Source organism: Stenotrophomonas sp. NPDC077420 (assembly GCF_044543385.1).
GTDB lineage: Bacteria > Pseudomonadota > Gammaproteobacteria > Xanthomonadales > Xanthomonadaceae > Stenotrophomonas.
In genome coordinates this window covers 111191-166408 of sequence record NZ_JBITVZ010000005.1, presented here as the reverse complement: position 1 = coordinate 166408, position 55218 = coordinate 111191, and the positions used below count along the sequence as shown (strand labels likewise).

At 68.2% G+C, this 55218-nt stretch carries 55 protein-coding genes (1 of these 55 running past the window's edge); 28 read left to right on the top strand and 27 right to left on the bottom strand.

What is annotated here, in order from left to right:
* Positions 1 to 2: 2 nt before the first annotated feature.
* Positions 3 to 878, top strand: a complete 876-nt coding sequence (rpoH, locus tag ACIGII_RS07285; RefSeq protein ID WP_399636162.1) for an RNA polymerase sigma factor RpoH — start codon at positions 3 to 5, stop codon at positions 876 to 878.
* Positions 879 to 1013: 135 nt separating this feature from the next.
* Here the strand turns inward: rpoH and purD are convergent, their stop codons facing one another.
* The 6 genes from purD to prmA form a co-directional block, all read right to left on the bottom strand.
* Positions 1014 to 2300: a phosphoribosylamine--glycine ligase gene (gene purD, locus ACIGII_RS07280; protein ID WP_399636161.1), complete on the bottom strand. Its 1287-nt coding sequence runs from the start codon at positions 2298 to 2300 to the stop codon at positions 1014 to 1016.
* 45 nt (positions 2301 to 2345) lie between these two features.
* The gene (locus ACIGII_RS07275; RefSeq protein WP_399636159.1) at positions 2346 to 3380 is read right to left on the bottom strand and encodes a virulence RhuM family protein; all 1035 of its coding nucleotides are present in this window, start codon (positions 3378 to 3380) and stop codon (positions 2346 to 2348) included.
* A gap of 77 nt (positions 3381 to 3457) precedes the next feature.
* Positions 3458 to 5041, bottom strand: coding sequence for a bifunctional phosphoribosylaminoimidazolecarboxamide formyltransferase/IMP cyclohydrolase (purH, locus tag ACIGII_RS07270; protein ID WP_399636157.1), 1584 nt, complete (start codon positions 5039 to 5041; stop codon positions 3458 to 3460).
* Positions 5042 to 5169: 128 nt separating this feature from the next.
* Positions 5170 to 5445, bottom strand: a complete 276-nt coding sequence (fis, locus tag ACIGII_RS07265; RefSeq protein WP_026069829.1) for a DNA-binding transcriptional regulator Fis — start codon at positions 5443 to 5445, stop codon at positions 5170 to 5172.
* 112 nt (positions 5446 to 5557) lie between these two features.
* Entirely contained in the window at positions 5558 to 6310 is a 753-nt protein-coding gene (locus ACIGII_RS07260; protein ID WP_399636154.1) for a DUF3426 domain-containing protein, read from the bottom strand.
* Positions 6311 to 6339: 29 nt separating this feature from the next.
* Positions 6340 to 7260 (bottom strand): 50S ribosomal protein L11 methyltransferase, encoded by a 921-nt coding sequence (gene prmA, locus ACIGII_RS07255; RefSeq protein ID WP_399636153.1) that lies wholly within the window; start codon positions 7258 to 7260, stop codon positions 6340 to 6342.
* A 169-nt stretch (positions 7261 to 7429) separates the two neighbouring features.
* Here prmA and ACIGII_RS07250 point away from each other — a divergent pair, with 169 nt between their 5' ends.
* The 3 genes from ACIGII_RS07250 to ACIGII_RS07240 all read left to right on the top strand — a co-directional run bounded on the left by ACIGII_RS07250 (position 7430) and on the right by ACIGII_RS07240 (position 11044).
* Positions 7430 to 8389, top strand: coding sequence for a hypothetical protein (locus tag ACIGII_RS07250; RefSeq protein ID WP_399636150.1), 960 nt, complete (start codon positions 7430 to 7432; stop codon positions 8387 to 8389).
* Positions 8386 to 8757 (top strand): hypothetical protein, encoded by a 372-nt coding sequence (locus ACIGII_RS07245; protein WP_399636147.1) that lies wholly within the window; start codon positions 8386 to 8388, stop codon positions 8755 to 8757. The genes ACIGII_RS07250 and ACIGII_RS07245 overlap by 4 nt, the downstream gene beginning before the upstream one ends.
* A 157-nt stretch (positions 8758 to 8914) precedes the next feature.
* Complete coding sequence (locus ACIGII_RS07240) at positions 8915 to 11044, top strand: hypothetical protein (protein ID WP_399636144.1); 2130 nt, start codon at positions 8915 to 8917, stop codon at positions 11042 to 11044.
* Between the two features lie 50 nt (positions 11045 to 11094).
* Here ACIGII_RS07240 and accC read toward each other — a convergent pair whose 3' ends face one another.
* From accC to ACIGII_RS07215, 5 genes are all read right to left on the bottom strand, one after another.
* Positions 11095 to 12462 carry an acetyl-CoA carboxylase biotin carboxylase subunit gene (accC, locus tag ACIGII_RS07235; protein WP_399636141.1) on the bottom strand — a complete coding sequence of 456 codons (1368 nt, stop codon included), beginning with the start codon at positions 12460 to 12462 and terminating at the stop codon, positions 11095 to 11097.
* Positions 12463 to 12472: 10 nt separating this feature from the next.
* Positions 12473 to 12961: an acetyl-CoA carboxylase biotin carboxyl carrier protein gene (gene accB / locus ACIGII_RS07230; protein ID WP_399636140.1), complete on the bottom strand. Its 489-nt coding sequence runs from the start codon at positions 12959 to 12961 to the stop codon at positions 12473 to 12475.
* Positions 12962 to 13013: 52 nt separating this feature from the next.
* A complete protein-coding gene (aroQ, locus tag ACIGII_RS07225; protein ID WP_399636137.1) occupies positions 13014 to 13466 on the bottom strand; it encodes a type II 3-dehydroquinate dehydratase in 453 nt (150 codons plus the stop codon).
* Between the two features lie 366 nt (positions 13467 to 13832).
* Positions 13833 to 16862: a triple tyrosine motif-containing protein gene (locus ACIGII_RS07220; RefSeq protein ID WP_399636134.1), complete on the bottom strand. Its 3030-nt coding sequence runs from the start codon at positions 16860 to 16862 to the stop codon at positions 13833 to 13835.
* A gap of 43 nt (positions 16863 to 16905) precedes the next feature.
* Entirely contained in the window at positions 16906 to 17559 is a 654-nt protein-coding gene (locus ACIGII_RS07215) for an isochorismatase family protein (RefSeq protein WP_399636131.1), read from the bottom strand.
* Positions 17560 to 17717: 158 nt separating this feature from the next.
* On the opposite strand from ACIGII_RS07215, the gene ACIGII_RS07210 reads away from it, so the two are divergent.
* The 5 genes from ACIGII_RS07210 to ACIGII_RS07190 are packed head-to-tail and all read left to right on the top strand — an operon-like array spanning position 17718 to position 22340.
* Positions 17718 to 18620 carry a LysR family transcriptional regulator gene (locus ACIGII_RS07210; protein WP_399636129.1) on the top strand — a complete coding sequence of 301 codons (903 nt, stop codon included), beginning with the start codon at positions 17718 to 17720 and terminating at the stop codon, positions 18618 to 18620.
* A 58-nt stretch (positions 18621 to 18678) separates the two neighbouring features.
* The gene (locus tag ACIGII_RS07205; RefSeq protein ID WP_399636126.1) at positions 18679 to 18987 is read left to right on the top strand and encodes a hypothetical protein; all 309 of its coding nucleotides are present in this window, start codon (positions 18679 to 18681) and stop codon (positions 18985 to 18987) included.
* Complete coding sequence (locus ACIGII_RS07200; protein WP_399636123.1) at positions 18974 to 19390, top strand: Ohr family peroxiredoxin; 417 nt, start codon at positions 18974 to 18976, stop codon at positions 19388 to 19390. The genes ACIGII_RS07205 and ACIGII_RS07200 overlap by 14 nt, the downstream gene beginning before the upstream one ends.
* Positions 19391 to 19449: 59 nt before the next feature.
* On the top strand, positions 19450 to 20754 hold the full coding sequence (locus ACIGII_RS07195) for an ATP-binding protein (protein ID WP_399636120.1): 1305 nt from the start codon (positions 19450 to 19452) through the stop codon (positions 20752 to 20754).
* A complete protein-coding gene (locus ACIGII_RS07190) occupies positions 20742 to 22340 on the top strand; it encodes a hypothetical protein (protein WP_399636368.1) in 1599 nt (532 codons plus the stop codon). Before ACIGII_RS07195 ends, ACIGII_RS07190 begins: the two co-directional genes overlap by 13 nt.
* 6 nt (positions 22341 to 22346) lie before the next feature.
* On the opposite strand, the gene ACIGII_RS07185 is transcribed toward ACIGII_RS07190, so the two are convergent.
* Genes ACIGII_RS07185 through ACIGII_RS07175 form a run of 3 tightly spaced genes read right to left on the bottom strand, consistent with a single transcriptional unit; the run spans position 22347 to position 24896 of the window.
* Positions 22347 to 22976, bottom strand: coding sequence for a response regulator transcription factor (locus tag ACIGII_RS07185; protein ID WP_399636118.1), 630 nt, complete (start codon positions 22974 to 22976; stop codon positions 22347 to 22349).
* A gap of 16 nt (positions 22977 to 22992) precedes the next feature.
* Entirely contained in the window at positions 22993 to 23364 is a 372-nt protein-coding gene (locus tag ACIGII_RS07180; protein ID WP_399636115.1) for a response regulator, read from the bottom strand.
* A complete protein-coding gene (locus tag ACIGII_RS07175; protein WP_399636113.1) occupies positions 23361 to 24896 on the bottom strand; it encodes a PAS domain-containing protein in 1536 nt (511 codons plus the stop codon). The genes ACIGII_RS07180 and ACIGII_RS07175 overlap by 4 nt, the downstream gene beginning before the upstream one ends.
* A gap of 207 nt (positions 24897 to 25103) precedes the next feature.
* On the opposite strand from ACIGII_RS07175, the gene ACIGII_RS07170 reads away from it, so the two are divergent.
* From ACIGII_RS07170 to ACIGII_RS07150, 5 genes are read left to right on the top strand one after another with little or no spacing between them, the layout of a single operon-like run.
* Entirely contained in the window at positions 25104 to 26438 is a 1335-nt protein-coding gene (locus ACIGII_RS07170) for an epoxide hydrolase family protein (protein WP_399636111.1), read from the top strand.
* Positions 26439 to 26469: 31 nt separating this feature from the next.
* Positions 26470 to 27519, top strand: a complete 1050-nt coding sequence (locus tag ACIGII_RS07165) for an alpha/beta fold hydrolase (protein WP_399636109.1) — start codon at positions 26470 to 26472, stop codon at positions 27517 to 27519.
* A gap of 18 nt (positions 27520 to 27537) precedes the next feature.
* Positions 27538 to 28047, top strand: a complete 510-nt coding sequence (locus ACIGII_RS07160; RefSeq protein ID WP_399636107.1) for a cytochrome P460 family protein — start codon at positions 27538 to 27540, stop codon at positions 28045 to 28047.
* 37 nt (positions 28048 to 28084) lie between these two features.
* Entirely contained in the window at positions 28085 to 28894 is an 810-nt protein-coding gene (locus tag ACIGII_RS07155; RefSeq protein ID WP_399636104.1) for an alpha/beta fold hydrolase, read from the top strand.
* Positions 28895 to 28907: 13 nt separating this feature from the next.
* Entirely contained in the window at positions 28908 to 30134 is a 1227-nt protein-coding gene (locus ACIGII_RS07150) for an MFS transporter (RefSeq protein WP_399636101.1), read from the top strand.
* A 26-nt stretch (positions 30135 to 30160) separates the two neighbouring features.
* Here ACIGII_RS07150 and ACIGII_RS07145 read toward each other — a convergent pair whose 3' ends face one another.
* Both ACIGII_RS07145 and ACIGII_RS07140 read right to left on the bottom strand, forming a co-directional pair.
* Positions 30161 to 30871: a sensor histidine kinase gene (locus tag ACIGII_RS07145; RefSeq protein ID WP_399636098.1), complete on the bottom strand. Its 711-nt coding sequence runs from the start codon at positions 30869 to 30871 to the stop codon at positions 30161 to 30163.
* A gap of 8 nt (positions 30872 to 30879) precedes the next feature.
* On the bottom strand, positions 30880 to 32496 hold the full coding sequence (locus ACIGII_RS07140) for a M20/M25/M40 family metallo-hydrolase (protein WP_399636095.1): 1617 nt from the start codon (positions 32494 to 32496) through the stop codon (positions 30880 to 30882).
* A 191-nt stretch (positions 32497 to 32687) separates the two neighbouring features.
* On the opposite strand from ACIGII_RS07140, the gene ACIGII_RS07135 reads away from it, so the two are divergent.
* The 4 genes from ACIGII_RS07135 to arsC all read left to right on the top strand — a co-directional run bounded on the left by ACIGII_RS07135 (position 32688) and on the right by arsC (position 34969).
* Positions 32688 to 33575: an SDR family NAD(P)-dependent oxidoreductase gene (locus tag ACIGII_RS07135; RefSeq protein WP_399636093.1), complete on the top strand. Its 888-nt coding sequence runs from the start codon at positions 32688 to 32690 to the stop codon at positions 33573 to 33575.
* A 24-nt stretch (positions 33576 to 33599) separates the two neighbouring features.
* Positions 33600 to 34100: an SDR family NAD(P)-dependent oxidoreductase gene (locus tag ACIGII_RS07130; protein WP_399636090.1), complete on the top strand. Its 501-nt coding sequence runs from the start codon at positions 33600 to 33602 to the stop codon at positions 34098 to 34100.
* Positions 34091 to 34432, top strand: a complete 342-nt coding sequence (locus ACIGII_RS07125) for a hypothetical protein (protein WP_399636088.1) — start codon at positions 34091 to 34093, stop codon at positions 34430 to 34432. The genes ACIGII_RS07130 and ACIGII_RS07125 overlap by 10 nt, the downstream gene beginning before the upstream one ends.
* A 117-nt stretch (positions 34433 to 34549) precedes the next feature.
* Complete coding sequence (arsC, locus tag ACIGII_RS07120; RefSeq protein ID WP_399636086.1) at positions 34550 to 34969, top strand: arsenate reductase (glutaredoxin); 420 nt, start codon at positions 34550 to 34552, stop codon at positions 34967 to 34969.
* Positions 34970 to 35011: 42 nt separating this feature from the next.
* Here arsC and ACIGII_RS07115 read toward each other — a convergent pair whose 3' ends face one another.
* The 3 genes from ACIGII_RS07115 to ACIGII_RS07105 all read right to left on the bottom strand — a co-directional run bounded on the left by ACIGII_RS07115 (position 35012) and on the right by ACIGII_RS07105 (position 36839).
* A complete protein-coding gene (locus ACIGII_RS07115; protein ID WP_399636084.1) occupies positions 35012 to 35695 on the bottom strand; it encodes a type 1 glutamine amidotransferase domain-containing protein in 684 nt (227 codons plus the stop codon).
* A 104-nt stretch (positions 35696 to 35799) separates the two neighbouring features.
* Complete coding sequence (locus tag ACIGII_RS07110; protein WP_399636081.1) at positions 35800 to 36405, bottom strand: TetR/AcrR family transcriptional regulator; 606 nt, start codon at positions 36403 to 36405, stop codon at positions 35800 to 35802.
* A 56-nt stretch (positions 36406 to 36461) separates the two neighbouring features.
* Positions 36462 to 36839 (bottom strand): response regulator, encoded by a 378-nt coding sequence (locus ACIGII_RS07105; protein ID WP_399636078.1) that lies wholly within the window; start codon positions 36837 to 36839, stop codon positions 36462 to 36464.
* Positions 36840 to 37040: 201 nt separating this feature from the next.
* Here ACIGII_RS07105 and ACIGII_RS07100 point away from each other — a divergent pair, with 201 nt between their 5' ends.
* Together ACIGII_RS07100 and ACIGII_RS07095 are read left to right on the top strand one after the other, a co-directional pair.
* Positions 37041 to 38198: a DUF1254 domain-containing protein gene (locus ACIGII_RS07100; protein ID WP_399636075.1), complete on the top strand. Its 1158-nt coding sequence runs from the start codon at positions 37041 to 37043 to the stop codon at positions 38196 to 38198.
* Between the two features lie 60 nt (positions 38199 to 38258).
* A complete protein-coding gene (locus ACIGII_RS07095; protein ID WP_399636072.1) occupies positions 38259 to 38891 on the top strand; it encodes a M23 family metallopeptidase in 633 nt (210 codons plus the stop codon).
* A gap of 17 nt (positions 38892 to 38908) precedes the next feature.
* On the opposite strand, the gene ACIGII_RS07090 is transcribed toward ACIGII_RS07095, so the two are convergent.
* The 4 genes from ACIGII_RS07090 to ACIGII_RS07075 form a co-directional block, all read right to left on the bottom strand.
* Positions 38909 to 39544 carry a DNA-3-methyladenine glycosylase gene (locus tag ACIGII_RS07090; protein WP_399636069.1) on the bottom strand — a complete coding sequence of 212 codons (636 nt, stop codon included), beginning with the start codon at positions 39542 to 39544 and terminating at the stop codon, positions 38909 to 38911.
* A 76-nt stretch (positions 39545 to 39620) separates the two neighbouring features.
* The gene (locus tag ACIGII_RS07085) at positions 39621 to 40508 is read right to left on the bottom strand and encodes an RNA polymerase sigma-70 factor (protein ID WP_399636068.1); all 888 of its coding nucleotides are present in this window, start codon (positions 40506 to 40508) and stop codon (positions 39621 to 39623) included.
* Between the two features lie 79 nt (positions 40509 to 40587).
* A complete protein-coding gene (locus ACIGII_RS07080; protein WP_145479013.1) occupies positions 40588 to 40995 on the bottom strand; it encodes a cupin domain-containing protein in 408 nt (135 codons plus the stop codon).
* Between the two features lie 11 nt (positions 40996 to 41006).
* Positions 41007 to 41486 (bottom strand): carboxymuconolactone decarboxylase family protein, encoded by a 480-nt coding sequence (locus ACIGII_RS07075; RefSeq protein WP_399636065.1) that lies wholly within the window; start codon positions 41484 to 41486, stop codon positions 41007 to 41009.
* A gap of 245 nt (positions 41487 to 41731) precedes the next feature.
* On the opposite strand from ACIGII_RS07075, the gene ACIGII_RS07070 reads away from it, so the two are divergent.
* From ACIGII_RS07070 to ACIGII_RS07045, 6 genes are all read left to right on the top strand, one after another.
* Positions 41732 to 42766, top strand: a complete 1035-nt coding sequence (locus tag ACIGII_RS07070) for a LysR substrate-binding domain-containing protein (RefSeq protein WP_399636063.1) — start codon at positions 41732 to 41734, stop codon at positions 42764 to 42766.
* A gap of 131 nt (positions 42767 to 42897) precedes the next feature.
* Positions 42898 to 43653, top strand: a complete 756-nt coding sequence (locus tag ACIGII_RS07065; protein WP_399636060.1) for an SDR family oxidoreductase — start codon at positions 42898 to 42900, stop codon at positions 43651 to 43653.
* Positions 43654 to 43677: 24 nt separating this feature from the next.
* On the top strand, positions 43678 to 44184 hold the full coding sequence (locus ACIGII_RS07060) for an Ohr family peroxiredoxin (RefSeq protein WP_399636057.1): 507 nt from the start codon (positions 43678 to 43680) through the stop codon (positions 44182 to 44184).
* A 31-nt stretch (positions 44185 to 44215) separates the two neighbouring features.
* Complete coding sequence (locus ACIGII_RS07055; protein WP_399636054.1) at positions 44216 to 45223, top strand: bestrophin family protein; 1008 nt, start codon at positions 44216 to 44218, stop codon at positions 45221 to 45223.
* Positions 45224 to 45240: 17 nt separating this feature from the next.
* Positions 45241 to 46023 (top strand): SDR family oxidoreductase, encoded by a 783-nt coding sequence (locus ACIGII_RS07050; protein ID WP_399636051.1) that lies wholly within the window; start codon positions 45241 to 45243, stop codon positions 46021 to 46023.
* A gap of 65 nt (positions 46024 to 46088) precedes the next feature.
* Positions 46089 to 48725 (top strand): excinuclease ABC subunit A, encoded by a 2637-nt coding sequence (locus ACIGII_RS07045; protein WP_399636049.1) that lies wholly within the window; start codon positions 46089 to 46091, stop codon positions 48723 to 48725.
* A 31-nt stretch (positions 48726 to 48756) separates the two neighbouring features.
* Here ACIGII_RS07045 and ACIGII_RS07040 read toward each other — a convergent pair whose 3' ends face one another.
* The 4 genes from ACIGII_RS07040 to ACIGII_RS07025 form a co-directional block, all read right to left on the bottom strand.
* Positions 48757 to 49368, bottom strand: a complete 612-nt coding sequence (locus ACIGII_RS07040; RefSeq protein WP_399636047.1) for a TlpA family protein disulfide reductase — start codon at positions 49366 to 49368, stop codon at positions 48757 to 48759.
* On the bottom strand, positions 49365 to 51731 hold the full coding sequence (locus tag ACIGII_RS07035; protein WP_399636045.1) for a protein-disulfide reductase DsbD family protein: 2367 nt from the start codon (positions 51729 to 51731) through the stop codon (positions 49365 to 49367). Before ACIGII_RS07035 ends, ACIGII_RS07040 begins: the two co-directional genes overlap by 4 nt.
* Positions 51731 to 52069 (bottom strand): divalent-cation tolerance protein CutA, encoded by a 339-nt coding sequence (cutA, locus tag ACIGII_RS07030; RefSeq protein ID WP_399636043.1) that lies wholly within the window; start codon positions 52067 to 52069, stop codon positions 51731 to 51733. Before cutA ends, ACIGII_RS07035 begins: the two co-directional genes overlap by 1 nt.
* Positions 52070 to 52163: 94 nt before the next feature.
* Positions 52164 to 53951: an endonuclease gene (locus ACIGII_RS07025; RefSeq protein ID WP_399636041.1), complete on the bottom strand. Its 1788-nt coding sequence runs from the start codon at positions 53949 to 53951 to the stop codon at positions 52164 to 52166.
* 302 nt (positions 53952 to 54253) lie between these two features.
* On the opposite strand from ACIGII_RS07025, the gene ACIGII_RS07020 reads away from it, so the two are divergent.
* A complete protein-coding gene (locus ACIGII_RS07020) occupies positions 54254 to 54541 on the top strand; it encodes a co-chaperone GroES (RefSeq protein WP_399636039.1) in 288 nt (95 codons plus the stop codon).
* Positions 54542 to 54637: 96 nt separating this feature from the next.
* A protein-coding gene (gene groL, locus ACIGII_RS07015) for a chaperonin GroEL (RefSeq protein WP_399636037.1) crosses the window boundary here: on the top strand, positions 54638 to 55218 show its start. It continues 1066 nt past the right edge of the window; the window shows 581 of its 1647 coding nt (coding positions 1-581); it begins with the start codon at positions 54638 to 54640; the stop codon falls past the right edge of the window.

Below are 55218 nucleotides of genomic sequence, written 5' to 3'. Positions count from 1 at the left end.
CTATGAGCCAGAACATGTCTACTGCCCTTGTGGCAAACAATCTTCCGATTCCCAGTGCGCTCGGTTCGCTGGACGCCTACATCGGCGCCGTGCACCAGATCCCGGTGTTGACGGTCGATGACGAGCAGGACCTGGCTCGCCGCTTCCGCGACGAGCAGGACCTCGACGCCGCGCGCGAGTTGGTCCATTCCCACCTGCGCTTCGTCGTGCACGTGGCCCGTGGCTACAACGGCTACGGCCTTGCGCTGGGCGACCTCATCCAGGAAGGCAACATCGGCCTGATGAAGGCGGTGAAGCGCTTCGACCCGGACATGGGCGTCCGCCTGGTGTCCTTCGCGGTGCACTGGATCCGTGCGGAAATGCACGAGTTCATCCTGAAGAACTGGCGCATCGTCAAGGTCGCCACGACCAAGGCGCAGCGCAAGCTGTTCTTCAACCTGCGCAAGTCCAAGACCCGCCTGGGCTGGTTGAACGCGGCGGAAGTCACCGCTGTCGCCAAGGACCTCAACGTGTCCGAACGCGAAGTGCTGGAAATGGAATCGCGCCTCTCGGGCCGCGACATCGGTTTCGATGCGCCCAGCGATGACGACAACGAACATGCGCCGCCGTCGCCGGCTGCGTTCCTGGTCGCCAACGATGAAGATCCGTCGATGGCCTATGAGCGTGCCGACAGCGAGGACAACCAGCTGCAGCTGCTGCGCGAAGGCCTGGCCGAACTCGACGCCCGCTCGCGCGACATCATCCGTCGCCGCTGGCTGGACGCCGACAGCAAGGTCACCCTGCAGGAGCTGGCCGATGAGTACGGCGTGTCCGCCGAACGCATCCGCCAGGTCGAAGCGAACGCGCTGAAGAAGATGAAGGCGCTGTTCACCGCGTAACGCGGCATTCAACGCATCAAACAAAAGCCCGGCATCGCCGGGCTTTTTTGTTGCGCCAAAGGCGTGCCCACCAACGGTGGGCACCTACCGCCAGGGTAGAGCCGGTAGCACCCGACCGTTGGTCGGGTAACGCTCCTACGCCCGCTCGCGCGCGATAGCCCGCCAGCCAATGTCACCACGGTGGAACTCATGTTCCCACGTCACCTTCGCTACGCCCGCATACGCATGGGCCTGCGCATCAGCCACGCTGTCGCCCAGCGCCGCCACGCACAGCACGCGGCCGCCAGCGCTGAGCACCTGGCCCTGCGCGTCCAGCGTGGTGCCGGCGTGGAACACCTTGGCCGAAGACGGCACCTGGTCCAGCCCGTGAATCACATCACCGGTGATCGGCGTTTCCGGATACGGCGCCGCCGCCATCACCACGCCCAGCGACGGACGCGGGTCCCACCGCGCGTCCACTTCATGCAGGCGTGCATCGATGGCCGCTTCCACCAGTTCCACCAGATCCGACTGCAGGCGCAGCATCACCGGCTGGGTTTCCGGGTCGCCGAAGCGCACGTTGAATTCAATCACCTTCGGCGCGCCACTGGCATCGATCATCAGCCCGGCATAGAGGAAGCCGGTGAACGGGATGCCGTCGGCGATCATGCCCTGCACGGTGGGGTTCACCACTTCGCGCATCACCCGTGCATGCACTTCCTCGGTAACCACCGGTGCGGGCGAATACGCGCCCATGCCGCCGGTGTTTGGACCCGTATCGCCATCGCCCACGCGCTTGTGGTCCTGCGAGGTGGCCATCGGCAGCGCCGTGGTGCCATCGACCATCGAGATGAAGCTGGCTTCCTCGCCATCGAGGAATTCCTCGATCACCACGCGCGCGCCGGCATCGCCGAACGCATTGCCCGACAGCATGTCGCGCACCGCGTCTTCGGCCTCCTGCTGGGTCATCGCCACGATCACGCCCTTGCCCGCGGCCAGGCCATCGGCCTTGACCACGATCGGTGCGCCCTTGTCGCGGACGTAGGCCAGCGCAGCATCCACCTCGGTATGCACGGCATAGAACGCAGTGGGAATGTTGTGGCGGGCCAGGAAGTCCTTGGCGTAGGCCTTGCTGCCTTCCAGCTGCGCCGCCGCAGCGGTGGGGCCGAAGATGCGATGGCCCGCAGCGCGGAAGCGGTCGACCACGCCGGCCACCAGCGGTACTTCCGGGCCAACCACGGTCAGCTCGACACCTTCCGCCTGCACAAGTGCCAGCAGCCCCTCCAGGTCCGTCACTTTCACCGGGACATTGCGGCAGCCGGCCTCGGTGGCGGTGCCCGCATTGCCCGGCGCAACCAGCACCTCGGTGACACGGGACGACTGGGCCAGCTTCCAGGCCAGGGCATGTTCACGGCCGCCGGAGCCGATGACAAGAATTTTCATTGAGGCATTTCCTGGGGAACAGTAAGAAAGTAGGGTGGAAGGCGGTCAGTCCGGCTTCACGGCGGAGACAAGACGCTTGGCTTCGGCGTGCAACTGCTGCAGGTCGGCCTCGGCCTCGCGTTCTGATGTGATCCTGTCCGCTCCGCGGCGCTCCGCATCGAAGGCTGCGTAGCGCTCCGCGATGATCAACTCCATATGCTGATTCGAGATGTGGCCCGGACCGTTGAGCACTGCGCGTTCGTTGAAGTCGAGGAAACGGTCGGTCTGCGTGATCCAGTCGTCCATCCGCGTTTCGATGCGGCGCTCGGCACGGTCTTCTGCGAAGTCGAGGAACATGGTGACCAGCCGGTTCAGCTGATCGAGTTCCCCCTGCGTCAGGTAGTTCTTTGACACGACCGCGTCGGACTTGCGGGGCTTGTCGCCCGACCAGTTCGTCAGGCCCATGTGAGGCACGTCGGGATCGGCACGCTCGACAATCAGCTGCGCAGCGGTGCGGCCGGTAATGGCGAAGACCAGCTTGTTCTGGATGGTGGCGAAGAACGTCTTGGCTGTTGCTGCCGTGCCGTCGTAATCGCTGCTGCTGGCTTTGAACAGATCACGCAGCGTCTGGTAGAACCGCTTCTCCGAGCTTCGGATGTCGCGGATGCGGAGCAGCAGTTCCTTGAAATAGTCCGCGCGCTCGGCGTCCTTGAGTCGTTCGTCGTTGAGCAGGAAGCCCTTGACCAGGTACTGCGAAAGGCCCTCCGCTGCCCAACGGCGAAACTGCGCGCCTCGTGGTGATCGCACGCGGAACCCCACCGCCATGATGAGTTCAAGCCGATAGGTCTTCACGGTACGCCGCACCTCGCGGCTCCCTTCCTGTCGAACTTGTAAGTAATCCTTACACGTTGCCGAATCTTCAATCTCAGCGTCATCGTAGACTGACTGGATGTGCTGGGTGATGTTCTGGGGCGTGGTTTGGAACAACGCCGCCATTTCTGCCTGCGTCAGCCAGACCGTCCCTTCCGCGGCGCGCAGATGAACCTCCGTCCGACCGTCATCGGTGCGGTACAGAATCAGCTCGCCATGGTTGTCGGTCATGCGATCACCCTCCAGCTCCGGTCAGAACCTGTCAGCGGGCGCCGACGCCTGGTCGGCCCCCACCTTACGCCGAACAATCAATGGCGGAAGTGACGCACGCCGGTAAACACCATCGCCAGGCCGTGTTCGTCAGCCGCGGCAATCACTTCGGCGTCGCGCATCGAACCACCCGGCTGGATCACCGCCTTGATGCCGGCGGCGGCGGCGGCGTCGATGCCGTCGCGGAACGGGAAGAACGCGTCGGACGCCATCACCGAACCTTCGACCACCAGGTTCGCGTCGGCGGCCTTGATGCCGGCAATGCGCGCCGAATACACGCGGCTCATCTGGCCGGCGCCGACGCCGATGGTGCGGTTGTCCTTGGCATAGACGATCGCGTTCGACTTCACGAACTTGGCCACGCTCCAGGCGAACAGCAGGTCGGTGAACTGCTTCTCGGTCGGGGCCAGCTTGCTGACCACGGTCAGTTCGTCACGGCGCATGCCACGGTTGTCCGCGCTCTGCACCAGCAGGCCCGAGCCAATGCGCTTGGTGTCGTAATGGTTGCGGCCTTCGCCGTGCGGAATGCGCAGCACGCGCACGTTCGCCTTCTTCTGCGCGTACTCCAGCGCAGCCGGTTCGTAATCCGGGGCGATCAGCACTTCCACGAACTGGCGGTCCAGGATGACCTTGGCGGTGGCCGCGTCGAGCGGCTTGTTGAAGGCGATGATGCCGCCGAAGGCGCTGGTCGGGTCAGTGGCGTACGCCAATTCGTAGGCATCGCCGTTGCCGGCGCCCACCGCCACGCCGCACGGGTTGGCGTGCTTGACGATCACACAGGCCGGCGCGTCGAACTGGCGCACGCATTCCCATGCGGCATCGGCATCGGCCAGGTTGTTGTAGCTCAGTTCCTTGCCCTGCAGCTGCTGGAACGTGGCCAGCGTGCCGGCCACCGGCGACAGGTCGCGGTAGAACGCGCCGGCCTGGTGCGGGTTCTCGCCGTAGCGCAGGTCCATGACCTTCGCGAAGCTGGAATTCATCTGCGCCGGGAACTCGGTCCGCATCGGCACGGCCGCATCGGTGGCGGTTACCGCCGACAGGTAGTTGCTGATCGCCGCGTCGTACTGCGCCACGCGGTTGAACGCGGCCACCGACAGCGCGAAGCGCTTGGCCGCCGACAGCCTGCCATCGTTTGCATCCAGCTCGGCGAGCAGTTCTGCGTACTGCGACGGATCGGTGGCGACTGCAACACGGGCGAAGTTCTTCGCCGCCGAACGCAGCATGGCCGGGCCGCCGATGTCGATGTTCTCCACCGCATCGGCCAGCGTGCAGTCCGCGTTGGCGGTGACGCGCTCGAACGGGTACAGATTCAGTACCAGCAGGTCGATCGCCGCGATGCCATGTTCGGCCATCACCGCCTCATCCTGGCCGGCGCGACCGAGCAGGCCGCCGTGCACCAGCGGGTGCAGGGTCTTGACCCGGCCGTCCATCATTTCCGGGAAGCCGGTGACGTCGGCCACGTCCTTGACCGGCAGGCCGGCGTCGCGGATTGCCTTGGCGGTACCGCCAGTGGAAAGCAGCTCGACGTTGCGCGCGGCGAGGGCGCGGGCCAGGTCGACCAGGCCGGTCTTGTCGGAAACGGAAAGCAGGGCCCGGCGCACGGGCAGCAGATCGGAACTCATGGGGGCAGGAGATCGAAGCGGAGCGGGCCCATATTGTAGGCCGTAGCGACCAGTGGTCGGTACCTGCCGGGGAAATGCCCGCCGCCTGGCCCGCTACGGCAGGTACCGACCGTTGGTCGGTACGCCCGTCAGGTCGTGATGCCGTATTCCTTCAGCTTCTTGCGCAGGGTGGCGCGGTGGATGCCCAGCATCGACGCCGCACGGCTCTGGTTGCCCTCGCAGTGGTTGAGCACTTCCACGAACAGCGGGATTTCCATCTCACGCAGCACGATCTCGTACACGTCATCCGCATCGCAGCCGTCCAGGTCCCGCAGGTAGCGCCGGACCGACTGGGCCACGTGTTCGCGCAGCGGCGGCTTCGGCGCGCCACGACTATTGTCAGGACGAGAAAGGACAGCGTTCAAGAAGGATCCCGGTGCGAAGCCAGGGCGGACCACAACCCTGGCGGAAAATTTGGAGGGGGCCAGTCTAGCGCGTGCGTGGCCGCCCCGCCACGCTCGTCGGCAGGACGCCGGGTTACAGGAACTCGAAGGTGAATGCGACGGTGGACGCCGCCGGCTCGCGCACCCGGAATGCGATCTGCGCGCTCTGCCCGGGCTCCAGCAGGGACGCTGCGTCGGCGTTCGGCGCCAGGTAGTCCTGCGGGGCGAAGATGCTGCTGCCGATGATCCGGCCATCGGCATCGGACAACGACAGCCGCAGCGACGGCCACGCCTGTGCCCAGCGTGCATCGTTGCGGAAGCTGGCGTGCACCTGCAGGGCGCCGGGTTGCCCCACCACCGGGCGCACGTCCCGGCTGATCATGCTGAAAGCGGTCGGTTCCTGCCAGGCGGGCAGGCTGCAGCGCAGGATGCTGCACAGCCCGGCCACCCACGGCCGGCTGCCCGCGTCGGCGGCCAGGCGCGCCCGGTCGGCGACGGCGATCTGCAATGCCAACAGCGCCACCAGTCCGCCAACCAGCCCCCATTGCCAGCGTGGCGTCGGCGCGGCGGGCGCCGCCGCGCGCATGAAGCTGGGCGCCACCGGGGCAGGGGCGATGTCCTGTTCTGTCCGCTCGATGTCCTCAGCGATGACCTGGGTGTCGCCGGCGTTGTCGCCGTCGTGGTCAGGGTCGCGGTCCACGACGCCATCGGCTGCCGACGGTTCGGTGGTCGCTGTCGGCTGGGCGGTGGCTTGCGCCGGCTCGGGCGTAGGCTCGGGCGCAGGCTCGGACGCGGCACGCAGGAAGGTGGCCAGCGGGCGGCGCGGTGGCGGGGTGGGCTCGGTCATCGGGTCAGCGCCGGGCGAAGGTGGCCCATTCAAGCACGACGGATGCCGGTGATGCGCATCCAGTCACCGTCCTGCGCGACCTCCAGCTGTTCGAACCAGGGCGTGTATCGCACCAGCAGTTCGTCTTCCTGCCCGTGCAGGATGCCCGACAATGCAATGCGTCCGCCCGGTGCCACGCGCGCGGCAAGCACGTCGGCCAATGCGTCCAGGGCCGAGGCCAGGATGTTGGCCACTACCACCGGATACGTGGCCTGCGGTTCGTCGCCCGGCAGGTACACCTGCACCTGGTCCTGCAGGCCGTTGCGCTCGGCGTTGTCGCCGGTGGCGATCACCGCCTGCGGGTCGTTGTCCACGCCGACCGCGTGCGCGGCGCCCAGCTTCAGCGCGGCCAGTGCCAGGATCCCCGAGCCGCAGCCGAAGTCCAGCACGGTCTGCCCGGCCAGCATGCCCTCGGCCGCCAGGCCATCCAGCCAGCGCAGGCACAGCGCCGTGGTCGGGTGGGTGCCCGAGCCGAAGGCCAGGCCCGGATCCAGCCGCACCACGGCGGCGTCGGCCGCCTGCGCGGCCTCCGGCAGCGCATGGTTCCACGGCACGATCCAGGTGCGCTGGCCAAAGGCCATCGGCTGGAACTGGTCCAGCCACGCGCGCTCCCAGTCCTCGTCCTGCACGGCGCGGAAGCTGGCCGTGCCCCATTCCAAACCCGGGTCGAAGGCCTCCAGCGCGGCCAGCAGGGCCAGCGCGTTGGTGTCGGACGGGAACAGGGCGCTCAGCACCAGGTCGTTCCACAGCGGGGTCTCGCCGACGCCCGGTTCCAGGATCGCGCGCTCGTTGCTGGTGTCGGCATCGGCATCGAGCAGGGTCACCGCCAGCGCGCCGACGTCGTCCAGCGCGTTCTCGTAGCGGGGCTGGGTCGCTTCAGTGCAGTGGAGGGTGAGTTCCAGGAACGGCATGGGGCAACTACCTGCGGAAAACCGTGAATGCTAGACCATTGCGCCGCAGCGCGGCGGCTTCAGTCTCAATGGCTGCTGCGAAACAACGGAACGGCCGATTCAGACAGCGGGAAGCGTCATTGCTAAACTTCGCCCCCAACGGACTTCCTTCCGCGTCGCTGCTACCTGCATGGCCGTCGTGCCCACCCTTAAAACCTGGCTGCTGGTGGTACCCGCCCTGGCATTGCTGGGGGTGGTGGGGTACCGCGCGGGCGGGCGTGCGCTGCACGTGGACCCGGCCGCCCCCGCAGCCGACGAGGTCCCTGCCGCGACCGGCGCAATGTTGCCGCTGCAGGCCCAGCAGCTGGCCCGGCAACTGCTGGCGCGTGAGCGCAGCACGGCGGTGCCCTCGGGATTGCCGCTGGACATCCGCGCCGATATTGAAGGCGATACGGATCTGTTCGCCTACGCACAGCGCCTGCGCCTGCAGGCGGCCGATGGCAACGCCGAAGCCGGCTGGATGGTCAGCCGCGTATACGATTACTGCGCCATCTATGCGATGGATCCCGGCGGCTACCAGCTCGACAACGCGCTGCTGACCGGCATGGGCATGAATGCCTCGGCGCCGATGGTGCAGGCGCGCGAGCGCGTGGCCCGCCGCTGCGCCGGTTTCGTGGCCAGCGACGGACTGGGGCGCAGCCTGATCCTTACCCAGCGCGTGCTGGCCGCGCGTGCCGGCAACCTGGCTGCCGAAGCGGCGTTGTTCGCCGACGGCCAGCCGTTGAAAGACAGCCCCGACTACCGCCGCGATCTGGTCGAGCGGGTCATGGATTCGCGTGATCCGGAGGCCTATATGGCCATTTCCACCGCCATGGGCCAGCGCGCCAGCGGCGACGCGGCGCTGCAGGGCCTGGTGGCGGGCGACCAGTTCAGTGAACTGGCGTGGCGCCTGGCGGCCTGCGAACTGGGCATGGCCTGCGGGCCGGACAGCGTGCTGATGAACAATTTCTGTGCGAACGGAGGGATCTGTTCGCAGGACGGTGGGCAGGACTTCTCCACATTCGTGTATGACGCCGCGGTATCGCGGCAAGGTGCGGGAAAAATGAAGACGTTGGTTGAACAGTTGATCAAGCGGGGGGCCCACGCATGAATTACCGTCGATTCCTGCATGGCGCCAAATTCTGGTTCTGGGTGGCGCTGTTCGTGGCCTATTCGGCCGGCGCAGTCGGCCTGGTGATGATCGACACCTACGATGACCGCTACCGGAAGCTGTCGAAGGTGACGCTTACCTCGGTGAAGGCGCAGGAGGATGTACGCCGTGCCGGTGCCAGCCAGGTCGCCGCGGTCTACCGCGCGCAGAGTGGCATGCCGTTCGCGTCCCTGCCGGCCGGCAGTACCTTCCAGGTGGTCTGGCCCGATGGCTCCACCGAAACCATGGTGATCGTCGATCCGACCTCGTCACTGGGCGTGGCACCGGTCAAGGACACCCAGGTCACGGCCGCCGACGTTGCCCGTTGATCCGCGGGCCTGGCGCAGGGGCGCGGGCGATCGCGCAATTCGTGCTGAATGCGTCACGCTGATTCATAGCGCCTATAGCGCGCGCGATTGAGGTAGGCAGCATCGTTTGGACAGGAGCGCCTGGCTTCGATTTCATCGGGCACGCCTTTCCAACGAGTTGCCCACTACCGCTGCCGCCCACCGGCACGCCACCGGTCAGCATCACACCCGCCTGCCGGTACTGCCTCCCACGCCGCAACCGCCGGACACCCGCAGCATCCGCCGGGTGGAAACCCCGATGCAGGCGCTGGCGGCGGTGCTGTCGGTAAGCAATGCTTCCCCGCCGCCGCTGCATCCGGCGCCGCTGCCGTCTTCATCCGCGCGCGCCGCGCAGCCGCTGAATTGTGTTCCGGTCCCGGCCGCGCCCGGGATGCCGGCCGCGCTGCACGGCATGGCGGGCCTGCTGCGCAGCCCGGTGACCGAACTGTTCACCGATGCACGCAATGCGTGGGAGCGGCACCAGGGCGTGCGCTGTGCGCCGCCCATCAGCCCGGGACTGCGCGCGTTGCTGCAGGTGGGCGATGCGGTCACTGCCATCGTTGAAGCGGCGGGGATCGGCGCGCGTGGGCTGTACGCCATGCAGGGCGTTGCCGAGGTGCTGGACCTGAGCGCGGATGCGATGGAGCGCAGCCCGCTGGACCGCGCCGCACTGACCGACGCAGCGCTCACGGTGGCCGGCGCGCGTGGCGTGGTCGAGACCGGCCCCGCACGGCTGGCGGCCGAACCGGCACCGGAGCCGGTGGCGCCGCGCCGCCCCGTCGTTGTCCGCCAGACCAGCGCGGAACTGCACGAGGGCCGCCTCCTGATACCGTTTGAAGGCCGCGACCGCGCGCTCGGCATCAGCGAGGGACGTCTGCAGGTGCTGGACGATGCGGGCTATGTCGATGTGCAGTTCGACCGCGGCGACTGGACCTGGAAACGGACCACGCCGCCGTCACCCGCCTCCAGCCGGGTCGCCCGCATGCACAGTTCGATTCCGCTGTTCGACGCCGTGGCGGCGCGTGTGCGCGAGCAGGCGCCGCTGGATCACGCCACGCTGCGGCTGGACCTGCTGGGACCGGACGGCATCCTGTACTACGACGACCTCCGTGCGGGACGCGCCGGCAACGCCGTGTGCGTGGATGGTCGCTATTACGCCGCCACCCCCGGTGAGGCGCTGGGCCTGCGTATCGGCACGCTGGACCTGGTCAAGCGCGACGGGGTCTACCAGCTGCGCGAGAAGGCGCCGGTGCCGGTGCGAACGCTGCGTTGCCGACGCGCGCCAGGGCAGGGGTGCGCCGCGCTGGTGCCGGAGTTTTCGGCGGAACTGTCGCGCACGCTGCAGGCGCACTACGCGCGCGCGCTTGGCCCGCGGCAGGCGCGCATGCGCGGCCTGGCGCCGGACACAGGCCGTCCCGGCTGGTATATCAGTCGCAAGGGAGGACGCCTGCGCCACTATGTCCGCTTCAACGAGCATTACTTCCGGGTGCGCCTGCGCCAGGTCGACGAGCACAACAAGCGCATTTCGGTCTACCTGCCGCGCGGCATCGGCGCCGGGCGCCTGCATCATCGCGGCCAGCCGATGCACCACATCGCCGACATCCGCCAGGCGATTCCCGCGCAGGAAAACCGGTTCATGACCCAGGCCGAATTCAATGTGGAGTACCGCGGCATGCCCAGCCTGGACGCTGCGCAGGTGTATGAAAGCGCAGTGGCACAGAACCAGCGCCTGCGTTTGAGCCAGCTGCAGCGTGCTGCGATCCGCAGCTACCTGACCTGGCGTCGCCGCTCGATGGACGACTTCCTGCAGTACGGCACCCTGCAACCGGTGTTCCGCGATTCCGAGCAGACCGTGGCACGGATCAATCGCGGGCTGGCACGGATTCCGCCGCATGCGGGCCGCGTGTTCACGGCGATGGCGATGGACGCCGCGCAGCTGGCGGCATTGGAGGAAGGGCACGCCGTGTACAGCCGCACCTTCGTGGTGGCCAGTGGCGACCGCGGCCGCGCGGTCAACGCGGTCGCAGCGGCCGGCGACAGTCCGCGGGGCGTCGCCACCGTGGTCACCCTGCACATGCGCAGGCATGCCCACCCCACCGGGCTGCTGTCGCTGCAGGACGAGGCGCAGGTGATGATCGGCAACAACGTGGTGTTCAAGGTGACCGGCAAGGCGCCCGGCGAGCTTCACCTGGAGGAACTGGGTCCGGCGCGGCAGGCGATGGGCGTACTCGGTGCCCGGCCGTTGCTGGCGACGCCGCTGCGCGATTGACGCGGCGCGAAGCGCCGGCCAGCGGCCGGCGCTTCCCATGACCACGCCGATCAGGTCAGTGCGATCGACTTGTTCTTGCGTTCGGCAAGACGCTTTTCCAGGTAGTGGATGTTCTGCCCACCGGCCTGGAAGCCCTTGTCGCGCATGATGCGCTGCTGCAGTGCCACGTTGGTCTTGATGCCATCGACCACCATCTCGCTCAGCGCCACGCGCATGCGCGCGATCGCGGTTTCGCGATCCGGGCCGTGCACGATCAGCTTGCCGATCATCGAGTCGTAGTTCGACGGGACGCGGTAGCCGCTGTAGATGTGCGTATCCACACGCACACCCGGACCCCCCGGCGGATGGAAGGCGGTAATCTGCCCCGGGCTTGGCACGAAGGTTTCCGCGTCTTCGGCGTTGATGCGGCATTCGATCGCGTGGCCGGTAAGCACCACATCGCTCTGCTTGATGCTCAGCTTGTGGCCGGCCGCGATCCGCAGCTGCTCCACCACCAGGTCGATACCGGTCACCATTTCGGTCACCGGATGCTCCACCTGGATGCGGGTGTTCATTTCGATGAAGTAGAAGCGGCCGTCTTCGTACAGGAACTCGAAGGTGCCGGCGCCGCGATAGCCGATGCGCACGCAGGCCTCGGTGCAGACCTTGCCGATCTGCTCGCGCTGCTCGGCGCTGATTCCCGGTGCCGGCGCTTCTTCCACCACCTTCTGGTGGCGGCGCTGCATCGAGCAGTCGCGTTCACCCAGGTGGATGGCATTGCCCTGGCCGTCGGCGAGAACCTGGATTTCCACGTGGCGCGGATTCTCCAGGAACTTCTCCATGTACACCTCGCCATTGCCGAAAGCGGCCTTGGCCTCGCTCTTGGTGGTTTCGATGGAGGTCTTGAGCGACGCTTCGGCATGCACCACGCGCATGCCACGGCCACCGCCGCCGCCGGCCGCCTTGATGATGACCGGATAACCGATCTCGCGCGCGATCTTGGTGTTGGCCACGATGTCCTCGCCCAGCGGGCCGCCGGAACCGGGCACGCACGGCACGCCGGCGGCCTTCATCGCGCGGATGGCTTCCACCTTGTCACCCATCATGCGGATGGTGTCGGCCTTGGGACCGATGAAGATGAAGCCGGATTCCTCCACGCGTTCTGCGAAGTCGGCGTTCTCGGACAGGAAGCCATAGCCCGGGTGGATGGCCTGGGCGTCGGTGACTTCGGCCGCGGCGATCAGCGCCGGAATGTTGAGGTAGCTCTCCGGTGACGGACCCGGGCCGATGCAGACCGACTCGTCGGCCATCGCTACGTGCTTGAGGTTGCGGTCGACCGTGGAATGCACGGCCACCGTGCGGATGCCCAGGGTATGGCACGCGCGCAGGATGCGCAGCGCGATCTCCCCTCGGTTGGCAATTACGACTTTGTCGAGCATGGACGGATCCTTAGCCGATCACGAACAGCGGCTGGTCGAATTCGACCGGCTGGCCGTTTTCACCCAGGATGGCCACGATGGTGCCGGAAGCATCGGCTTCGATCGGGTTGAACATCTTCATCGCTTCGATGATCGCCAGCGTTTCACCGGCCTTGACCTGCTGGCCCACCGACACGAAGGCCGGCTTGTCCGGCGCGGACGAGGTGTAGAAGGTGCCGACCATCGGCGAGCGCAGCACGTGGCCATCCGGCAGCGCCGGGCCCGACTTGGCGGTGCCGCCGGTGGACGCTTCGGTCGGCGACTGCATCGGCATGGCCGGTGCGGCGGCCTGGGCCGGCGCCGGGGCCATCATCATCTGCGGCTGGGCCTGGACCATGCCGTAGCCGGAGACCGGGGCGCGCGAGAGACGCACGGATTCTTCGCCTTCCTTGATTTCGATTTCGGCGAGGTTCGACTCTTCCAGCAGGTCGATCAGTTTCTTGATTTTGCGGAGATCCATAGGGGCCTCTTTTTTTTGATGTCAGTGTGGTGGGAAGCGCGTTGCGCTCGGGTCAAGGGAGTTCAGGCGAAGCCAGGCGGACCAGCGCGGCGTCCATGGCGTAGCGGTAGCTGTCGGCGCCAAAGCCGCAGATCACGCCGACCGCCTTGTCGCTGAAATAGCTGTGCTGGCGGAACGGTTCGCGGGCATGCGGGTTGGACAGGTGGATTTCGATGAACGGCACGTCCACCGCCGCCAGCGCGTCGCGCAGCGCCACCGAGGTATGGGTGAACGCGGCCGGATTGATCAGGATGAAGGTGGTACCGTCAGTGCGGGCGGCCTGCACGCGGTCCACCAGCACGTGTTCGGCGTTGGACTGCAGGCTTTCCACCGCGTGCCCGGCGGCCTGCGCCTGGACACGCAGGGCCTGGTCGATCTGTGCCAGCGTCGTGTGGCCGTAGACCCCGGGCTCGCGTGTACCGAGCAGGTTGAGATTGGGGCCATGCAGGACCAACAGTTTCGCCATGGGGGCCACGTAACAGGAAAGGGCGGAGTCTGGCGGAACCGGTGGATCGTGTCCAGTTCGGCGAAGTTACGCGTGTTTCAAGCGCTCGTTTGAAATATCGTGGAGGCCTTGGGGCGGCAGGCTCACGCCCGGACGGTGCAACTGAACGGGTCGGAAGCGACCGCTGCGGTCGCGCGCGGGATCCACCGCTGCCGATGCTGGACGCTCACGTCCTGCGCGCGGCGTAGGCAGCCAGTTCCTCCGGACCGCCTTCCGGAAACGTTTCCTTCAGCAACGCAAGCAGGGCCGACACCCGGGCGGCAGATGGCCGAACGCTTCGTCAGCGATGGCATGCTGCCTGCAGCCGGCGATGGGGAGGACCCGCGCCTATACCGGCCCGCGCCTGCGTAACCTGAGCCTGGGTACCCACCTCCCGGATGGCAAAGGTGTGTAGAGACGACCGCCGGGTACCGACAGGGCCACGTCGGTCCCCCGCGCCGGCCGGGACAGGATCCGCAGGGTGCCCCCGATGCGCGCGGCACGTTCGTGCATGCCCTGCAGGCCCCAGTGGCCTTCCCGCGCGGCATCGTCGGCCATGCCACGGCCGTTGTCGCGCACGTGCAGGCGGAAGCGGCGGCCGAAGTTCAGCTCGACCTCGATGTCGGTCGCGTCCGAATGCGCCAGCGCGTTCCGGATCGCTTCGCGCCCGATGAGGAAGATCTCCTCAGCGGCGGGGTGCCGGAGATCCGGCGCCTCGCCTTTGACCGTCAAGCGCAGACGCATGCCTGCAGGGTTCGCGTCTTCGTTGTAGACAGCGGTCAGTGCTGCGGCGAGATCGCCGCCGTTCCCGGCGTCGCCGCGCAGCGAGGACACGCGCTCGCGCCCTTCCCGCAGGTTGTCCTCGGCCGCCTGCATGGCCGACTCCAGGCGCGCCTGCGCTTCGCCGGGCAGGGTTGGCATGGCACTGATCGCGTGCAGGCGCAGCAACAGGCCCTGGCCACCCTGCAGCAGGGTGTCGTGCAGATCGCGGGCAATGCGTTCCCGTTCCTCGAGTCGCTCTTCGTACCGCGCCTTGACCAGGGCGGTGATGTGCCGGCCCCGCACGCGCGCGGCCGCAGCCACCAGGACCACCAGCAGGATCACCAGCAGGCCCCGGAACCAGAACGCCTGGGTCAGCAACGGCTCGATCCGGAACGCGCGCGTGGTCGGGGTGGTTCCCCATACGCCGTCTTCGCTGGCCGCCACCACCTCGAACGTGTAACTGCCCGGGCCAAGGTTGGTGTAGTAAGCCGTGGTGGTGCTGCCCGCATCGCGCCAGCCGGCATCCACCCCCGACAACCGGTACCGGTAGCGGTTGCGTTCCGGGCGGGCCAGCGATTGCGCGACGAAGTCGATCTGCAGCTGGGTGATACCCGCCGGGATCGCGGTGCCCTCGCGGAGCGGCATGCTCCCGTCGCCGTAGTGCACATCGCCGATACGGGCGCGGGGCGCGGTGCGGGAGCGGTGGAGGCGGGTCGTGTCCAGCCAGGCCAGGCCCTGGTTGGTCGCAAGCCACAGCACGCCATCCGCCGAGAGCTGCGCGGTGGGAATCGGACCACTCTGCAGTGCGATGCCGGGCATGCCATCAACGTCGTCGAACAGCCGCGGTGAAACCGGCGTGCCGGTGCGCGCGCTCGCGATCGCGGCCGCCAGATCCAGGCGCACCAGACCCCGCCCGCCGTTCAACCAGAGCTGCTGGTCCGGGTCGATGACGATCCCGGTGATACCTTCCAGCACGCCGGGGATGTCGGCGGTTACCGCGCGGAACGGCCCACCGTTGCTGCTGATGCTGAAGCCCGTTTCACCGGCAACCAGCAGCAGGTTCCGGCGGGAAAGCACGGCGGTGACCGGTCCTGTGTCCAGGCCGCGGGCAGAGCCGATGGGGTGCACCCCGGTGCCGTCGCGCAGCACCAGTTCGCCGCTGGCATAGCCGAACACCAGGCCATGCGCGCCGTCGGGTGCGATGACGGTGCAACCGGGCAGGGTGATCCGCGCGTCTTCCGTCCACGTGCCGCGCAGGTAATGCAGGACGCGGTTTTCGCCAGCGCAGGCCCACGCCTCGTCGGCACCCGGGAAGTGCAGGGCCTGGGGTTGCAGTCCGCGTGCGGTACCGGGGAACTGCACTGCCTCCAGCGCCGCGCCCCTGCGCCGGGCCAGGCTGGTCCATTCGAACTGCCACAGCGGGCGGGTATTCTTCAGTGCCGCGCGCTGCAATCCAGCCCGATCCAGGCCAAGACTGCGGCGGTCGAGGTCGTACGGCAGCATGTCTTCGCCATAGCCGAAGAGTGCGCCGTCCGCGTTCCTCGCCAGGATCCGGTAAGGGTCGTTGGGCCCTTCAGTGAGGGTACGCACGCTCTGCGCCCGGAAACGATTGAGGCCGAGGTTGGTACCGACCCACAGATTGCCCTCGCGGTCCTCGAAGACCGGCACGGCCGAGGTGGAGGTCAGGCCCTGTGGAACATCGAAGCGCTCCATGCGTTCGGCGCGCTTGCCATCGAACACCACCCGCAGGATCCCGCCCCCGCCGCGCATGGGCGCCCACATGACACCGTCGGCGGTGAAATGCAGGCGGCTGGCCAGCACATCCGGAAGCAGGCGGGCCTGCCGTTCGGCGGCCGGGAGCAGGCCGTTGGCATCGGCGATGGGCGCGGCACCCCGGCGGCGGTCGGCCAGCCAGATCTCGCCCGACGGGCTCTCGGCCAGCGTCGCCATCAAGGACACCTCGATGCCGGTGGGGACGAACGCAGCGCCGCCCTTGGGACGGAACCAGACATGCTGTCCGACCAGCGCCCAGAACCGGCCGTGCGAGTCGTTGAGCAGCCAGTGCGCGTGACGCTCGGGCAGCCCCATGGATGCCGGCGGTTTCTCCCAGCGCGTGCCCGTGAAGCGGCGCAGGCCCTGGTCAACGGCGGCCCAGAGCACGCCGCTGCTGTCGTAGGCGAACCCCGGCACCACGCCGGGCGGCACCCCGTCCTTGCGCTGGTAAGAGCGCAACGTGCCGTCGCTGTCCAGATGGCCGATGCCGGCGTGGTAATACCCCAGCCACAGGCCCCCGCGCCTGTCGCCCAGCAGGGTCACCAGGTTCAGCGAGGGCTGCGCACCACCGCCGCTCGCCTGCTGACGTACGAACCGATGCCCATCGAAGCTGTACAGCCCGGACCCTGTCGCCAGCCACAGCGTGCCGGTGGCATCCTGCTGGATGTCCCAGATATCCCCCGGGGCGCCCTGGCCGGCCCGCCACGCGGTGTGGTGATAGCCGGTGAACCCGGTGGCGGCCGGCGGATGCTGTTGCGCACGCCCCGGCGGAGCGAGGGCGGAAAGCACAACCAGCAGCAGCGCACGCAGGGCGTGGCCGCGGAACGAAGACAGCAGGGGCATGCGGTGGACGACGGGGCCGGGGCAGGGGTCGCGCCGGAGCTTATCACCCGGCGCTGGGGGCCACCGGCGTGTTGAGCAGCTGCTGCTCCCACAGGTAGGCAATGCCGCTGCCGGCGGCATGCTGCTTGAACACCTCGGTCACTTCCGCCACGTGGTCCAGCCGCGCCCAGTCGCGCTGCCATTCGCCGGCCAGGGCCATCCAGGTCATCACGTTGGCGCCGGCGGCGATCATGCGCTGGATGGCGACCTGGTGCGCCTCTACCGACACTGCGCCGCAGGCATCGGTAATGACGGTGACGTCCCAGCCCTCGCCGAGCGCCTGGATGACCGGCATCGCCACGCAGATCTCCGTCCACAGGCCGGCGATGATCAGCTGCGTGCGGCCCGTGGCCTTCACCGCATCCACCACTGCCGGGTCCTGCCAGGTATTGATCAGGGTGCGGTCGATGACCGGCTGGCCCGGGAACACGTCGGTGATGTGCGGGAAGATCAGCCCGCCGCGCTCGGCGATGACGCTGGTCAGGACGGTGGGGACGCCGTAAGCCTTCGCGGTCTTGGCCAGGGCGGTGGCGCTGTTCACCACCGCATGCGGGTCGTGGCTGTTGAGGTTGGCCAGCTGGTAGGGCTGGTGGTCGATGAGCACGAGGACGGAATCTTCGGGGCGAAGCAGCGAGTCGAGGCCGTTGCGGAAGGACATGGATGCATCCTGTGTGGGAATGGAGTGGAGCGAGAGCAGACCTTGTCACCGCCGCCCGCGCGGCGGTAGCAGCGCGCCGTGCCAAGCTGTGTCGCAGAAACAGGAACGCCGAATGGGCGTTCGCTGTGTCAGGCTGTCATGCCAATCAGGGAGGCAGGGTGGACATCGAAGATCTGCGCACCTTCGTCGAAGTGGCCGACGCCGGCGGGGTATCGCCGGCGGCGCGCCGGTTGGGCGTGGCCAAGTCCATCGTCAGCCGGCGCCTCGGCCGGCTCGAAGCGGAGCTGGGCGTGCAGCTGCTGGCGCGCACCACCCGCGGGGCGGCACTCACCGACGCGGGAGCCACGTTCCGTGAGCACGCCGCGCGCGCCTGCGCGGAAATGGACGCGGCCCGCGAAGCCATCCTGCCCGACGGCGATCTGCGCGGCCGACTGCGCATTGCCGCACCGCTGACCTTCGGCCCCACCCACTTCGCGCCGGTGTTCGCCGAGTTGGCGCGTCGCCATCCCCAGCTCCACGTCCATGCTGCCTACAGCGATCGCTTCGTCGACATGGTTGCCGAAGGATTCGACTGCGCGGTGCGCGTGGGGTACCTGCAGGACTCCAACCTGGTCGCGCGTTGCGTGGGTCCGCTTTATGGCAGGCTCGTGGCAAGCCCCCGCTATGTGGAGGTGCACGGATCACCCGACGCACCCGCGGAGCTGACTGCCCACGAAGCGCTGATGCAGGGCACCGAACCGTGGCAGTTTCTGGATGGCGGGCGGGTGGTCACGGTGCACCCCCGCGGGCGCTTCAAGGCCGACAACAGCACCGCGCTGCTTGCGGCCGCGCTCTCGGGCCTGGGCATCGCGTGGTTGCCCGATGGCATCACCCAGCCGCACCTGGATTCCGGTGCGCTGGTTGCAGTCATGCCGCGCTTTCCCCCCCCGCCGGCCGGGATCCATGTCATCCGGCCGCCGGGCCAGCACCCGTCGCTCAAGGTACGGGCGCTTACCGAGCTGCTGCTGGAGTGCTTCGATGTGGCACACGCGCCGCAACTAACGCGATCTAACAGCCGATAACTGGACCGCTTCGTCCGCGCGGTCCAGGCTGGGTGCATTCCGCCAGGCGTGATGCAGCATGTCCCATCGTCCCCCTCCCGCAGGCGTGTCCTACGCAGACCGACCGAGCAACGACGAGCTGGTCGCGCTGATGGCCAGGATCCGCCGTCGCGACAAGGGCGCGCTGGACCGCCTGCATGCCCTGGTGACGCCGCTGGTGCGCGCGTTCCACGAGGGTCAAGTGCAGGGCGGGCGGGGGGACCCGTGCGAGCTGGAGGCGCGGGTCAGCGCAACCCTGTGGAGGATCTATCGCGAACGCCACAGCTTCGGCCACCAGCAACCGTTCCGGGCGTGGTTGTTGCAGGTGGCGCGCGATGATCAACCTTGAGAAGGTGCTGCACACCGGCGCGTCGCGCGTTGCCGGTGGCCGCGATGGCTACGCCAGCAGCCCGGATGGCCGGCTGGACATCCGGCTGACACCGCCGGGTGCCCCGGGCGCCGGCACCAACCCGGAGCAGCTGCTGGCCGCCGGCTGGTCGGCGTGCTTCCTGGGCGCGCTGCGGCACGCGTGCAACGCACGCCGGCTGGCCTGCCCGGCGACTGCCGCGGTATGCACCGAGGTGGACCTGGTCCACGCCGAGCGCGGCTTCTTCCTGCGCGCGCGGCTGGTGGTGAGCCTGCCCGGGGTGGAGACCGAGCTGGCCAGCGCGTTGATCGATGCCGCGCGCGAAGCGTGTCCCTACAGCAAGGCGATGCGCGGCACCGTCCGCGTCGACTTCCTGCTGGACTGATGCCACGCCGGCAGGCCGATCCCCTATGATGCGGCCAAACGCTGGAGAGAGCCCCACTCGTGCAGCCCGCCATCGACGATCCGCACGCGCTGCTGGCGACCGAGATCCGCTTCGGTCCCTTTCGCGTGTTTCCGGGCCGGCGCCTGCTGGAACGGCAGGGCACGCCCGTTGCCATTGGTGGTCGCGCATTGGACCTGCTGGTCGCACTGCTGTCGCGGCCGGGGCAGATCCTGTCCAAGCGCGAGCTGCTGCAGCGGGTGTGGCCGGACACGATCGTCGAGGAAGGCAGCCTGCGCTTCCACATGACCCACCTGCGACGCATCCTGGGCGACGACGGCGCCACGGGCGGGCGCTACATCGCCACGCAGGTGGGGGTCGGCTACGCCTTCGTGGCGCCGGTCGCGCGGGTGCAGGCGGGAGTTGGAGACGCAGATCCCGGCGCAGGCGACCCCGCGCCACCGCCCCCCGTGCGCAGTGCGCTGGCGGCGCTGCCCACGCGCCCTGCGTTGATCGGTCGCAGCGCCGACGCGAAGGCGGTGCTCGGCAGCCTGCAGGAACCCCGCCTGGTCACCATCGTGGGGAGTGGCGGGGTCGGCAAGACCAGCTTGGCAGTCGATGTAGGACACGCGGCAGACTACGACGTGGTGCGCTTCGTCGACCTGGCGCAGATCGAGGACGCCACGCTGGTGGCCTCGGCGCTGGCAGCGGCCTGGGGCGTGCCGGTGCAGGCCGACGACCCGGTATTCGTGCTGCAGGCGCATCTGCAGGATGCACGCGCGCTGCTGATCATCGACAACTGCGAGCATCTGGTGGAAGCAGTCTGCGCCATCGTCGAACGCCTGCGCGAGGCGGCGCCGGGCGTGTGCGTGCTGGCCACCAGCCGCGAGCCGCTGCGCGCGCGGGGCGAACAGCTGTACTGGCTGGGGCCGTTGGAATGTCCGCCCGCGGATGCCCAACTGTCCGCACCTGCGCTGATGGCGTACCCGGCCGTCAGGCTGTTCATCGAACGCGCTTCGCTGGACGATCGCCAGGCCCCGCTGGAAGCGGAACAGCTGCGCTTGATCGCCGACATCTGCCTGCGTCTGGATGGCATGGCGCTGCCGATTGAACTGGCGGCGGTGCGGCGGCCACGCATGGCATCCAGGCAACCCAAGGGCTGTTGGGCGAACGCTTCGCGCTGGCCTGGTCCGGTCGTCGCACGGCACTGCCGCGGCAGCAGACGCTCCGCGCGACCCTGGACTGGAGCTATGGCCTGCTCTCCGGCACGGAAAAGCTGCTGTTCGACCGGCTGGCGATCTTCCTTGGCAGGTTTTCGCTGCATGCGGCCAGCGAGGTGGCGAGCGACGCGAGGATGGATGCGGTGACCGTGGCCGCCACCTTGGACGAGCTGGTGGCCAAAGGGCTGGTCACGGTGGAGCAGAGGTCCGATCTGGCCTCCTTCCGCCTGCTGGAAATGACCCGTGCCTATGCCAGGGAAAGACTGGGGGCGCACGGAGACGACGAAGGCCGTCGGCTGGCGTTCCGCCATGCGGGGTACTACCTCGAGCTGCTCGGCAAGCTCGGTCGCTCGCCCGATGCGGTCTATGCCAGCACCTCGCGTTTCGCGTGCCAGCTGGCCAACCTGCGAAGCGCGCTTGAGTGGAGCTTCGGCCCCGACGGCGACCCTGGCGTGGCGCTGCCACTGGCAGCGGCGAGCGTGCCGGTGTTCCTGCATTCCTCGCTGCTCAACGAATGCCGGGTGTGGTGCAGCCGCGCCGTGGAGCTGCTGGAACTGGGCTACTTCGGCACCCGCACCGAAATGGAACTGCAGGCCGCACTAGGCCTGGTCCTGATGTTCACCCAGGGCAACAGCGGCGCCGTCGGCAAGGCGTTGCGCCGCGCCATGGTCCTGGCCGAAGACCTGGGCGACCACGATGCGCAGCTGACCCTGCTCGGCCGCCTGCAGATCTACTACGAACGCATCGGGGATTTCGCGGCGTCGCTGGCCTGGGCAGAGCGTGCCGCTGCCGTGGGAGAGGCCATCGGCGAGGCCGAAGCGGTAGCCGTGGCATCGTCTCTGGCGGGCGTGTCGCACCATCTGCTGGGCGAACTTCCGCTGGCGCGGCAGGAGCTGGAGCACGCATTGCGCAACAGCGGCCCTTCGCGGCGCAGCCAGACCCTGCACTACGGCTTCGACCACCGCAATCGCACCGGCCTGGCACTTGCGCGCACGCTGTGGTTGCAGGGCTACCCCGACCAGGCCCGGCAGTGGGCCCTGCGTGTAGAGGCCGAGGCCGAGGCGCTGGATCATCCGGTCACGCATTGCATCGCGCTGGTATGGACGCTCTGCATCCACATCTGGAATGGCGACCTGGAACGGGCCGGCAGCAGCCTGGGGGCGTTCACGCGCATCGCCGAAGCCAACCTGCTTGCGCCCTACATGGCAGCGGTGCCCGGCCTGCGCGCAGCCATGGCGATACGCGCGGGCGAGCCCGAACCGGCGATCGAATGGCTGCAGTCGAGCCTGGACCAGCTGCATGGCATGCGCTACGAACTGCTGACCACCTCGTTCGAAATCGCGTTGGCGGAGGGCCTGATACTGGCCGGTCGCCTCGGCCAGGCGCAGTCCCTGCTGGCCACCACCCTTGCCCATTGCCTGCACAGTGGCGACGCCTTCGCCCTGCCGGAACTGCTGCGTCTGCAGGCCGGCGTGCACCGCCTGCAGGGCGACGCCGCGCAGGCCACGCGGCTGCTCGATGAAGCATTTGCGTTGAGCCGCCGCCAGGGAGCGCGGGCCTGGGAACTGCGCATCGTCCTGGACCAGTCCGAACTGGCGGCCCAGCAGGGCGACACTGCCGCGGCGGCAGCAATGCTCGCCGCATGCAGCGCCTGGGTGGGCGAAGGCTTCGGTACGCAGGACGTGCGCCAATGGGTGCGTGCGCGCCGTGCCAGCGAGCGCGACGCTTCCTGAGCCGGCTCAGGCCGGCTCGACGGTGCCCAGGCCGATCACGGCCGCCTGCTTCACCAGCTCCGGCAGCGAGCGCGCGCCCATCTTGCGCATCGCCTTGCCGCGGTGTGCCTTGACCGTGATTTCGCTGATCCCCAGCTCCGCCGCGACCTGCTTGTTCATGTGTCCGCGCACCACCAGCCGCACCACCTCCTGCTCGCGCGGCGTCAGGGATGCGTACGCGTCCAGCAGCGCCTGCACCGGCTCCCGTCCCTGCAGCGCGGCGCGGCTTGCCGCAAGCGCTTCGGCGATGGCGTCCAGCAGCACGGCGTCATCGAATGGCTTGGTCAGGAACTCCACCGCGCCAGCGCGCATGGCGCGCACGGTCAATGGGATGTCGCCATAGCCGGTAATGAAGATGATCGGCAGCTCCGGGCGAAGGGAGCCCATCGACCGCTGCAGCTCCAGTCCATTCAGATCGGGAAGGTGCACATCCAGCACCAGGCACGCAGGTGCCTGCGGCAATGGCTCGGCGAGGAACGCGGTGGCCGAGCTGAACAGCACCGGCTGCCATCCGGCGTGCGCGATCAGAAGTTCCAGCGACTCGCGCACCGAGACGTCGTCGTCGACCACGAATACAAGGGCGGGGGTGTCTGGCATGGCAGTCTCCGGAGGTTCACACCAGCGGCAGCGCGGCGTTGAGCGCCCGCAGCAGCTCCGCTTCGCTGAACGGTTTTGCAAGGCAGTCCACCGCCCCCTGCGCGAGCAGGCGGCGGCGCTCGCTGGCCGAGCCATGCGCGGTGATGAAGATCAGCGGCATCGTGAGGTGGCGTCGGCGAAGCTCCTGCATCAGCTCGGGCCCGCTCATGCCCGGCATGGCGATGTCGAGGATGAGGCAGCGGGTCCTGTCGAGCTCCGCCGAGGCCAGGAAGTCGGCGGCCGAGGAGAAGGCGGCCACGGCGAAGCCGAATTCACGCAGCAGGTCGGGCAGCGATTCACGCACCGATTCATCGTCATCCACCACCGCTACCAGCAGCGACGCGGTCATGGGCGCGTCTCCCCGCGCGGCAGGGTGAACGCGAACATCGCGCCGCCGCCCTCGGCGGCCTGCACCCACAGCGCGCCGCCATGGCTGTCGATGATCGAACGGCTCACCGAGAGGCCGATGCCCATGCCGCTGTGCTTGGTGGTGTGGAAGGCCTGGAAAATCCGCTCCGCATCCTGCGGCTCCACCCCGGGCCCGGAATCGGCCACGGACAGCAGGACCCCGCCGGATGCGTCGGCGGCCGTGGCCAGGCGCAGCCGCTTCGGGCGCTCGCCCAGGCCGGTCATGGCCTCGGTGGCGTTGAGCAGCAGGTTGAGGATGACCTGCTGCACCTGCACGCGGTCGGCCCATACCGAGGGCAGCGGCTGCGCAAGCTCGAGCTGCACCGCCACGCCGGCACGGTCCAGTTCGGCCGACAGCAGCGCGACCACTTCGCGCGCTGCCTGATTGATGTCCAGCGGCTCGGTGGCGGCGTCGGTCTTGGCAAACAGGGCGCGCAGGCGATTGACCACGTCCGATGCGCGGTTGCCATCGCGCAGGGTGCGACGCACGGTTTCGCGGGCGCCGTCCACGTTCGGCGGCTCTGCGTTCAACATGCGCATGCACGTGTTGGCGTTGGTGATGATCCCGGCCAGCGGCTGGTTGACCTCGTGCGCAATGGAAGCGGTCAACGTCCCCAGGCTGGCCACGCGGGCGACGTGCGCCAGCTCCGAGCGGACCCGGGCCAGTGACAGTTCGGCCTGCTTGCGGTCTTCGATATCGGTGTTCTGTCCGTACCAGCGCAGGACCTGGCCGTTGTCGTCCAGTAGTGGCACGGCACGGATCAGGAACCAGCGGTAGCGGTCATCGGCGCCGCGCAGCCGGGCCTCGAAGCTGCCCGGCTGGCCCGATGCCAGCAGGGCATGCCAGTAAGCACCCAGCGGCGCGGTGTCGGCCGGATGGATGCGTGATGTCCAGCCGCTGCCAAGCGCCTCTTCCAGCTGCATGCCGGTGTAGTCGAACCAGCGCTGGTTGAGGAACTCCACGCTGCCATCGGGCGCGGCCTGCCAGACGAAACCCGGCACCGTATCGATCAGTGCGCGCAGGCGCTGCTTCGACGCGGCCAGCTCGGCCAAGGTCTGCGCCAGCATCGCCTCACCCTGCTTGCGGTCGTCGATGTCCACGTCCAGGAAGCACCAGCGCTGGATGCGGCCTGCAGCGTCCCTGACCGGTTGGCCGCGTACGTGGAACCAGCGGTATACGCCGTCCGCGCGCCGTACCCGGTACTCCATCTCGAAGTTGTCGCCGGTCGCCACGCAGTGCGTCCATGCGGCGATGACCCGGGGCAGCTCATCCGGATGGATCAACTGCGCGGTTTTCCATCCGCGCTGCTCGTCCAGGCTGGCGCCACGGAACGCGACCGCCTGCTGGTTGGCATATTCCACCTGGCCTTCGGGCGTCATCAGCAGTACCGAGGCCGGCATGGCATCGGCCAGCGCGCGGAAGGTCGCGATCGTGGGGTCTGTCGAACCGCCGCTGGGCGCTGTCTCCACCATGGGTTCTCTCGACGATCATCATCGGTAAAGGGTGCGCCCCGGTGTGGCGTCTGCCCACTATACCTTGGTGTCGGCCCGCAGCCGCGGGCGCTGCCGCAGCCCGCCCTCATACGTAGGTATCGACCGATACCTTCGTTCAAGTGTGCGCCGGGCCGGGCCCTGTTGATATGCGCTCACTGCGACGCTTCCGTCGCGCGGAGCCCCGCCATGCCGTCCACAGTCCCCTGTACACGCCGCACTACCGCCTGCCTGCGCTTCGTCGTTGCACTGGGCGTAGCGGTCGCCTGTCCGTTGGTCGCCGCGCACGCCGCACCGGCGGCGGCCGCGCCGGAGTCGCCGAATTTTGCCGACACCCGTGTGCGCCCCTATCGGGTGCACGTGCCGGAGCGCGAGCTGGTCGAGCTGCGCCGCCGCATCGCGCAGACCCGCTGGCCCGACCGGGAAACCGTGGCCGATACCTCCCAGGGCGTGCAGCTGGCGACCCTGCAGGACCTGCTCGGCTACTGGGGAAGCGGCTACGACTGGCGCAAGGTGGAGAAGCGCCTCAACGCCCTGCCGCAGTTCGTCACCACCATCGACGGCGTGGACATCCAGTTCATCCATGTGCGCTCGCGTGAGCCCAATGCCATGCCGCTGGTGCTCACCCACGGCTGGCCCGGCTCGCCGCTGGAGTTCGTCAATGCCATAGGGCCGCTGACCGACCCGGTGGCCTACGGCGGACGGGCCGAAGATGCATTCGATGTGGTGATCCCCGCCATTCCCGGTTACGGGTTCTCCGGCAAGCCCACCGGTACCGGTTGGAATCCGGACCGGGTGGCCAACGCCTGGGACGTCCTGATGAAGCGGCTGGGCTACAGCCACTATGTATCCCAGGGCGGCGACCACGGCTCGGTCATCTCCGATGCGCTGGCGCGGCAGGCACCGAAGGGCCTGCTTGGCATCCATCTCAACATGCCGGCCACGATCCCGGCCGAGCTGGTGGAGGGCATCAACGCCGGCCACCCGGCGCCGACATCACTGGGCGCCAGTGAGCGCGTGGCCTACGAGCAGCTGAGTACCTTCTTTGGTCGGAATGCCGCCTACGGCGCGATGATGGTGACCCGTCCGCAGACGGTCGGGTATGCACTGACCGACTCGCCGGCCGGCATGGCTGCATGGCTGTACGAAAAGATCGCCGCGTGGACGGACAGCAATGGCCGTCCGGAAGCGGTGCTGGGCCGCGATGCGATCCTCGACGACCTGACCCTGTACTGGGTGACCCGCACCGGTGCCTCCTCCTCGCGGTTCTACTGGGAAAACAACAACAACAATTTCAGCGCCGCTGCGCAGCAGACGGCCAGCATCCGCGTCCCGGTCGCGGTGACGGTGTTCCCCGGCGAGATCTACCGTGCGCCGGAAAGCTGGACGCGGCAGGCGTATCCCTCGTTGTACTACTTCCACCAAGCGGGCAAAGGCGGTCACTTCGCCGCGTGGGAACAGCCGCAGCTGTTTGCCGAAGAACTGCGCAGCGCATTCCGCCCGCTGCGCGATACCCAGCCGTAATCCCTGCACGGCCTTCCCCCTGGAGACGATGATGAAGACCATTACGACGTTCCCTGTAGAAACGGGCCGCCCGCGCGCTGGCGTGTTGGCGACTTCCCTGCTGGCCTGCCTGTTCCTGGGCGTGGCCGGTGGCGTGGCGGCCCGCCCCGCCACGGCGACTGCGGCGCCTGCGGCCTCGGCCAGTACGTTGGGCACGCTGAAGCATGTGCGCGCCGGTGTGCTCGACGTTGCCTATGCAGAGCTTGGGCCTGCCAAAGGGCCGGTCGTGATCCTGCTGCACGGCTGGCCTTACGACATCCACAGCTATGATGCGGTTGCGCCGCTTTTGGCCGCCAAGGGCTACCGCGTACTGGTCCCGTACGCGCGCGGTTACGGCGACACCCGCTTCCTGTCCATCGACACGCCGCGCAACGCCGAGCCTGCCGCGCTGGCGCAGGACGTGATCGATTTCATGGACGCGCTGGGTATCAGGCAAGCGGGTCTTGCTGGTTTCGACTGGGGCGCGCGTTCGGCCAACATCGTCGCCGCACTGTGGCCCGAGCGCGTGCGTTCGCTGGTGTCGGTAAGCGGCTACCTGATCAGCGGCCAGGCGGCGGGCAGCGTGCCGCTGCCACCCCAGGCCGAACTGCAGTGGTGGTACCAGTTCTACTTCGCCACCGACCGTGGCCGCGACGGCTATGACAGGAACCGGCACGACTTCGCGCGCCTGATCTGGCAGCTCGCCTCGCCGCAATGGAAGTTCGACGACGCCACGTTCGCACGCAGCGCCGCCGCGCTGGACAACCCCGACCAGGTCGCCATCGCCATCCACAACTACCGGTGGCGACTGGGACTGGCCGAGGGCGAAGCGAAGTACGCGCCGCTGGAGCAGCGCCTGGCCGCGTTGCCGAGCATCGGCGTCCCGACCATCACCATGGAAGGCGATGCCAACGGCGCACCGCACCCGACCGCCGAAAGCTATGCCAAGCGCTTCACCGGCAGATATGCGTATCGGCTGGTCAGCGGTGGCATCGGCCACAACCTGCCGCAGGAAAGTCCGCAGGCGTTCGCGCAGGCGGTGATCGATGTCGACCATCTGTAGGCCTGCGAGGACACCCCGATGAAGACCCTGCGTATCGCCCTGTTCGTGCTGGTCTGCGCGCTCGTGGCGTTCGGCACCGTGGTGATGGCGCGCGGCGCGCCGGCGGCGCGGCCCGCGTCGCCGATCTATGGCGTGACCCTGCCCGACAACTACCGGCGCTGGCAGCTGGTGGGTGTGGCGCAGGAGGCCGCGCCGTTGAACGAGCTGCGCGCCGTCCTTGGCAACGACGTGGCCGTGCGTGCCTATCGGGAAGGCAGGCTGCCTTTCCCCGATGGCGCGGTGCTGGTGAAACTGGCCTGGAAGGACGTGCCATCGAGCGAGTTCGCCCCGGCATCGGTGCCGGGCGCGGCCACGACCGTGCAGGTCATGGTGAAAGATTCGAAGAAGTACGCGGCGTCCGGCGGTTGGGGCTTTGGCCGTTTCATCGACGGCAAGCCGGCCGACCGGGCCCAGCAAGAGACCTGCCTGGGCTGTCATCAATCCCGGGTCAAGGAGCACGACCTGGTGTTCACCCGGTGGGCGCCATGACCCGCGCCGCCGTCCACTCCCCCCGAGGACTACGTCCATGAAATCCCGTACACATCGTCTGCCCTCCCTGCTCGGCACCTTCATGTTGCTGGCCGTGGCGCTGGCCACCCCCCTGTCTGGTTTCGCCGCACAGCCAACGCAAGCCAAACCCACGGTCGTGCTGGTGCATGGTGCCTTCGCCGACGGCTCCAGCTGGAACGGCGTCATCGAACGCCTCCACGCCGACGGCTACCGGGTGATCTCCGCACCCAACAATCTTCGCAGCATCCGCACCGACGCAGCGGAAGTGAGCAGCCTGCTGCGCAGCATCTCCGGGCCGGTGGTGCTGGTTGGCCACTCCTATGCCGGCTCGGTGATCAGCGCCGCTGCTGACGGCGTGTCCAACGTCAAGGCGCTGGTGTTCGTAGCTGCGTTTGCGCCGGCGGTCGGCGAGACGGCCGCACAGTTGTCGGCCAAATTCCCCGGCAGCAGCCTGGGCGCCACGCTGGCACCACCGGTTGCCCTGTCCGACGGCGGCAAGGATCTCTACATCCTGCAGGACAAGTTCCACGCGCAGTTCGCCGCCGACGTGCCCGCGAAGCAGGCACGCCTGATGGCGGCCAGCCAGCGCCCGATCACCGAAGCAGCCTTGAACGAGGCAAGCCCTGCCGCCGCGTGGAAGACCCTGCCAAGCTGGTTCGTTTACGGCGAAGCCGACCGCAATATTCCTGCAGCGGCCCAGGCATTCATGGCCAAACGCGCCCATGCCCGCGATACCGTGGTGATCAAAGGGGCCTCGCATGTGGTGATGGTGTCCCATCCGGACGCAGTGGCCGCACTGGTCGAGAAGGCGGCGCTGTCCCGGTGACGGTCCTGCCCGCATGAACAGCCGACTGCCGCTGGCGGACAACACCCCGAAGGAACCGGTTCTTGCCGGGTCGTTCGGGGTACGCGCCGTGGCGTTGCTGGCCGCCATCTCTGCACTGGATGGCTTCGCGGTGTTGTCGGTTGCGTTTGCAGCCCCCGGTTTCTCCCGTGCATTCGGTGCGAACGCAGCTGCGCAGGGCTGGACACTGGCGACCGGGCTGGTGGGAATGGGGCTGGGCTCGCTGCTGCTGGCACCACTGGCCGATCGGTACGGACGCAACTCGCTGGTGCAGGTGAACCTTGCGCTGATGCTGCTGGGCATGGCGGCCAGCGCTGCGGCGACGGGGTACGCCGGACTGATCGTGTCGCGACTGGTGACCGGGCTTGGCACCGGCGCCATGATCGCCGTGCTGGCACCGCTGGCGGCGGACCATGCCAGCCCGCGCCGCCGGGAGCTGGCAATCGGGTTGATGTCGATCGGCTACCCGGTGGGTGGCGTGCTGGGGGGTACCGTTTCCGCGCTGCTCCTCCAGGGGCCTGGCTGGCGGGCGATATTCGTGCTGGGCAGCCTTCTCGCTGCGGTGCTGTGGCCGCTGATCCGCACCTGCCTTTACGAGCCCGCCGGTTCAGCGGACGACCGCCGATGGGAACATCCGCGCAGGCCCGTGCCGATGCAGGCCGACACGCTGCCGCAGGCGGCGAAGGTCACCGCGATCAACGTCCTGTTCGTCACCAGCGGCTACTTCTTCCTCAACTGGGTGCCGTTGATGGTGGTCGGGGCCGGGCATTCGCCCGCGCAGGCCACCAGCGTGTCGGTGGTGGCCAACCTGAGCGGCGTGGCGGGCGGCGTGCTGCTGGGATGGCTGGCACCGCGGTTCGGTCTGCAACGTCTGGGGGCCTTGGCCCTGGTCGTTTCGGGTTGCGGCACGGCGTTGTTGGGCAGCGTGCTGGACGACCTCGGCACGGCGCTGCTGGTCGCGGCCGTCACCGGCTTCTTCGTGTTCGGCGGTTTCGTCGGCATGTTCGCCCTGATCGCCGCGAGCTTCCCGCCGCAGGTGCGCACTACCGGTGCCGGGTGGGTGATCGGCATCGGACGGGGAGGCAGCGTGCTGGCGACGCTGGGGGCCGGGATGCTGTTCGACGCTGGCATGGACCGCGCGGACGTATCGGTCTGGCTGGGCAGCTGCGCGGTGGTTGCAGGCGTGGCTCTGGCAATTCTCAGGTGGCGCCCGTCCACGTAAACGCCTTGCCCGCGCAGCCGGCAGGTTCAATCGACAGGTGCATGAGGAAGAGCGACGGTGAAACAGCTGCCGCGTCCGCTGCCCTCGCTGCACGCCCCCACGCTGCCGCCATGCCGATCGACGATGCGCTTGACCACGGACAGGCCGATTCCGAGACCCAGTTTGGAACCCGACAAACGTGGCAACGTGACGCTGTCGAACAGCGTCGCCAGGCGGTGGGGTTCGATGCCCACGCCTTCATCGGCTACCTCCACCAGCACCTGCGTGTCCTGCAACCGGGCGGTCACGCGGATCTGGCCGGGCGACGGTGTGTAGCGCATGGCATTGGCGACCAGGTTCACGAACACCTGCTGCATGCGCATCGGGTCGACGCGCAGCATGATGTCGCATTCGGGCATCTGCACCGCGACGTTGCGTTCCGGCCGGCCCATCTGCCGCGCGGCGATCGATATCGCTTGTCGCAGCTGCTCGCCCAGCCAGCATGGCGCGCGCTCCAGATGGAATCCCTCGGCATTGACCTGGCTGTGCTGCAGGAGGTCCTCCACCATGCGGGCGGCCAAGGCGACGTTGCTGGCGATGGCGCCCAGCAGCAGGCCGCAGCGCTGGTCCTGCGCTACATGCGATTCAAGCACGCTGACGGCCAGCCCGATGGCCGACAGTGGGTTGCGCAGCTCGTGCGCCAGCTCGGCCAATGCCAGGTCGCGCGGCTGCGCCGGGAGGTTCAGTGGGCGGTTCATGTCCGGCCTCAACGCAGGTCGTCGGGAGTGTCGTAGGTGAACGGATCGCTCGGGGCGGGCGCGCTCGGCAGTGCCTGGCGTGGCAGCGGGTCGCGGCGGTTGGCGACTTCGAGCAGGATGCCCGCCAGCACCACCGCACCCTGCCGCATGTCATCGGCCTTCAGGTGGTCGTAGGTATCGATGCTGGAATGGTGCACGCGGGTGTCGTAGTCCAGCGGGTCCTGGACGAACTGGAACGCAGGCAGGCCGACCGCCGCGAACAGTTCGTGATCGGTGCTGTCGACATCGCCGGCGACCACCCGTTCCACGCCCAGCGCGCGGAACGGCGCGATCAACTGCTCGAGTGCTGGAACCGCGGACAGGTTGCCCTGCGCATGGATCCCGCGGATCCGGCCGGAGCCGTTGTCCAGGTTGAAGTACGCGGCAAGCCTGGCGTAGTCCGCGAGCGGCGCCACCGGGAAGCGGCGGCTGATCGCGTAGTAATCCTCCAGGCCCGTGGTGCCCGGCGCGGCGGGAGGGCGAGATGCCAGGTGGGTGGCGACATACGCCTTCGATCCCAGCAGGCCTTGTTCTTCGCCGGACCACAGCGCAAACCGGATCGTGCGGCGTGGACGGATTCCGATCACAGCGAGCATGCGCGCCGCCTCCATCACCATCGCACAGCCGGCGGCATTGTCTGCGGCGCCGTCGGCCGCGGCCCAGCTGTCCAGGTGCGCACCCGCCAGTACATAGCCGGCGCTCCGATCGGTGCCGGGTATCTCGGCGATGATGTTGTACGCGGTAGCGTCCTCGTCGAGGAAGCGGGTCTGGCTGTCGATTTCAAGCACCACCTCGCCATTCTTCGCCAGTCGTGCCAGGCGACGATAGTCTTCAGCCACCAGCTCCACCGCCGGCAATGGTCCGCCGTGCTGGTAGTGAGTACCTTCCCCGTGCAGCAGTCCGCCGTCGCTGTAGGACTGCTGCACGCGGGCTACCGCGCCTTCGGCCCTCAGGAACTGGTCGATCCGTTGCTGCAGGCGTGCGTGCTTCAGCCAAGGGGGTGGCACCGATGGCGCGTGCAGCGGCGGGTCGTAGTGATCCATCGCAGCGATCTGGGCGCTGCTGAAGCGCTGGAACGGGGCCTGGTCCGGTTCCGATCCGGTGCCGGGCAGGTCTGCCAGCACCGTCTTCCCGCGAAGTTTCCCGCGCCAGGCGGCGAAGTCCGCTGTGCTCCGGATCGGCGCGACCACGATGGGCGCGCGCACCGGCCCGGGCGTCGAGGGTGACCAGGCAACCGGCACGGCATGCAGAGCCAGCACACGCGGCGCAAGCATGCGTACCGCCACGTGTTCCATCTCCCAGCCGCGCCCGAACGCGAAGCCTTCGCGGTGCACGTTGTGCAGGCCCCACTGGCGATACTGCTTCAGGGTCCAGTCCTCGGCACGGTGCATGCCAGTCGAGCCGGTCAGGCGCGATCCGATCTCATCGCTCAGCCATTCGGCAGTGTTCATCACCTGCGAATGATTGAAGCCCTGGTCGCGCAACCGGGTCTGTGCGTCGGGTGCTTCCGGCGCGGCGGACGCCGGGGCCTGCAGGGGCAGGGCGGCAAGGAGTGCTGTAGCCAGGCAGTGCAGTGCCGTGCGCATGCGGAGTTCCTGCAAAGGGGGGCAGGGACGCAGAGGCACGCCCGTGGACCGCCAGCATGCCCACGCTCCATCGCGCGGTGCAGCTATACGTTGGTATCTCCGTCGCCACGCTAACGTCGGCTAACACAGCATAGCGGGCGTAGCCGTCGACGCCGGCGCATGCTGTCGGCTCCTTCCCCCGGAGATGCCGCATGCCTACGCACACACCCGCACTGGTCGACAGTGCGGAACCGCTCACCTGGCTCGTCACCGGTGCGTCCAGCGGCATTGGCCACGCGCTTGCCGAGCACGCGCTCACGCACGGGCACCGGGTGGTGCTGGCGGCGCGCAGTACCCGTGCCATGGATGCATTGGCGGCGCGCTTCCCGGAGTCGGCGCGCGTGGTGGTACTGGACGTCACCAGCAGCGCCCAGCGCAGCGCGGCCGTGCAGCACACACTCAGCCAGTTTGGTCCCATCGATGTCCTGGTCAACAATGCCGCCGTCGATTTCATCGGCGCCATCGAGGAGCAGCGCGAACCGGACTACCGCGCGCAGTTCGAGGTCAATCTGTTCGGCGCGGTCGACATGATGCGCCTGGTACTGCCGGGCATGAGGGCGCGACGCGCCGGAACGCTGGTCAACATCTCGTCCATGGACGGCATCGCCAGCCTGCCGGCCAATGGGTTCTACTCGGCCAGCAAGTTCGCACTGGAGGGGGTGACCGAAGCGTTGCAGCAGGAGCTGGCGCCGTTGGGCATCCGCGCGTTCTCGGTACAGCCAGGCTCGGTGAGGACCGGCATTGAAGCGCGCACGCACGCGTCCGGCAACGCGATCTCGGACTACGCTGCGACCTCGGGTAGGTTCCGCGAACAGGTGGCGGCCGTGACCCCCGACATGTTTCCTGGCGACCCGGCCCGTGTGGCTGCAGCCATCCATGACGAGATCGTGGCACCGACCGGACGCCGTTGGCTGGTGCTGGGCAGCGATGCGCTGCGACGCATCGTCGCCAAAGTGGCGGCACTGCAACGGGACCTGGATGCCGCCGCGCTCACCGCGGCACGCACCGACTTTCCCGACGCCGGCACTGCCGTGCTCTGATTCCATCCCCTCAGGAGATATCCCATGACACAACGTTGGCTCATCACCGGCGCGTCGCGCGGCATCGGCCGGGCACTGGCCGAGGCTGTACTGGCAGCCGGTCACCGGCTGGTTGCCACCGCACGCGATCCGGCACGGCTGAACGATCTGGTGCGGCAACACGGTGATGCGGTGCGCACTTTCGCCCTGGACGTGACCGATCCCGCACAGGCGGCCGCGGCCGTCGCCTTTGGCGATGCCTTCGGCGGGCTGGACGTACTGGTGAACAACGCCGGCTACGGCGATGTGAACTCCGTGGAAGACGCAAGCCTTGAAGAGTTCCGCCAGCAGATCGAAACCAATCTGTTCGGCACCATCATCATGACCAAGGCAGTCATCCCGCTGATGCGGGGGCAGGGCAGCGGCCACATCATCCAGTTCTCGTCGGTGGGCGGACGCATCGGTGCACCCGGCCGTGCGGCATACTCGGCCGCGAAATGGGGAATCGAGGCTTTTCCGAGTCATTGGCCAGAGAGATGGCGCTGATCGGCGTGCATGTCACGATAGTGGAGCCCGGTGGATTCCGTACCGACTTCGCAGGCTCGTCCACCACCCTGCACGAGGGTCGCAGAGAGTACGACGCGGTGGTCGGCGCCACCGCACGTGCGCAGCGCGACTACGACGGCCGCCAGCCCGGTGTCCCCGCGCGGGCCGGCGCCGCCCTCGTTCAGCTGGCTTCGCTGCAACGTCCACCGCTGCGCTTGCCGCTGGGCAGCGACGCGTTGGAGATCATTTCCGGTGCGGACCGCTCCAGGCTTCTGGAACTGGAGCAGTGGCGCGGGCTCAGCGTCTCGACGGATTTCTCGCCAGCAGGGTGACGACGCCGTCGTGTCGCGAACGGGTGCCTTGGCACCGGGCATCGAGCGCCAGTGTTGCGTGCTTCCATTCGATGATTCCTGAATAATGGAAACACCGTTTTTCACACAGGAAGGCACATGAAGCCCGTCATCTACCACAACCCCGGATGCGGCACCTCGCGCAACACGCTGGCGTTGATGCGTCATGCGGGCATGGAGCCGACGGTGATCGAGTACCTTGTCGATCCGCCCAGCCGTGCGCGACTGGTCGAACTGATCGATGCCGCGGGAATGGACGTGCGCGGCGCTATTCGCAAGAAGGAGCCGCGCTATCGCGAACTGGGTCTTGACGATGCCTCGCTCGGCGACGATGCGCTGCTGGATGCGTTGCTGGCCAACCCCCTCCTGATCGAGCGGCCCTGGGTGCAGACCGATCTGGGCACGCGGCTGTGTCGGCCGTCGGAGGTCGTGCTGGAGATCCTTCCCGCAGTCACCGCGCCGTTTGCAAAGGAAGACGGCGAGGTGGTGATCGACCAGGACGGCCGGCGGGTTTCCTGAGCGCGCCCGCCTTGCGGCGGGCACGCTGTCGATCACCGGTGCTTACTTCGCGCCCAGTCGCTGCAGCAGCACGGCGGCCGTTTCTGCTGACGACGCGGGGTTCTGCCCGGTGACCAGCAGGCCATCAGTGACCACATACGAGCCCCAGTCCGGCCCCTTCGAGTAGTCGCCGCCAAGCGCCTTGAGCGTGTCTTCCACCAGGAACGGCACCACCTCGGTCAGGCCGACGCCGGCTTCTTCGCTGTTGGTGAAACCCGTCACCCGCTTGCCCCGCACCAGCGGCTCGCCCGTGGCCGCCTTGACGTGGCGGAGCACCCCCGGGGCATGGCAGACCAGCGCGACCGGCTTGTTGGCGGCGATGAAGGATTCGATCAACGCGATGGAACCGGGGTCTTCGGCCAGGTCCCAGAGCGGCCCGTGGCCCCCGGGATAGAACACGGTGTCGAAGTCGGCCTGCGCGACGCTGTCCAGGGGCACGGTAGCGGCCAGCTGCGCAGTGGCCGCCGCATCGGCCTGGAAGCGACGGGTGAGTTCGGTCTGGAACTCCGGCGCGTTGCTCTTCGGATCCAGCGGCGGCTGTCCGCCCTTGGGCGAGGCCAGGGTGATGGTGGCGCCGGCGTCCTGGAACGCGTAATAGGGCGCGGCCAGTTCTTCAAGCCAGAATCCTGTTTTGCGGCCGGTGTTGCCCAGCTCGTCGTGGGAAGTAAGAACAATCAATACGTTCATGGGGCGCGGATCCTCGTTGGTGGAAGAAGCTATACAGTAGACCGGTCGTCTAGAAACCCGGCGTGAAAAAACGCCCGGTGGGCGTCGTCGACCCGTTGCCCGGTTCAGGCGGCGGGATGGAGCATCTGTCGTGTTGCCTGGACGGCGTTGTCGAAGGGCTGGCGGCTGCGCACGATCTTGACCATCAGGCTGGCCCCCAGCCACAGCTCGTACAGACTCTGTGCCACGGCGTCCGGGGTGCCAGAGAACGCCAGTGAGCCCTCCGCCGCACCCGCTTCCAACACCTTCGCCAGCCGCGCGATGATGCCGGCGGTGCCCCGCTGCAACACGGCACGCATGCCTTGGGACAGGTCCGCGACTTCGGCGCCCAGCTTCACCGCCAGGCACTTGCCCTGGCAGTCATCGAACGACTGGTTTTCCATCCAGTCATTGAAGTAGGCGTCCAGTTGCTGTGCGCGGTTGATCCCCGCGTTGGCGAAGATGCGGTCCATATCGGCCAGGTATGCCGCGAAGTAGTCCTCCAGCAGCGCCTCACCGAACGCTTCCTTGGAGCTGAAGTAGTGGTAGAACGAGCCTTTCGGCACGCCTGCAGCACTCAACACTTCATTCAACCCGACCCCCGAGAATCCTTTGCCGCCCATGATGCGCCGGCCGCTGGACAGGATCCTGTCGCGGACATCACGGGCTTCCGGGGGAGGCAGTGGGCTCATGCAGCGCACTCTACACCCAGATTAGACCAGTCGTCTAGTGGCTGACTGCCCGCGCCCTAGCTGGCCTTGCGCCCTTCGCCGAGGGCGCGTTCCACATGCGCCAGCAGGTTGTCGATCTCGAACGGCTTGCCCACGAACGGGACCGTCCTGTGCGCGGCAGGTACGGCCTGGAGGTACACGGCGGACGCGAACAGAAATGGGGTTCCCAGGCGCGCCAGGCGGTCTGCGACGGGAAACACGGCGCCGTCGCGAAGCTCGACATCCAGTATCGCCGCGTCAAACGGCTGGTCTGCAATGGCAAACAAGGCATCGGTGACCGAATAGGCCGGAACCACGGTGTAACCAGCGCCGCTCAGGACTTCAATGAAAAGCCTCGACAGCTCGATTTCATCCTCCACCACCAGGATGACCTTGTTTGTACGGGATGACGCCAACCTGCCCATGAATCACGCGCGAACCGAAGATGGGCCCATGGTCTGCCTGCCAGTGTCAACGCGGCGGAAAGCCCCGTAGTCGCCATCTTCATCGCCGACGGTCGCCAGCTGCGGGCAATGCGGTTGAAACCGCAGTAGAAGTACGGTGTTGGCTGCTGCAGTCGATTGCTAGGCTCCAGCTTTCCGCGCTGGAGACCTGCCATGAGCCGCCACGTCCTGCGTAATCCCCGTGGCGTCCTGCCGCTGACCGCACTGGTGATCGCGCTGGCCTGTGCCGGCTGCCGCCGGGACCCCGAGCCCACCCCGGCCGGTGCGGCCGCCGGCGCCGCACCGGCAGCCGCGCCTGCCGCCCCGGCGGCGGCGCCCCCGGCGGTGGCGGCTACCGAACCCGACCGCGCTGCCGCGCCGGGAAGCGTGCCGGTGACCGCAGACAACTTCGTGCGCGCCGAATCCGATCGCTACCTCGGCGCACTCGTGAAAGAACAAGGCCTGGGCAAGCTGTTCCACCATCGCGAACCGGCGTCGATCGACAACCAGACCGTGGTTCGATTGAATCGCGACACCTTGTACTCCAGTGCGGTGTTCGACCTCGATGCCGGCCCGGTCACCATCACCCTCCCCGATGCCGGGGACCGCTTCATGTCCATGCAGGTCATCGACGAGGACCAGTACACCACCCAGGTGAACTACACGCCCGGCGCCTACACGCTCAGTCGTGGCAAGGACGGTACCCGCTACGTGGTGGTCGCCCTTCGAACGCTGGTGGATCCTTCCAACCCGGAGGATGTGGCCAGGGTTCACGCGTTGCAGGACGCGATCAGGGTCCAGCAGGCCGCGCCGGGCAGCTTCGAGGTACCCAAGTGGGACACGGTGAGCCAGGACAAGGTGCGCGCTGCGCTGCTGACCCTGGCATCCACCCTGCCCGATACGCGGCACATGTTCGGCACGCGCGACACGGTCGACCCGGTGCGCCGCGTGATCGGGGCCGCATCGGCGTGGGGCGGAAATCCCGACAAGGATGCGATGTACCTCAACGTTGTTCCCGCAAGGAACGACGGCAGCACCGTGTACCGGCTGCACGTGGCCGACGTGCCCGTGGATGGATTCTGGTCGGTGAGCCTGTACAACGCGCAGGGCTACTACGAAAAGAATCCGCAGAATGCCTATACGTTGAACAACCTCACCGCGAAGAAGGGCGCCGACGGATCGATCGACATCCAGTTCGGAGGATGCGACGGCCAGGTGCCCAACTGCCTGCCAACCATGCCGGGCTGGAATTACATGGTGCGGCTGTACCGGCCGCGGGCAGAACTCCTGGACGGGCGCTGGACATTCCCAGAGGCCGTGCCGGTGCAGTGAGCGCGGAACACGGCGCCTTGACCGCGCGACATCCACGCGCGGTCTGCGATGCTATGGGGCATGAACCCGACGCCTCCGCCCGACAACGATAGTGCACCTGCCACCCATGCAAGCCCGCGTTCGCCGGCATTCGCCCTGCGCCGGTGGCTGGCTTGGCTGCTGCTTCCACTGCTGCTGGGAATTGCGGCGCTGGCCCTGTGGAACGGCGAATGGCTGAAGGCGCCGCGCGCGATGTGGGAACTGTCGCGCATGCCAGCGCCGTCGTCGCTGCCCGTGCCGGTGGAAGGCGTAGCGGCGCGGCGGATTGCCGACACCTTCGGTGCGCCGCGCGGCCGCGACCGCACCCACGCCGGCGTGGATATCTTCGCCAAGCGCGGCACGCCGGTCCGCAGCGTCGGACCGGGGGTGGTCGTCGCGGTGCGCGACAGCGGGCTGGGCGGGCGCCAGGTCTGGGTGGTGGGTCCGGCGCGCGAACGCTACTACTACGCGCACCTGGACGACTGGCGCGAGGGTCTGAGCGAAGGCGAAGTGGTCAGCGAAGGCTCGGTGCTGGGCTATGTAGGCGACAGCGGCAATGCCGCCGGCACGCCACCGCACCTGCACTGGGGCATCTACGGCGCCGAGGGCGCTTACGATCCGCTGCCGCTGCTGAAGGCGCACCGCACGACCAACGGTCGTGCGCTACCCCGGTAGGTAACGACCGTTGGTCGTTACGCCTTCGACCGCCGGCCGGACACATGCGCATGCCCGCGCACGTGCCAGCGCCACGGAAACGCCACGGCGCGGCTGATGCCGATGCGGGGCCCGGCCACCGGATCGTCCGGTGGCGGCATGCCGTCGGACACGATGCGGATGCCGCGATCATTCTTCACCAGGTCGGCGCCATCCAGCGCTTTGGTGATGCCCATTGCCTGCGAGAGTCGCCCCGGCCCGCTGGCCAGCTCGCGATCGCGCCGGATGGCCGGGCGTGCTTCGCGGATCAGCGCCACGCCATGGACCGGCTCCAGCGCCCTCAACAGCACGCCCCAGCCCTGGCCGATCTCACCGCACACGGCATTGCTGCCCCAGTGCATGCCGTAGGTGAAGTACACATAGAGGTGGCCACACTCGCCAAACATGCTGGCGGTGCGTGCGGTCATGCCACGAAACGAGTGCGCCGCCGGGTCCTGGTCGCCGGCGTAGGCTTCCACTTCCACGATCCGGCCGGCGCGCCCATCGTCGCGGACCAGCAGCTTGTTCAGCAGCTCCGGTGCCACCTCGACCGGATGGCGACGGTAAAACGCGCGCGGCACGGTACGCCAGCGCGAAGGCGGCAGCGGCGTGTGCGGGACGGCGGGGACGGACATGGCAGATTCCGGTGGGACTACCCGCACCATGCACCGACGGTCGTCATCGTGGCATCAAGCCGCGCGGCGCTGTCGCTCAGCGCAGCGACAACGGCTGCCGGGCCACGATCCGCACCAGTTTGTGGGGGTTGCGCTGGACCAGGATCTGGGTAATGCGCTCGCCATCGGTGTCGAAGGACATCGCCGACTCCAGGTGGTCGCCGAAGTAGCGCAGCAGCCCCATGCGGCCGTTGAAGAACGCCGGCACCATGCGCAGCTCGGCGCGGCGGCGCAGCGTGGGCGCGAACAGCAGCTGGGCGATGCGCGCACCGCCGAGCATCGGTTTGGGGAAACTGCTGACGATGCCGCCCCCGTCGCCGATCAGCTGCGCCGAACTGTCCATCAGCGCCACCATCGATTTCAGGTCGGCCTTGTCCAGTGCGTCGGCAAACGCCTGCAGCAGCTGCTGGTGGGTCCGGTGCGGCACGACCTGCAGCGGGCGCTCCTCGCGCAGACGGGCGCGGGCGCGGTGCACGATCTGGCGGCAGGCGGCCTCGCTCTTGTCGAGGATGCGGGCGATTTCCGGGTAGTCACGGTCGAACACATCGTGCAGCAGGAAGGCGGCGCGGGCCTCCGGCGCCAGCCGTTCCAGCACCGCCAGGAACGCCAACGACAGATCGCTGGCGGCTTCATGCAGGCGTTCGGGCGTGTCCGCATCCTCGGTCGGCACCGGCTCGGGCAGCCAGATGCCCACGTAGTGTTCGCGGCTGCGACGCGCCATGCGCAGTTCGTCGATGGCGATGCGGGTGGTGGTGGCCACCAGCCACGCCTCGGCATTCACGATCGCACTGCGGTCGGTGCCGTGCCAGCGCAGCCAGACTTCCTGCGCCACGTCTTCGGCTTCGGCCATCGAACCCAGCATGCGGTAGGCCACGCCCAGCACGCGCGGGCGCAACGGGGTGAACAGGTCGGGGAGTGTTTCCATCGCGGCATTCAACACGAGCGAACGCCGCAGGAACAGTGCCGGGAGAGCAGCACCGTGCCTGCGGCGTCCGACGCCCAACTCAATGCGGGGGCAGCACGGCAGGCTTGTCGGCGTCCTTGATCAGGAACACCACGAACCGCGCCGGTTCGGTGCTGCTGGCGTTGCGACCGACGGTGTGGAGGTCGGCTGGGCCCTCATGGAAGGCCTCGCCGGGACCCAGGGTGACCTCGCGGCCGCCGGCCACGCCCATCACGATGTGGCCCTGCAGCACGTACACGAACCCATGCGCGTCGTGCCGGTGCACCGGGTCGGCCCCGCCGGGCGGGTACTCCACGGTCAGGATCAGGGCTTCCTTGCCCGGATACTCGGGCAGGGGCGTGGTCATCACCGCAGTCACCACCGGCTCGGGGGCGGCGGGCGGGGAGGGTGCCGCCAGGGCGGCAGCGCTGGTCGCAGCCAGCAGCAGGGAGCAGATCAGGGTGCGCATGGGCGTCTCCTTCAGTCGAGGCCAGCCTTGTCCAGGCCCCAGGCCTTGTCGCGCGAGCCCGGCTCGCTGCGGAAGGCGATGTTGATGCGGTTCCAGGCATTGATGCCCATCACCGCGTGGGTCAGGTCGAGTACTTCCTGTTCGGAAAGCTGGCCGCGCACGCGCTCGTACAGCTCATCGGAAACCCCCTGCGCCGGCAGCTGGGTCAGTACTTCGGTCCACGCCAGCGCCGCCCGCTCGCGCGGACTGAACAGGGTGGACTCGCGCCACACCGCAACGTGGTGCAGCCGAAGCGGGCGTTCGCCGTGGATCGTGGCCTGCTTGATGTGCATGTCCACGCAGAAGCCGCAGCCATTGAGCTGCGAAGCACGGATCGCGATCAGGTCCTGGATCGGTTCTTCGATCGTGGTGGCGTGCGCGGCCATGCTGTAGTCCAGCAGCTTCTTGAACAGCGCGGGGGCCTGCTTCTGGTAGTCGAGACGTTCGGTCATGGGAGTACTCCTGGGGAGAGGGGAACGGATTCGAGGCTGCAGGCTAGGCCCGCAGCCGTCATGCCGGTAGCCGGCGCAGCGGACGCACGGTGTTGAGCGCAATGCACCAATCCAGCCAGGGCGGGGCTGTCACAGCGCACCGAGCTGGTCCGTCTGACTGGCATGAGCGACCCGACTCCCCCCGATGCGGATGCCGCCCGTGCCTGCCTGCGCGCCCCTGCGCGCCCTCCTGGAGTGCCACCCGCATGTCCCTGACCGAACCGGGCACCGTAGACGAAGGTGCCGACCCCCTGACCACCGGCTTTTCCGCCAGTTACGCCGGGGTGATGGCCTTCATCGCGGTCGCCCATGAAGGCAGCTTCTCGCGCGCGGCCGACCGTCTCGGCATCGGCCGCTCGGCGGTGAGTCGCAGCGTGCAGAAACTGGAGGGCCAGCTTGGCGTGCGCCTGTTCCTGCGCACCACGCGGTCGACCTCGCTCACCCGCGAAGGCGAATTGTTCCATGACGGCTGCCGCCCCGGCGTGGACCGGATCCTGCAGGCGCTGGAGGAGATGCGCGACCTGCGCGACGGGCCGCCGCGCGGACACCTGCGGGTAAGCGCGAACCCGGGGTTTGGCCGCAAGGTGATCGCACCATTGCTGTCGCAGTTCCGTGCGCTGTTCCCGGAGGTCACCCTGGAGCTGCAACTGGAAGAGCGCGCGCTGGACCTGGCCGCCGACCGCATCGACGTCGCCTTCCGCGATGGCGTGCTGGAAGACAGCGAGGTGATTGCCAAGCACCTGATCCCGATGCAGCTGCTGGTCTGTGCGGCACCGGCCTACGTGCAGCAGCACGGCATCCCCGGCAGCGTCGCCGAGCTGGCCGCGCATACCTGCATCAGCCAGCGGCAGTCCAACGGCCGCCTGCAGCCGTGGGAGTTCCGCGTGGACGGCCAGCCGTTGCGCGTGGAACCGGCGTCGGCGCTGGTGTTCAACGATGCCGACCTTGCGTTGCAGGCGGTGCTGCAGGGCCAGGGCGTGGCGCAGCTGCCGAACTACCAGGTACGCGCGGCGCTGGACGCGGGCCTGGCGGTGAGCTGCCTGGACCGTTATGCCGCTGATGATCGCGGCCATTACCTGTGCTATCTGAGCCGCCGCCAACTGCCCAAGCGCATCCGGGCCTTCATCGACTTCATCACCGCCGAGGTGCGCGCGCTGGACCTGGACGTGGTGACCCACTGGGAGTCGGTGCAGCAGGGTACTGCCCCGGCACGCGACATCGATGCCGGTGCATGGCGATGAACGGCGATTGGTGCCCGGCAGGCAACAGCGCGCGTCCGTGCGCGGACCTACTGCGGCAGGCGCGGCCTGCCTAGCATCCTTCCATGCCCTGGCCATGGCCGGGCGTCCCTTTCCAGCAGTGGAGCATCCCCATGAAGTTCCTGGTCATCGGCGGCACCGGCCGCATCGGCAGCAAAGTGGTCGAGCGCCTGCGCGCGGCAGGGCATGAGATCGTCATCGCCGCGCCGTCCACCGGCATCGACATCATCAGTGGCGAGGGCCTGGACGCGGCCATGGCCGGCACCCAGGTGGTGATCGACCTGGCCAACGCGCCGTCGTTCGAGGACACGGCCGTGCTGGCGTTCTTCCAGACCGCCGGCCGCAACATCCTCGCCGCCGAAGCGAAGGCCGGCGTGCAGCACCACGTGGCGCTGTCGGTGGTGGGTACCGACAAGCTCGCCGCCAGCGGCTACTTCCGCGGCAAGATCGCGCAGGAGGCACTGATCCGAGAGTCCGGCATCGCCTACACCATCATCCACTCCACCCAGTTCTTCGAGTTCCTGCCGGGCATCATCCAGTCCGCCGGCGACGCGCTGCGGCTGCCCACGGCGCTGGTGCAGCCGATCGCCGCCGACGATGTCGCCGACGCAGTCGCGCGCGTGGCGCAGCAGCCGGCGGTGAACGGCGTGGTGGACATCGCCGGCCCCGAGCGCGCACCGATGGACGAGCTGGCGCAGCGCTTCCTGGACCGCACACGCGACCCGCGCCGCGTGGTCGGCGATGCACAGGCGCCGTATTTCGGTGCGCAGCTGCAGCCCGACACGTTGGTGCCGGCAGGCGGCGCGTGGCTGGGTCGGCAGGGCTTCGACGCCTGGCTGCAGCAGTCCGGGTTCGTCCAGGCGCACTGACCTTCCGTATCGCGTGGAGCTGCCATGTCCGACCTGAAGCCGCCATCGCCGGCCGTTCTCGACAAGTACCGGGGCGATGAGGTGCGTCCGCTCTACACCGGGCGGGTGCGGGTGAGGGGCGGCGAAACCGGGCACGGGCGTGCGTCGGGCGTGGTGACGTCCGACGATGGCGCGCTGCAGCTGGATCTTCGCCTGCCCCCGTCGCTGGGCGGGCCCGGTGGCGGCAGCAACCCCGAGCAGCTGCTGGCGGCCGGTTACGCGGCCTGCTTCCACGGCGCGATGAACCTGCTCGCCAGCCGCGCCGGGCTCGCCCTGGTGGATGCCTGCATCGAGGTGTCGGTGACGTTCTCGCGCGATCCGATCGACGGGCTGTACCTGCTGTCGGCGGAAGTGGAGGCCTACCTGCCGGGCCTGGAAAGCGGCGTCGCCGCCGAGCTGGTGCGCAATACAGAGCGCGTATGCCCGTACGCAAAGATGTTCCGCAACGGCATCACCCACGTGGTGAGCGTGGTGCCGACCGACGCGCCGTGAACGGCGCTCCCCTTTGCTGGAGAAAACGATCATGCACGCCGGCCGCTCCTACACCTTCACCGAATTCCTGTTGTGGACGCGCCACCCGCTGTACGCGCTGGTCCTGCTCGATGTGACCCTGGTGGCGCTGTACCAGCTGGGCGGTCTGCACTGGCTGGCGGTGCCGTGGAACGTGATCTTCATGCTTGGCACCAGCGTGGCGCTGATCGCCGGGTTCAAGAACACCCAGACCTACAACCGGTTGTGGGAAGCGCAGCAGGTCTGGGCATCGATCACGGCCGCCAGCCGGGCGTGGGGCACGCTGTGCCGCGACCATGTCGGCCATCCCGGGCACACCCGTCGGCTGGTGTACCGGCACCTGGGCTGGCTGACCGCGTTGCGCTACCAGATGCGCGAGAGCCGGCCCTGGGAGACGCAGCAGCAGCTGCCGAACGTGGAGTACCGGAAGCATTACCAGGTGCCGGAGAAGACGCGTACGCTGGATGTCGAGCTGATCAAGTACGTCAGCCCCGAGGAACGCTCGCGCATCCTGGGGGTGTCCAGCAAGGCCACCGAAGTGCTGTCGCTGCAGGGCCAGGCACTGCGCGGACTGCTGGACGACGGCCTGGTTCCGCCGGCCAGCTTTGCCGAACTGCAGCGCGCGCTGCGCGACCTGCACGAGCAGCAGGCCCGCAGCGAACGGCTCAAGGACTATCCCTACCCGCGCCAGTACGCGGTGATCAACGTGATCTTCGTGCGCATCCTGTGCCTGCTGCTGCCGCTGGGCATGATCGACCTTCTGGCACCGATGAACGACACCGTGGGCGGCGCCTTGGCCGGGCACATGGTGTGGTTGGCCATTCCGCTCAGTGTGCTGGTGTCGTGGATGTACGCCGCGCTGGACCAGGTCGGCGAGAGCAGCGCCAATCCGTTCGAGGGCGGCGCCAACGACATCCCGATCTCGCAGCTGTGCGGCACCATCGAACGCGACCTGCGCCAGCTGCTGGGCGAACGCGATGTTCCCGAGCAGCAGGAACCAGCCAGTCCCATCGTGCTGTAACCCCAAGGAACAGGCATATGAAGATCGTCGTCATTGGCGGGCACGGGCTGATCGGCAGCCGGGTAGTGGAGGTGCTCGCAGCGCAGGGCCACGACGCGATCGCTGCGTCGCGGCGCAGCGGCGTGGACGTGCTGACCGGGCAGGGCCTGGCAGTGGTGCTGGCGGGCGCCCACGTGGTGGTGGACGCTTCCAATGCGCCCCGCTTCGAAGACCCCGTGGTGGGCGATTTCTTCCAGCGCGCCACCACCCGGCTGCTGGCTGCCTGCGAACGCGAAGGGGTGCAGCACCTGGTGGCGCTGTCCATCGTGGGCACGCCTTACCTGCAGGAAAGCCCCTACTTCCGCGCCAAGGCGGTGCAGGAAGGCTTGATCCGGCAGTCGGGGCTTCGCTCCACGCTGGTCCGTGCGACACAGTGCCATGAGTTCATGGCCCAGCTGGTGGCGCCGCAGGTCGTGCGCCAGGCGCTGCACCTGTCGCCGGCCAAGGTGCAGCCGGTGGCCGCCGACGACCTGGCGTCCCTGGTCGCGCAGGTGGCCACCGCGGCACCGGGTCGGCGCATGGTGGAAATCGCCGGCCCCGAATGCCACCGCCTGTTCGAGCTGGTGGAGTGGGTGATGTACTTCAACCAGGACGATCGCCCGGTCGTGGCCGATCCTGATGCCCGCTATTACGGTGCGCTGCTCAAGGACACCACGCTGACGCCGGAGCCGGGCGCGCTGCTGGGTTCCACCCGCTTCGCCGACTGGCTGGCCGCGCATGTGCGCGGGCTCCTGCCCGCGGTGAATCTGCCGCCCCCCTGAGCCGGTAGCGCCGGCCGTTGGCAGTCGCGACGCCGTCTTCCGGTCGCCGTGGGTATGCTCGGCGGATGAGCCGCAGAAAAAACACCCTTTCCACCACTGCCGCGCCGGGTGCGTTTGTCCGCGTCCGCGGCGCCCGCGAGCACAACCTCAGGAACGTCGACGTGGACATCCCGCGCGATGCGCTGGTGGTGTTCTGCGGCATTTCCGGTTCAGGGAAATCGTCGCTTGCCTTCGGCACCTTGTACGCAGAAGCGCAGCGCCGCTACCTGGAGTCCCTGTCGCCGTATGCGCGCCGCCTGATCGACCAGGTCGGCGTGCCGGACGTGGATGCCATCGAAGGCCTGCCGCCGGCGGTGGCCCTGCAGCAGCAGCGCGGCACTGCCAGCGTGCGGTCCAGCGTGGGCAGCGTGACCACGCTGTCCAGCCTGCTGCGCATGCTGTACTCGCGTGCCGGCACCTATCCGGCCAGGCAGCCGATGCTGTACGCCGAGGACTTCTCGCCGAATACCCCGCAGGGGGCCTGCCCGAACTGCCACGGCCTCGGTCATGTGTATGAGGTCACCGAGCAGTCGATGGTGCCCGATCCCTCGCTGAGCATCCGCGAACGCGCCATTGCCGCCTGGCCGCCGGCCTGGCATGGGCAGAACCAGCGGGACATCCTGGTGACGCTGGGCTATGACGTCGACATCCCCTGGCGCGACCTGCCGAAGAAGCAGCGCGACTGGATCCTGTTCACTGAAGAGCAGCCGGTGGTGCCGGTCTACCCCGGCTTCACTCCTGCCGAAACCCGCGCTGCAGTGCGCCGCAAGGAGGAGCCCGCGTACATGGGCACCTTCAGTGGTGCGCGCCGCTATGTGCTGCACACCTTCGCCACCACCCAGAGCGCGATGATGAAGAAGCGCGTGGCGCGCTACATGGTCGGCACGGTGTGCCCGGTCTGCGATGGCAAGCGACTGAAGCGGGCCTCGTTGTCGGTCACCTTCGCGGGCATGGACATCGGGACGCTCTCGCAGTTGTCGCTGGCGGCCATGGCCGACGTGCTGCGCCCGGCTGCCCAGGGCCGCTTCGACGCCCCCGCCCGTGGCGCCGCTCGCAGTCGTGCGGCGGGTCGCAAGGCCGAGCAGCAGCGCGTGGCCAAGGGTGGGCTGCTGCATGGTGGCAGCAGCGACGTACGCCGTACCCCGGACCTGTCCGAGGAAAAACGCATTGCCGCCCAACGCATCGCCCACGACCTGGTGGAGCGCATCGGCACGCTGGAAGCGCTGGGGCTGGGGTACCTGTCGATGGACCGCGCCACGCCCACGCTGTCGCCGGGAGAGCTGCAGCGGCTGCGCCTGGCCACGCAGATCCGTTCCAGCCTGTTCGGCGTGGTCTATGTGCTGGACGAACCCACCGCCGGGCTGCATCCGGCCGACGGTGAGGCGCTGTACCAGGCGCTGGACCAGCTCAAGGCCGGCGGCAACACGCTGTTCGTGGTGGAACACGACCTGGGCATGCTGCGCCGCGCCGACTGGCTGGTGGACGTGGGACCCGGTGCGGGCCAGCACGGCGGGCAGGTGCTGTACAGCGGCCCCCCGCAGGGGTTGCGCGGAATCGCCGCCTCGGCCACCGCGCCTTACCTGTTCGGCCACCACGATCGCGCCACGCGACGTCCGCGCACGCCCACGGGCTGGCTGGAACTGCGCGGCGTCCACCGCAACAACCTGCACGGGCTGGATGCGCGGTTCCCGCTGGGCGCGTTCTGCGCGGTGACCGGCGTCTCCGGGTCGGGCAAATCCAGCCTGGTCAGCCAGGCCCTGGTGGAACTGGTCGGCGAGCACCTTGGGCACGAACCGGAAGCGCCGGACAGCGACGATGAGCTGCCGCGGCCGAGCCGGATCGAACGCACGCGTGGCCGGCTGCATGCGGGGCACACCCGGATCACGCGCTTGGTCAACGTGGACCAGAAGCCGATCGGGCGCACACCGCGGTCGAACCTGGCCACCTACACCGGCTTGTTCGACCACGTGCGCAAACTGTTTGCGGGTACGCGCATGGCCAAGGCGCGTCGCTACAGCGCCAGCCGCTTTTCCTTCAACGTCGCCCAGGGACGCTGCGACACCTGTGAAGGCGAGGGCTTCGTACACGTGGAGCTGCTGTTCATGCCCAGCGTCTACGCGCCATGCCCGACCTGCCACGGCCAGCGCTACAACGCGAAGACGCTGGAGGTGGAATGGAGCGGCCGCAATATCGCGCAGGTCCTGGCCATGACGGTGGAGGAAGCGCTGGCGTTCTTCGCCGATGAAGCGGTGGTACAGCGCCCGCTGCAGCTGCTGCGCGACATCGGCCTGGGCTACCTGCGGCTGGGGCAGCCGGCCACCGAGCTGTCGGGCGGCGAGGCGCAGCGCATCAAGCTGGCCACCGAACTGCAGCGCAGCCAGCACGGCACCACCCTGTACGTGCTGGATGAACCCACCACCGGCCTGCACCCGGCCGACGTGGACAAGCTGATGGCGCAGCTGCACGGGCTGGTCGATGCCGGGAACACGGTCGTGGTGGTCGAACACGACCTGCGCGTGGTGGCCGATGCGGACTGGGTGATCGACGTGGGCCCGGGCGCCGGCGAGCAGGGCGGGCAGATCGTGGCGGAAGGAACGCCAGAGCAGGTGAGCCGGTCGAAGGCCGGCAGGACAGCGGGCTACCTGCGGCGGTTCTTCGCCTGAGTGGGCATCCGTACCCACCAACGGTGGGCACCTACCGCGTAGTCGCCGGCGCCCCGACGGTAGGTACCGACCGTTGGTCGGTACTTCCCACCCACCGTTCGACCTCCCCGTCTGCGAAAGGCCCCAGCTTCTGCTTGACGATCTTCCCGTCCGCACCCACCAGCACCGTGTATGGCAGCAGACCCTGGGCGTTGCCCAAGCGCACGCTGGCGTCATCCGGCGCAGGCTGCTCGATCACGACAGGGTAGGCCACCGGCACGCGGTCAAGAAAATCGCGTACGCCGTCCGGCGTATCGATGGCCAAGCCCACCACCTGCACGCCATCGGCAGGCTGTGCAGCGGCAAACGCGGCCAGCATGGGCATCTCTTCCACGCACGGGCCGCACCAGCTGGCCCACACGTTGATCAGCAGGGGGCGGCCACCGAAGCGGGCGAAGTCCACGGGCGTGCCATCCACGTCCGGCAGGGTGATGGCCGGCATCGCATCGCCGGGCTGGGCCGGCGCGGCGGCCGGGCGGTCCACCGCGGGAAACCGCGTTTCCTGTGGCGTGCGTGCCACGTAGTACACGCCGGTGCCCAACCCCAGCACCGCGGCGAGCGCCGCCACCACCATCAACGAGGTGCGGGGCGGCGTCGTGCTCATCGCGCGGTACGCAGCAGCGCTTCCTCGACCAGCGCCTGGGTCAGCACCGTGGGCAGCACGGTAGGCGGCGCGCCCGGGCCGTACACCACGTACAGCGGCACGCCCACCGCCTTGTGCTCGTCCAGGAAGGCGGTGATGTCCTCATCGACATTGGTGTAATCGCCACGCATGTACACCGCGTTGGTACGACGCAGGGTTTCCTCGAAGGCATGGGTACCCAGCACCGCGCGCTCGTTGGCCTTGCAGGTGACGCACCAGTCGGCGGTCATGTTGACGAATACCACGCGGTTGTCCTGGCGCAGGCGGTCGAGCATCTGCGGTGAGTAGGCCACGACGTTGTCGGCGGTGGCCACGGCGGCCTTGCCCGGGGCGTCGATGCGGGTCACCGCCCACACCGGAACCAGCGCACCCATCAGCAGCACCAGCGCCAATACGGCGCTTACCCGGTGGCTGCGCCAGCGGCTGCGTTCGAACCACCACAGCGCCAGGCCCACCACCACCAGCCCGGCGAGCACCAGTGCCATCGCATCCACGCCGCGCTGCTTGCCCAGCACCCACAGCAGCCACAGGGCGGTGCCGTACATCGGGAACGCCAGCACCTGCTTCAGGGTTTCCATCCACGCACCCGGTCGCGGCAGGCGACGGGCCAGCGACGGCACGAAGCCGATCAGCAGGAACGGCAGCGCCAGGCCCAGGCCCAGCACCAGGAACACCAGCATTGCCGGCAGCGCGGGCGCGGTGAACGCATAGGCCAGCGGGGCCCCCATGAACGGCGCTACGCACGGGCTGGCCACCACGCAGGCGAGCACGCCGGTGAAGAAGTCGCCGACCGGGCCACTGCGCGAGGCCAGCGACTGGCCGATGCCGCCCAGGCTGCCGCCCAGGGTGAACACGCCGGACAGGCTCAAGCCCACGGTAAACATCAGGTACACCAGCGCGGCAATGAACCAGGGGTGCTGCAGCTGGAATCCCCACCCGGCCGCCTGGCCGGCAGCCCGCAGGACCAGCACCAGTGCGCCGATCGCCGCGAACGCCACCAGCACGCCGGCGGTATACCAGAGGGCATGGCTGCGCGCGCGCTGCCGGCTTTCCCCGCTCTGCGCCACGCCCAGCACCTTCAGCGACAGGATCGGCAGCACGCACGGCATCAGATTGAGGACCAGCCCGCCGGCCAGGGCCAGCAGCAGCGCGGCGATCAGGGTGGTCGGGGCAGCGCCGCTGCTGCCCGGTGGACGGGTGCGCTGCGCGTTGTCGCCGCTGGCATCGGGCGCAGCGGCCTGGGCCGCGTCCAGGCCGGGCGCGTTCGGCCGGATCAGCATCGGCTGGGTGGCGATGCCCGAGGCGTCGCGCGCCTGCGCGCGCTTGTCGCGGGACACCAGCGGCGCGATCACGTCGCTGCGCCGGGCGGCATCGCCGGCGCTCGCGTTGATCTTGCCGGCCGGCAGCGCCAGCTTCACCCGACGCGTCATCGGCGGGTAGCAGATGCCGTCGGTCTGGCAGCCCTGGAAGGTGATCACCAGCGTGGCATCGGCAGCGTCGGCCACGCTGCGCCGCAACGGCAGCTTCACGTCGGTCTGGTCGAAGTACACCGACACATCGCCGAAGTGTTCGTCGCGGTGCGCCTTGGCCGTTGGCCAGCGCGGCGTATCGGCCTGGATGCCGGGCGCGCCTTCCAGCTTCAGCGAGGTGCGGTCGCGGTACAGGTAGTAGCCGCGCGCCGGACTGAAACGCAGCAGCAGCGTATTGCCGTCGTCGACAATCGCCTCGAAGCCGAACGCACGCTCGGAGGGCAGCGGCAGCGACGCCGTGCTGGCAGCGCCCGGCAGGCGCAGGCCGGTGCCCGTGTCGGCAGCCGACAGCGGGGACGTGAATGGCGAGCCTGCCGCGCCGCCGAAGGCGGGCGTGACCGCACTGTCGCCGCGCGCGCTGCCGCCGGGCAGTTTCACCTGCAGGCTGCGCTTCTGCGGGGGATAGCACACGCCTGCGTCGGCGCAGCCCTGGTAGCGCACTTCCAGGGTGACCGTACCGGCATCCTCGGCGGCCTTGCCGGGCAGTACCGCCACCAGGCGCTCGCGATAGGTTTCCACTTCGCCGAAGAAGTCGTCATGGTGCTTTTCGCCTGCCGGCATCTGCAGGGCCTGCGCAGTGAACGCGGCATCGGCCTTGACCGTGGTGCGGTGGCGGTACAGGTAATAGCCTGGCGCGATCTTCCAGCTGATCTCGATGGCGCCCCGGTCGCGCGCCTGCGCGCTGAGTCCGAACGCCTCATCCACCGGCAGCAGATCTTTCTCGCTGACGGCCAGCGCCGGCAGGGACATCACGAACAGCGCGCACAGCGCGGCAAAACGACCAGACAGCGACATCAATCGGTTTCCTCTCGGGTCTGGGCCCGAATCCAATCCAGGTAGGCCGGCAGGCCAGCGCGGGTTTCGACCGCGATGCACTCGGGGAGTTCATACGGGTGCAGCACCTGCACGCGGGCGATGGCCGCATCCAGGCGGCTGCCGGTGGTCTTGATCACCAGCTGGACCTCGTGGTCCTCGGTGACCTCGCCCTGCCAGCGATAGGTCGAGTGCGCCCCGTCCAGCCGGGTCACGCACGCGGCCAGGCGTTCTTCCACCAGCGCCTGCGCCAGCCGCGCGGCAGTGGCCGCGTCGGGGCAGGTGGTGAACAGCATGAATACGGAATCGGGGGTCGACATGACCCCCGATTGTAATGCGGATGGAGCCGGTCCCAACGGGACCGGCTCCATCCCCGACCCGTAGCCCCGGCCGCTGGCCGGACCTCGGGCATCGTCAGTCCGCCAGCTCGCAGGTCGCCGGCTTGGCCGACGTGAACAACGCCGGGGTAGCCCACTCCGGATGGTCGATGAACGGGTTGCGATTGCCCTGGAAGCTGAAGATCACCTCGTTGCGGGCCTTTTCGGCCGCGCTCGGCGGGTCGGCCAGGTGCCAGTCGATCAGCGTGGAGAGCAGGCCCATGTAGGCCGGCGAGGACGAGGTCTTGACGATCCGGCTGCGGTCGTCGGTCAACTCCAGGTCCGGTTCGGACTGCCCGGTGGCCGCATCCTTGCCGCCCTCATAACGGATCGCCATGTACATCACCGCACGCGCCATGTCGCCTTTGCGCTGGCGCCACACTTCGAAGGTGCCCGTATTGCCATCCGGGCTGCGCACCCAGTTGGAGTTGCCCGGGTACCCACCACTGCCACCGCCCTGGCCATTGTTGTTTTCGGTGGCGCGCTCGCCACAGCTGGCGTCGCAGTTGGCAAACGGCTTGTTGCCGCGATCGGCATTCCACTGCGTGTCGGACAGGTACAGCATGTGGGTGTCGGTGTAGGGCGCGTACGGCAGACCCTTGTCGCCGGTGGTACTGGCAAAACCCAGTGAATTCGGCCAGGTGTGCTCGCGGTTGTAGGTCAGGCCGCTGCCGGTGCCCGCGCGGTCGCTGACCTTGGCATAGCTGCGGTTGCGGTAGGCGTCCAGGATCCTGCCGCTGTTGTTGGGATCCTCGTCGGCAATCTCCAGGATGGTCCAGGTGCTGGTACCCGAGCCACTGTAGGGATACGCGGTGTGGCCCTTGATGGTGGCGTGCAGCGAGCAGCGCAGCTGGCTGGGGCTGGAGGTGTTCACTTTCGCGTAGTAGCTGCCCGGGCCCGGGTCGGGACCCGGATCGCCGCCACCGCCGGCGGCCACGTTGAACGCGATGCGCGTGTCGGCGGCCGGCCGGGCCCCCTGCGCGTCCTTGATCCGGGCCGCACGGATGTCGAACCGGCACGCTTCACCGGCGACCAGCGCGGTGTCGGTGGACAGGGTGAAGGTCGTGCCGCTGCCGGCATGGGTCAGCGGCACGCTGCCGGACTGGCCGCAGCTGAGCACGAAGGCACCGCTGCTAACGGTGACGTTCTCGCTGAAGGTCACCGCCAGATCAGCCGCGGCCGGGAACGTGGTGGCGCCCTGCTCCGGCGTGGTCGTGCGTACCGAAGGCGGGGTGTTCGGACCGGTGCCGCCACCGCCGTTGAAGGCCTGGCCGTTGTTGCAGGCACCGAAGGTCTGCGCGGCCGAAGCCGCCCAGGTGAAGTGGGCGTACTGGCTGCCGCTGCCGGTGAGCTGCAGCGAGGTGCCCGGCGCGGTGCTGTTGGTTTCACTGACCGGGATGTTCTGGCTGGTCAGTCCGGCGGCAGGGCCGGCGGCGGCGGTGACCGTGCCTTCGTAGCTGATGAACTGGACCACCTTGCCGCTGCCGTCGACCAGGGCGATGCCGTCGTTGGCGCCGTTCTGCAGGCCATTGGTGGGGTAAGTGACGGTGGCGATGCTGGCCTTGCCGCAGCTGGCGGCGGTGCCGACGGGCACCGGGTTGCTGGCGTAGACCGTGGCGGCCGAGGGCGTGCTGCCGTTGTACAGGTACACGGTGTAGGCGGCGAGGTCTTCGCCGCCGGTGGCGACCACCTCGATCGCTTCGCCGACATCGCCGGCCGCGGTGCTGTCGTCGTAATGCAGTTCATTGATGAATACGTCGGCCTGGGCCGGGCTGGTCGCCAGCGCCAACAGGCACCCCAGGGACAGCGGTGTGAGCAACCTCATCTACGTCTCCTTGTGATTGGGTTTTGCCGAGTGAATCTAGCCAATCCATATGACACATCTATCGATATGCCCATCTGGACACGCCACACTGGGACGTGCGTCAAGAATTTGGCGAATGCTGCCGAGGCGTCCGGCGCTGGGAGGGAAATTTGCATGCACCCCCTTGAAAGGGCAGGGCAGGCCTCCATCTCTGCCCTGTCCCGCATGGCGGGTTTTTTCGCGAGCGACGCTGGCAGTCACCCTGGGTGAGTGCTAACATCGCCGGACTTTTTCAGACCAATCAATAACTTAAGAGGTCCCACATGAACATCAAGCCGCTTCACGACCGCGTTGTGGTCAAGCCGATCGAAGCCGACGAAATTTCCGCCGGCGGCATCGTCATTCCGGACTCGGCCAAGGAAAAGTCGACCAAGGGTGAAGTCGTGGCCGTGGGCCCGGGCAAGCCGCTGGACAGCGGCAGCGTGCGCCAGCCGTCGCTGAAGGTGGGTGACAAGGTCATCTACGGCCAGTACGCCGGCAGCAGCTACAAGAGTGAAGGCGTGGAATACAAGGTGCTGCGCGAAGACGACATCCTCGCCATCGTTGGCTGAGACCGCGTCGCTCGTTCAGCCGGGCAGCGCCCGGCTCTGCACATCCCCTATTGATTCAGCCACGCCTGGCGTGGCTCTACAGAAAAGGTAATCGCAATGGCTGCCAAGGAAATTCGTTTCGGTGAAGACGCCCGTTCGCGCATGGTGCGCGGCGTCAACGTTCTCGCCAATGCCGTCAAGGCCACCCTGGGCCCGAAGGGCCGCAATGTCGTGCTCGAGAAGAGCTTCGGCGCCCCGACCATCACCAAGGACGGCGTGTCCGTCGCCAAGGAAATCGAACTGTCCGACAAGTTCGAGAACATGGGCGCGCAGATGGTGAAGGAAGTCGCCTCGCGTACGAATGATGACGCCGGTGACGGCACCACCACCGCCACCGTGCTGGCCCAGGCCCTGATCCGCGAAGGCGCCAAGGCCGTTGCCGCCGGCATGAACCCGATGGACCTCAAGCGCGGTATCGACAAGGCCGTGGTGGCCGCCGTCGCCGAGCTGAAGAACATCTCCAAGCCCACCGCTGACGACAAGGCCATTGCCCAGGTCGGCACGATCTCGGCCAACTCGGACGAGTCGATCGGCAACATCATCGCCGAAGCGATGAAGGAAGTCGGCAAGGAAGGCGTGATCACCGTTGAAGAAGGCTCGGGCCTGGAAAACGAGCTGGACGTGGTCAAGGGCATGCA

Excerpts from the sequence above, each read along its gene's own strand:
- rpoH (WP_399636162.1), top strand. The coding sequence starts at position 3 with ATGAGCCAGAACATGTCTACTGCCCTTGTGGCAAACAATCTTCCGATT.
- purD (WP_399636161.1), bottom strand. The coding sequence starts at position 2,300 with ATGAAAATTCTTGTCATCGGCTCCGGCGGCCGTGAACATGCCCTGGCC.
- ACIGII_RS07275 (WP_399636159.1), bottom strand. The coding sequence starts at position 3,380 with ATGACCGACAACCATGGCGAGCTGATTCTGTACCGCACCGATGACGGT.
- purH (WP_399636157.1), bottom strand. The coding sequence starts at position 5,041 with ATGAGTTCCGATCTGCTGCCCGTGCGCCGGGCCCTGCTTTCCGTTTCC.
- ACIGII_RS07260 (WP_399636154.1), bottom strand. The coding sequence starts at position 6,310 with ATGACCGAGCCCACCCCGCCACCGCGCCGCCCGCTGGCCACCTTCCTG.
- prmA (WP_399636153.1), bottom strand. The coding sequence starts at position 7,260 with ATGCCGTTCCTGGAACTCACCCTCCACTGCACTGAAGCGACCCAGCCC.
- ACIGII_RS07250 (WP_399636150.1), top strand. The coding sequence starts at position 7,430 with ATGGCCGTCGTGCCCACCCTTAAAACCTGGCTGCTGGTGGTACCCGCC.
- ACIGII_RS07245 (WP_399636147.1), top strand. The coding sequence starts at position 8,386 with ATGAATTACCGTCGATTCCTGCATGGCGCCAAATTCTGGTTCTGGGTG.
- accC (WP_399636141.1), bottom strand. The coding sequence starts at position 12,462 with ATGCTCGACAAAGTCGTAATTGCCAACCGAGGGGAGATCGCGCTGCGC.
- accB (WP_399636140.1), bottom strand. The coding sequence starts at position 12,961 with ATGGATCTCCGCAAAATCAAGAAACTGATCGACCTGCTGGAAGAGTCG.
- aroQ (WP_399636137.1), bottom strand. The coding sequence starts at position 13,466 with ATGGCGAAACTGTTGGTCCTGCATGGCCCCAATCTCAACCTGCTCGGT.
- ACIGII_RS07220 (WP_399636134.1), bottom strand. The coding sequence starts at position 16,862 with ATGCCCCTGCTGTCTTCGTTCCGCGGCCACGCCCTGCGTGCGCTGCTG.
- ACIGII_RS07215 (WP_399636131.1), bottom strand. The coding sequence starts at position 17,559 with ATGTCCTTCCGCAACGGCCTCGACTCGCTGCTTCGCCCCGAAGATTCC.
- ACIGII_RS07205 (WP_399636126.1), top strand. The coding sequence starts at position 18,679 with ATGTCCCATCGTCCCCCTCCCGCAGGCGTGTCCTACGCAGACCGACCG.
- ACIGII_RS07200 (WP_399636123.1), top strand. The coding sequence starts at position 18,974 with ATGATCAACCTTGAGAAGGTGCTGCACACCGGCGCGTCGCGCGTTGCC.
- ACIGII_RS07190 (WP_399636368.1), top strand. The coding sequence starts at position 20,742 with ATGGATGCGGTGACCGTGGCCGCCACCTTGGACGAGCTGGTGGCCAAA.
- ACIGII_RS07185 (WP_399636118.1), bottom strand. The coding sequence starts at position 22,976 with ATGCCAGACACCCCCGCCCTTGTATTCGTGGTCGACGACGACGTCTCG.
- ACIGII_RS07180 (WP_399636115.1), bottom strand. The coding sequence starts at position 23,364 with ATGACCGCGTCGCTGCTGGTAGCGGTGGTGGATGACGATGAATCGGTG.
- ACIGII_RS07175 (WP_399636113.1), bottom strand. The coding sequence starts at position 24,896 with ATGGTGGAGACAGCGCCCAGCGGCGGTTCGACAGACCCCACGATCGCG.
- ACIGII_RS07170 (WP_399636111.1), top strand. The coding sequence starts at position 25,104 with ATGCCGTCCACAGTCCCCTGTACACGCCGCACTACCGCCTGCCTGCGC.
- ACIGII_RS07165 (WP_399636109.1), top strand. The coding sequence starts at position 26,470 with ATGAAGACCATTACGACGTTCCCTGTAGAAACGGGCCGCCCGCGCGCT.
- ACIGII_RS07160 (WP_399636107.1), top strand. The coding sequence starts at position 27,538 with ATGAAGACCCTGCGTATCGCCCTGTTCGTGCTGGTCTGCGCGCTCGTG.
- ACIGII_RS07155 (WP_399636104.1), top strand. The coding sequence starts at position 28,085 with ATGAAATCCCGTACACATCGTCTGCCCTCCCTGCTCGGCACCTTCATG.
- ACIGII_RS07150 (WP_399636101.1), top strand. The coding sequence starts at position 28,908 with ATGAACAGCCGACTGCCGCTGGCGGACAACACCCCGAAGGAACCGGTT.
- ACIGII_RS07145 (WP_399636098.1), bottom strand. The coding sequence starts at position 30,871 with ATGAACCGCCCACTGAACCTCCCGGCGCAGCCGCGCGACCTGGCATTG.
- ACIGII_RS07140 (WP_399636095.1), bottom strand. The coding sequence starts at position 32,496 with ATGCGCACGGCACTGCACTGCCTGGCTACAGCACTCCTTGCCGCCCTG.
- ACIGII_RS07135 (WP_399636093.1), top strand. The coding sequence starts at position 32,688 with ATGCCTACGCACACACCCGCACTGGTCGACAGTGCGGAACCGCTCACC.
- ACIGII_RS07130 (WP_399636090.1), top strand. The coding sequence starts at position 33,600 with ATGACACAACGTTGGCTCATCACCGGCGCGTCGCGCGGCATCGGCCGG.
- ACIGII_RS07125 (WP_399636088.1), top strand. The coding sequence starts at position 34,091 with ATGGCGCTGATCGGCGTGCATGTCACGATAGTGGAGCCCGGTGGATTC.
- arsC (WP_399636086.1), top strand. The coding sequence starts at position 34,550 with ATGAAGCCCGTCATCTACCACAACCCCGGATGCGGCACCTCGCGCAAC.
- ACIGII_RS07115 (WP_399636084.1), bottom strand. The coding sequence starts at position 35,695 with ATGAACGTATTGATTGTTCTTACTTCCCACGACGAGCTGGGCAACACC.
- ACIGII_RS07110 (WP_399636081.1), bottom strand. The coding sequence starts at position 36,405 with ATGAGCCCACTGCCTCCCCCGGAAGCCCGTGATGTCCGCGACAGGATC.
- ACIGII_RS07100 (WP_399636075.1), top strand. The coding sequence starts at position 37,041 with ATGAGCCGCCACGTCCTGCGTAATCCCCGTGGCGTCCTGCCGCTGACC.
- ACIGII_RS07095 (WP_399636072.1), top strand. The coding sequence starts at position 38,259 with ATGAACCCGACGCCTCCGCCCGACAACGATAGTGCACCTGCCACCCAT.
- ACIGII_RS07090 (WP_399636069.1), bottom strand. The coding sequence starts at position 39,544 with ATGTCCGTCCCCGCCGTCCCGCACACGCCGCTGCCGCCTTCGCGCTGG.
- ACIGII_RS07085 (WP_399636068.1), bottom strand. The coding sequence starts at position 40,508 with ATGGAAACACTCCCCGACCTGTTCACCCCGTTGCGCCCGCGCGTGCTG.
- ACIGII_RS07080 (WP_145479013.1), bottom strand. The coding sequence starts at position 40,995 with ATGCGCACCCTGATCTGCTCCCTGCTGCTGGCTGCGACCAGCGCTGCC.
- ACIGII_RS07075 (WP_399636065.1), bottom strand. The coding sequence starts at position 41,486 with ATGACCGAACGTCTCGACTACCAGAAGCAGGCCCCCGCGCTGTTCAAG.
- ACIGII_RS07070 (WP_399636063.1), top strand. The coding sequence starts at position 41,732 with ATGTCCCTGACCGAACCGGGCACCGTAGACGAAGGTGCCGACCCCCTG.
- ACIGII_RS07065 (WP_399636060.1), top strand. The coding sequence starts at position 42,898 with ATGAAGTTCCTGGTCATCGGCGGCACCGGCCGCATCGGCAGCAAAGTG.
- ACIGII_RS07060 (WP_399636057.1), top strand. The coding sequence starts at position 43,678 with ATGTCCGACCTGAAGCCGCCATCGCCGGCCGTTCTCGACAAGTACCGG.
- ACIGII_RS07055 (WP_399636054.1), top strand. The coding sequence starts at position 44,216 with ATGCACGCCGGCCGCTCCTACACCTTCACCGAATTCCTGTTGTGGACG.
- ACIGII_RS07050 (WP_399636051.1), top strand. The coding sequence starts at position 45,241 with ATGAAGATCGTCGTCATTGGCGGGCACGGGCTGATCGGCAGCCGGGTA.
- ACIGII_RS07045 (WP_399636049.1), top strand. The coding sequence starts at position 46,089 with ATGAGCCGCAGAAAAAACACCCTTTCCACCACTGCCGCGCCGGGTGCG.
- ACIGII_RS07040 (WP_399636047.1), bottom strand. The coding sequence starts at position 49,368 with ATGAGCACGACGCCGCCCCGCACCTCGTTGATGGTGGTGGCGGCGCTC.
- ACIGII_RS07035 (WP_399636045.1), bottom strand. The coding sequence starts at position 51,731 with ATGTCGCTGTCTGGTCGTTTTGCCGCGCTGTGCGCGCTGTTCGTGATG.
- cutA (WP_399636043.1), bottom strand. The coding sequence starts at position 52,069 with ATGTCGACCCCCGATTCCGTATTCATGCTGTTCACCACCTGCCCCGAC.
- ACIGII_RS07025 (WP_399636041.1), bottom strand. The coding sequence starts at position 53,951 with ATGAGGTTGCTCACACCGCTGTCCCTGGGGTGCCTGTTGGCGCTGGCG.
- ACIGII_RS07020 (WP_399636039.1), top strand. The coding sequence starts at position 54,254 with ATGAACATCAAGCCGCTTCACGACCGCGTTGTGGTCAAGCCGATCGAA.